At 72.2% G+C, this 43,525-nt stretch carries 39 protein-coding genes and 1 pseudogene; 26 read left to right on the forward strand and 14 right to left on the reverse strand.

All coding sequences use genetic code 11. The features are described 5' to 3' along the window. Positions 1-177: 177 nt before the first annotated feature. From ACFVXK_RS16135 to ACFVXK_RS16145, 3 genes are read left to right on the forward strand one after another with little or no spacing between them, the layout of a single operon-like run. Entirely contained in the window at positions 178-426 is a 249-nt protein-coding gene (locus tag ACFVXK_RS16135; protein ID WP_385531414.1) for a type II toxin-antitoxin system Phd/YefM family antitoxin, read from the forward strand. Continuing rightward, positions 423-797, forward strand: coding sequence for a type II toxin-antitoxin system VapC family toxin (locus ACFVXK_RS16140; RefSeq protein ID WP_385531416.1), 375 nt, complete (start codon positions 423-425; stop codon positions 795-797). Before ACFVXK_RS16135 ends, ACFVXK_RS16140 begins: the two co-directional genes overlap by 4 nt. A 22-nt stretch (positions 798-819) precedes the next feature. Continuing rightward, positions 820-1,344 carry a hypothetical protein gene (locus ACFVXK_RS16145; protein ID WP_389612146.1) on the forward strand — a complete coding sequence of 175 codons (525 nt, stop codon included), beginning with the start codon at positions 820-822 and terminating at the stop codon, positions 1,342-1,344. A gap of 13 nt (positions 1,345-1,357) precedes the next feature. Here the strand turns inward: ACFVXK_RS16145 and ACFVXK_RS16150 are convergent, their stop codons facing one another. From ACFVXK_RS16150 to ACFVXK_RS16160, 3 genes and pseudogenes are all read right to left on the reverse strand, one after another. Beyond that, complete coding sequence (locus ACFVXK_RS16150) at positions 1,358-2,887, reverse strand: serine/threonine protein kinase (protein ID WP_389612147.1); 1,530 nt, start codon at positions 2,885-2,887, stop codon at positions 1,358-1,360. A 60-nt stretch (positions 2,888-2,947) separates the two neighbouring features. After that, positions 2,948-3,112, reverse strand: a pseudogene (locus tag ACFVXK_RS16155) (DUF397 domain-containing protein); the annotation flags it as partial. 14 nt (positions 3,113-3,126) lie between these two features. Next, entirely contained in the window at positions 3,127-3,951 is an 825-nt protein-coding gene (locus ACFVXK_RS16160; RefSeq protein ID WP_389612148.1) for a helix-turn-helix domain-containing protein, read from the reverse strand. Positions 3,952-4,109: 158 nt separating this feature from the next. On the opposite strand from ACFVXK_RS16160, the gene ACFVXK_RS16165 reads away from it, so the two are divergent. Then, complete coding sequence (locus ACFVXK_RS16165; RefSeq protein WP_389612149.1) at positions 4,110-4,904, forward strand: alpha/beta fold hydrolase; 795 nt, start codon at positions 4,110-4,112, stop codon at positions 4,902-4,904. On the opposite strand, the gene ACFVXK_RS16170 is transcribed toward ACFVXK_RS16165, so the two are convergent. From ACFVXK_RS16170 to ACFVXK_RS16185, 4 genes are all read right to left on the reverse strand, one after another. Further along, on the reverse strand, positions 4,882-5,466 hold the full coding sequence (locus tag ACFVXK_RS16170) for a GNAT family N-acetyltransferase (protein ID WP_389612150.1): 585 nt from the start codon (positions 5,464-5,466) through the stop codon (positions 4,882-4,884). The two genes, ACFVXK_RS16165 and ACFVXK_RS16170, sit on opposite strands and share 23 nt — an antisense overlap. Further along, complete coding sequence (locus ACFVXK_RS16175) at positions 5,463-7,520, reverse strand: penicillin acylase family protein (protein WP_389612151.1); 2,058 nt, start codon at positions 7,518-7,520, stop codon at positions 5,463-5,465. The genes ACFVXK_RS16170 and ACFVXK_RS16175 overlap by 4 nt, the downstream gene beginning before the upstream one ends. 76 nt (positions 7,521-7,596) lie before the next feature. Next, on the reverse strand, positions 7,597-8,109 hold the full coding sequence (locus tag ACFVXK_RS16180; RefSeq protein WP_389612152.1) for a DinB family protein: 513 nt from the start codon (positions 8,107-8,109) through the stop codon (positions 7,597-7,599). Between the two features lie 98 nt (positions 8,110-8,207). Continuing rightward, positions 8,208-8,993, reverse strand: a complete 786-nt coding sequence (locus ACFVXK_RS16185; protein WP_389612182.1) for a GNAT family N-acetyltransferase — start codon at positions 8,991-8,993, stop codon at positions 8,208-8,210. A gap of 60 nt (positions 8,994-9,053) precedes the next feature. Here ACFVXK_RS16185 and ACFVXK_RS16190 point away from each other — a divergent pair, with 60 nt between their 5' ends. From ACFVXK_RS16190 to ACFVXK_RS16215, 6 genes are all read left to right on the forward strand, one after another. After that, positions 9,054-9,476, forward strand: a complete 423-nt coding sequence (locus ACFVXK_RS16190; protein ID WP_389612153.1) for a signal peptidase I — start codon at positions 9,054-9,056, stop codon at positions 9,474-9,476. A 169-nt stretch (positions 9,477-9,645) separates the two neighbouring features. Continuing rightward, entirely contained in the window at positions 9,646-11,877 is a 2,232-nt protein-coding gene (locus tag ACFVXK_RS16195) for an MMPL family transporter (protein ID WP_389612154.1), read from the forward strand. 27 nt (positions 11,878-11,904) lie between these two features. Next, positions 11,905-12,459 carry a GNAT family N-acetyltransferase gene (locus ACFVXK_RS16200; protein WP_389612155.1) on the forward strand — a complete coding sequence of 185 codons (555 nt, stop codon included), beginning with the start codon at positions 11,905-11,907 and terminating at the stop codon, positions 12,457-12,459. Positions 12,460-12,562: 103 nt separating this feature from the next. Continuing rightward, the gene (locus ACFVXK_RS16205) at positions 12,563-13,165 is read left to right on the forward strand and encodes a hypothetical protein (RefSeq protein WP_389612156.1); all 603 of its coding nucleotides are present in this window, start codon (positions 12,563-12,565) and stop codon (positions 13,163-13,165) included. 190 nt (positions 13,166-13,355) lie between these two features. Then, positions 13,356-13,514, forward strand: coding sequence for a hypothetical protein (locus ACFVXK_RS16210; protein ID WP_389612157.1), 159 nt, complete (start codon positions 13,356-13,358; stop codon positions 13,512-13,514). A gap of 80 nt (positions 13,515-13,594) precedes the next feature. Then, entirely contained in the window at positions 13,595-16,633 is a 3,039-nt protein-coding gene (locus tag ACFVXK_RS16215; protein ID WP_389612158.1) for an AAA family ATPase, read from the forward strand. Here the strand turns inward: ACFVXK_RS16215 and ACFVXK_RS16220 are convergent. Both ACFVXK_RS16220 and ACFVXK_RS16225 read right to left on the reverse strand, forming a co-directional pair. After that, positions 16,630-16,845: a DUF6191 domain-containing protein gene (locus ACFVXK_RS16220; RefSeq protein ID WP_389612159.1), complete on the reverse strand. Its 216-nt coding sequence runs from the start codon at positions 16,843-16,845 to the stop codon at positions 16,630-16,632. The two genes, ACFVXK_RS16215 and ACFVXK_RS16220, sit on opposite strands and share 4 nt — an antisense overlap. Positions 16,846-16,878: 33 nt before the next feature. Continuing rightward, on the reverse strand, positions 16,879-17,862 hold the full coding sequence (locus tag ACFVXK_RS16225) for a PQQ-dependent sugar dehydrogenase (RefSeq protein ID WP_389612160.1): 984 nt from the start codon (positions 17,860-17,862) through the stop codon (positions 16,879-16,881). On the opposite strand from ACFVXK_RS16225, the gene ACFVXK_RS16230 reads away from it, so the two are divergent. Continuing rightward, a complete protein-coding gene (locus tag ACFVXK_RS16230) occupies positions 17,852-18,061 on the forward strand; it encodes a hypothetical protein (RefSeq protein ID WP_389612161.1) in 210 nt (69 codons plus the stop codon). The genes ACFVXK_RS16225 and ACFVXK_RS16230 overlap by 11 nt on opposite strands. A gap of 190 nt (positions 18,062-18,251) precedes the next feature. Here ACFVXK_RS16230 and ACFVXK_RS16235 read toward each other — a convergent pair whose 3' ends face one another. Beyond that, entirely contained in the window at positions 18,252-19,259 is a 1,008-nt protein-coding gene (locus tag ACFVXK_RS16235; protein ID WP_389612162.1) for an aldo/keto reductase, read from the reverse strand. A gap of 85 nt (positions 19,260-19,344) precedes the next feature. Between ACFVXK_RS16235 and ACFVXK_RS16240 the strand changes: the two genes are divergently transcribed. The 7 genes from ACFVXK_RS16240 (at position 19,345) to ACFVXK_RS16270 (ending at position 29,846) form a co-directional block, all read left to right on the forward strand. Next, positions 19,345-20,292, forward strand: coding sequence for a 2-hydroxyacid dehydrogenase (locus tag ACFVXK_RS16240; RefSeq protein ID WP_389612163.1), 948 nt, complete (start codon positions 19,345-19,347; stop codon positions 20,290-20,292). 282 nt (positions 20,293-20,574) lie between these two features. Next, on the forward strand, positions 20,575-23,454 hold the full coding sequence (locus ACFVXK_RS16245; protein WP_389612164.1) for a putative bifunctional diguanylate cyclase/phosphodiesterase: 2,880 nt from the start codon (positions 20,575-20,577) through the stop codon (positions 23,452-23,454). Positions 23,455-23,681: 227 nt separating this feature from the next. Beyond that, the gene (locus tag ACFVXK_RS16250) at positions 23,682-25,568 is read left to right on the forward strand and encodes an acetolactate synthase large subunit (protein WP_389612165.1); all 1,887 of its coding nucleotides are present in this window, start codon (positions 23,682-23,684) and stop codon (positions 25,566-25,568) included. A gap of 32 nt (positions 25,569-25,600) precedes the next feature. Then, positions 25,601-26,125: an acetolactate synthase small subunit gene (gene ilvN / locus ACFVXK_RS16255; protein ID WP_042816067.1), complete on the forward strand. Its 525-nt coding sequence runs from the start codon at positions 25,601-25,603 to the stop codon at positions 26,123-26,125. 126 nt (positions 26,126-26,251) lie between these two features. Next, positions 26,252-27,253 carry a ketol-acid reductoisomerase gene (gene ilvC / locus ACFVXK_RS16260; RefSeq protein ID WP_389612166.1) on the forward strand — a complete coding sequence of 334 codons (1,002 nt, stop codon included), beginning with the start codon at positions 26,252-26,254 and terminating at the stop codon, positions 27,251-27,253. A 307-nt stretch (positions 27,254-27,560) separates the two neighbouring features. Then, positions 27,561-29,150, forward strand: a complete 1,590-nt coding sequence (serA, locus tag ACFVXK_RS16265; RefSeq protein ID WP_389612167.1) for a phosphoglycerate dehydrogenase — start codon at positions 27,561-27,563, stop codon at positions 29,148-29,150. Positions 29,151-29,258: 108 nt separating this feature from the next. Further along, entirely contained in the window at positions 29,259-29,846 is a 588-nt protein-coding gene (locus ACFVXK_RS16270) for a TetR/AcrR family transcriptional regulator (RefSeq protein WP_389612168.1), read from the forward strand. Between the two features lie 94 nt (positions 29,847-29,940). Here ACFVXK_RS16270 and ACFVXK_RS16275 read toward each other — a convergent pair whose 3' ends face one another. After that, the gene (locus ACFVXK_RS16275; protein ID WP_389612169.1) at positions 29,941-31,272 is read right to left on the reverse strand and encodes a PucR family transcriptional regulator; all 1,332 of its coding nucleotides are present in this window, start codon (positions 31,270-31,272) and stop codon (positions 29,941-29,943) included. 199 nt (positions 31,273-31,471) lie between these two features. On the opposite strand from ACFVXK_RS16275, the gene ACFVXK_RS16280 reads away from it, so the two are divergent. The 4 genes from ACFVXK_RS16280 to ACFVXK_RS16295 all read left to right on the forward strand — a co-directional run bounded on the left by ACFVXK_RS16280 (position 31,472) and on the right by ACFVXK_RS16295 (position 35,351). After that, positions 31,472-32,398 (forward strand): proline dehydrogenase family protein, encoded by a 927-nt coding sequence (locus ACFVXK_RS16280; RefSeq protein WP_389612170.1) that lies wholly within the window; start codon positions 31,472-31,474, stop codon positions 32,396-32,398. Positions 32,399-32,431: 33 nt separating this feature from the next. Further along, positions 32,432-34,063 carry an L-glutamate gamma-semialdehyde dehydrogenase gene (pruA, locus tag ACFVXK_RS16285; protein ID WP_389612172.1) on the forward strand — a complete coding sequence of 544 codons (1,632 nt, stop codon included), beginning with the start codon at positions 32,432-32,434 and terminating at the stop codon, positions 34,061-34,063. Between the two features lie 251 nt (positions 34,064-34,314). Continuing rightward, a complete protein-coding gene (locus ACFVXK_RS16290; protein ID WP_389612174.1) occupies positions 34,315-35,151 on the forward strand; it encodes a hypothetical protein in 837 nt (278 codons plus the stop codon). Continuing rightward, positions 35,136-35,351 (forward strand): hypothetical protein, encoded by a 216-nt coding sequence (locus tag ACFVXK_RS16295; RefSeq protein WP_389612176.1) that lies wholly within the window; start codon positions 35,136-35,138, stop codon positions 35,349-35,351. The genes ACFVXK_RS16290 and ACFVXK_RS16295 overlap by 16 nt, the downstream gene beginning before the upstream one ends. On the opposite strand, the gene ACFVXK_RS16300 is transcribed toward ACFVXK_RS16295, so the two are convergent. The 3 genes from ACFVXK_RS16300 to ACFVXK_RS16310 form a co-directional block, all read right to left on the reverse strand. Then, entirely contained in the window at positions 35,348-36,049 is a 702-nt protein-coding gene (locus tag ACFVXK_RS16300; RefSeq protein ID WP_389612177.1) for a nitroreductase family protein, read from the reverse strand. The two genes, ACFVXK_RS16295 and ACFVXK_RS16300, sit on opposite strands and share 4 nt — an antisense overlap. Positions 36,050-36,491: 442 nt before the next feature. After that, complete coding sequence (locus ACFVXK_RS16305; protein ID WP_389612178.1) at positions 36,492-38,522, reverse strand: phosphocholine-specific phospholipase C; 2,031 nt, start codon at positions 38,520-38,522, stop codon at positions 36,492-36,494. Between the two features lie 119 nt (positions 38,523-38,641). Beyond that, positions 38,642-39,655, reverse strand: a complete 1,014-nt coding sequence (locus ACFVXK_RS16310) for an NADP-dependent oxidoreductase (RefSeq protein ID WP_389612179.1) — start codon at positions 39,653-39,655, stop codon at positions 38,642-38,644. Between the two features lie 101 nt (positions 39,656-39,756). Here ACFVXK_RS16310 and ACFVXK_RS16315 point away from each other — a divergent pair, with 101 nt between their 5' ends. The 4 genes from ACFVXK_RS16315 (at position 39,757) to ACFVXK_RS16330 (ending at position 43,521) form a co-directional block, all read left to right on the forward strand. Next, positions 39,757-40,653: a LysR family transcriptional regulator gene (locus ACFVXK_RS16315; protein ID WP_389612180.1), complete on the forward strand. Its 897-nt coding sequence runs from the start codon at positions 39,757-39,759 to the stop codon at positions 40,651-40,653. Between the two features lie 261 nt (positions 40,654-40,914). Continuing rightward, positions 40,915-41,046 carry a hypothetical protein gene (locus tag ACFVXK_RS16320; protein ID WP_358897117.1) on the forward strand — a complete coding sequence of 44 codons (132 nt, stop codon included), beginning with the start codon at positions 40,915-40,917 and terminating at the stop codon, positions 41,044-41,046. A 123-nt stretch (positions 41,047-41,169) separates the two neighbouring features. Further along, complete coding sequence (locus ACFVXK_RS16325) at positions 41,170-42,210, forward strand: 3-isopropylmalate dehydrogenase (protein WP_389612181.1); 1,041 nt, start codon at positions 41,170-41,172, stop codon at positions 42,208-42,210. 225 nt (positions 42,211-42,435) lie between these two features. Then, positions 42,436-43,521 carry a branched-chain amino acid aminotransferase gene (locus tag ACFVXK_RS16330; RefSeq protein ID WP_079429930.1) on the forward strand — a complete coding sequence of 362 codons (1,086 nt, stop codon included), beginning with the start codon at positions 42,436-42,438 and terminating at the stop codon, positions 43,519-43,521. Positions 43,522-43,525: the final 4 nt, after the last annotated feature.

Consider the following 43,525-nt stretch of genomic DNA (forward strand, 5'->3'; position numbering starts at 1 on the left):
ATACTCTGGGAGAAGCTGGGCGTCCCGGTGGGTTTGGCGACGTATCGCTGCGCTGGGGTGTGCCCCGCACGGTTTCGGGTGGGGGCCACTCCGCCTTTTCGGCTGACGGAGCGTGCCGTGTCGGGCTACCCTTAGTCCATGCCTTAGTCCACCCGTCGACGTGTAAGGGAGGCAGCCGTGGAAGCAGCCCGGCAGTACAACGTCCACGAAGCCAAGACGCACTTCTCCCGGATCCTGGAGCAGGTGGCGACGGGCGAGGAGGTCGTGATCAGCAAGGCGGGTGAACCGGTGGCCAAGGTGGTGCCCCTGCGCCCCAAGGTGCGGCGCACCGGCCGAGGGTCGATCGCGGCCGACGCGATCCGGATCGCGGACGACTTCGACGAGCTGCCCGACGACATCGCCGACGCCTTCGGGATGCGTGGATGAGGCTCCTCCTCGACACCCACGTCGTCCTGTGGTGGCTGGCGGACTCGGCCGAGCTGTCCGGGGAGATCAAGGACCTGCTCGACACCGAGCCGGCGGTGTACGTCAGCGCGGTGTCGCCGTGGGAGATCGCCATCAAACAGTCGCTCGGCAAGCTGACCGGACCCGAAGATCTGGCGGAGCGCGTCAGGGACAGCCAGTTCACCTCGCTTCCCATCACCGCCGGGCACGGCGTACGGGCGGGTAGGCTGCCGCAGCACCACCGGGACCCCTTCGACCGGCTGCTCGTCGCCCAGGCCCAGATCGAGGGCCTGACGCTCGTGACCCGTGACAAGTGGATCGAGCAGTATGACGTACGGGTCCTGCCCGTCTGAAGGCTGCCGGAGGGGGATCAGAGTGGAGATCGGGGCGATGGTCATCGCCGTCGTGGGCGTGGCGGGGACCCTGGGAGGCGCCCTGCTCACGCAGCGGGGCGCGGAGCGGACGAAGCGGCGGGAGATAGAACTCGTACGCGCGCACGAGGAGGTACGGGAGAACCTGGCCCTGCGGCGCGGCTGCTACACGGCCCTCAACCGGGACTCGCGCCAGTACACCACCGCCCTCAACCGGCACCTGCACGTGATGCGGGAGCAGGGGGTGCAGGACGCGGACCGGGAGGCGCTCGACGCGGCGAAGGCCGCGCACCGGGACACGTACTCCGAGGCGCAGATGATCGCCCCGGACGGGGTGCTCGCCGCGGCTACCGCCGCCAACCACGCCCTGACCCTGGTCTACGGGCAGGTCAAGCGGCTGGAGCGGGACGCCCCCGAGGCGGGCGAGACGATGGAGACGGTCTCCCGGGCCCAGCAGGAGATCTGGGACCTGCTCCGGGAGATGCGCGCGGCCATGCGCGCGGACCTCGGGGTGTCGTCGTCCGACTGAATCCGCCGCCCCGCTACTTCTTCAGGGTGGGCGTGGCCAGGACGAGCCGGCCCATCCCGCAGGTGTTCCCCGGGTCGACGTAGGAGATGTCGAGGCGCTTGCCGTTCGAGACGTCGAGCGACAGGGGCTCCGGCGATCCGACGCGCAGGGTGCCGCTCCACACGGACTTCCCGTCCACCTCCACGGTGACCCGCGCGTTCGCGTGCGTCGAGGCGTCGTCGACGCCGGCGACCATGGTCAGCGTCTTCCAGCCGCCGCCCAGGTCGTAGGAGGCCGCCCCGTCGCAGATCTTGTAGGGTCCGGCGGCCACCAGGGCGGTGTCGTAGCGCCGGGAACCGAGCGTGCCGTCGCCCGCCTCGAACCAGGCGTACTCGCTCTTGGCGACCGGTGTCAGGGTGGTGAGCGAGAGCCCGCCGGAGTCGGACGCGGCAGGGGGCGGAGAGGGCGAGCGGGACGCGGACGGTGCCGTCGGCTTCGTGGCTCCCGCGCGGTCCGGGCCGCCGTCGTTCCCCTCCCCGTCCCCGCCCCCGAACAGCTTCACGCCGGTGAGTGCGAGGGCCGTCAGGAGCACCGCGCCCGCCGCCGCCATCAGTACCGGGCGCCGGTGTTCCGGTGTCCGCGTCGGCCGCGCGTCCTGGATCTCGCCCAGCGGGAGGGAGACCACGGCCTGGCGGACGTCCTGCACCCAGCCGGTCAGGCTCTGCGGCCGTTCCTCGGGGTCGGTGGCGCAGAGCGAGACGACCCGCGCCCGTCGATCGGCGTCCAGCGCCGCGACCTGCGGCAGCTCCGCCATCGCCTCGGCCAGCAGGCCCGGGGTGCGGGGCGGCGACTCCCCGCTCAGCAGGAAGTACGCGATGGCGCCGAAGGCGTACCGGTCCGTGGCGGGGGTGCGTCTGCCGTCGAAGACCTCGGGGGCCGCGTAGCCGGGGGTGAACCAGATCTCGGCCGTCCGGTGCTCGGCGGTCAGCTTGCTGAGGCCGAAGTCCACCAGCGTGGCCTGCCCGTCGGCGTCGACCATCACGTTGCCGGGGGAGAGGTCACCATGGACCACCTGGCGCCCGGAGGGGGTGGCCCTCCCCGAGTGCAGCCAGTCCAGCACGTCGGCGAGCTGCTCCAGCGTCCGCATCACCTCGCGCCGCCCGGCGGGGGTGGAGAGGTCCCGCTCGGTCCGCCAGTCGCGCAGGTCGAGCCCGTCCACCTGGTTCATGACCAGCACCAGGGACCGCCCGGACAGGCCGGAGGCCTCACCCGCAGGGTGGATCGGCGGGCCCTCGAAGTGCTCCCGCACGCCGACGACCCCGGGCCGGTGGACGAAGCGCAGCAACTCGGCCTGCTCGTTCCACTTCTGGCTGATCCGGGCGAACTCCTCGGACGAGATGGTCGTCTTGGAGTCGAGCACCTTGACGACGACGGGCTCGGCCCCGCCCGCCAGCTCGATCTCCGCGAGATGGATCACGGCCTCACCGCCGCGTCCGATGGACCGCAGCAACCGGTACCGGTCGGGTGCCGAGTCCGGGCCGATGTAGAGCTTCTGGCTGGTCAAGCCGCCCCCAGTGCCAGTCAGTTGAGTGGAAATCAGCTTGGCTGGCCGGGGCGGGTGGGGTCAATGGGAAACGGTGGTCTCCAGGAACGCGGACCAGGTGGTGGGGGTGACGGTGAGGACCGGGCCGTCGGCCACCTTGGAGTCCCGGACGTGCACGGCGGCGGGGTGGGCGGCCACCTCGACGCATGCGCCGCCGGCGTCGCCGCTGTAGCTCGACTTGAACCAGGCCAGTTGGTGCGTCATGACTCTCCTAGCAGGTCGTCCAGCAGGCTCTTGCTGTCCTCGATCGAGAGCGCCTGTGAACGCAGCATCCCATACTTGAGATGGAGGAGATGGACCTCGTCCGGGTCGTCCTGGAGGAAGCTGACGTGCTGCCCTTCCAGGTAGCCGAGTTGGTCGTGGTCAGGGGTCTCCAGGAGGATCATGGGGCCGTTGAGGCCCGCGTGGGTCTCGCGGTCGGTGCGGATGATCTGGAGTCCCACGAAGGGGAGTTCGGCCATCTCCAGTAGGTGGCGCAACTGTCCGCGCAGGATCTCCCGGCCGCCGATCGGACGCTGCACCAGGGACTGCTCGATGACGAAGTGCATGACGGGCGGCTGCGGCTTGCGGTGGAAGAGGTTCTGTCGGGCGATCCGGTCTTCGGTCTGCTGGGTGATCTGGTCGGCGGGCATCGGCGGATAGAAGTTCGAGAAGACCGCCTCCGCGTATTGCGGAGTCTGGAGCAGGCCGGGGACGGCTGCGTTCTCGTACCAGAGCAGGCTCAGCGCCTCCGCCTCGTGCTCCATGTACTCCCGGGCGAACGCCGGGTATCGCTCCCGGCGCGGGATCGCGGCCGCTGCCTTGAGCAGCGCCCCGTTCGCGTCGAGGTGGGTCTCCAGGACCTGGGACATCTTCACGGACAGGGGGCGACGGCCCTGCTCCACCGAGGCGATGGATTCGACGTCGCAGTGGGCCTGTTCGGCCAGGGCGGCCTGGGTCAGGCCGGCGAGCTTGCGCTGATGGGCCAGCAGGACGCCGACGACCTTCCAAGAGCCGTTGCGCTGGGGCCTGTTGCGTTGGGGCATGCCGGACACTTTCCCCTCTTGCGCTGCCTCTGACTCGCGAACCGCACGTACATCACCCGTACAAAACCCTTGTACGGGCGACTTCTGTAGCGATCGCTAGAGAATCTGTGTACTGTTCAATCCGTAACGACCGCTAGGGAAGTGAACGAGGTCCTGCCATGTCCGTCATCACCACCCCCTATGCCCGCACCGTCCGCAAGGAGAGCGGCGGTCCCGGTCTGCTGCTGGCCCACGGTGGAGGGGGCGCCGTCGAGAGCAACTTCGGGGCGATCCTGGACGAGTTGGCCGCCGGTCACAGCGTCGTCGGCGTCGACTACCCCGGTACCGGCGGGACTCCGAAGTCCGAGGAGCCGCTGCGGCTGGACGAGCTGGCCGACCAGCTGGTGGCCGCAGCCGATGCCGAGGGGCTGGAGACGTTCGCCGTACTCGGATACTCGCTCGGGGGAAACGTGGCGCTGCGGATCGCCGCCCGGTACCCGGAGCGGGTGACCGCGCTCGTGCTGACCGCGACCTTCGTCCGTGCCGGGAACCGGCTGAAGCTCGTCGGCGACCTGTGGTCGGGGCTGGCGGCGCGCGGTGAGAACGAGCTGCTCGCCCGGCTGCTGGTGCCGCTCGCGGTGAATCCGGCGGTGCTGGAGGGGCTGACGCCGGAGCAGGCCGAGGAGGTGGTGCGGGCTACCGCCGCTTCCATTCCGGCGGGCGCGGGGGACCACGTCGACCTGATCAAGGGGGCCGACCTGAGCGCGGAGGCGGCGGGGGTCTCCGTGCCGGCCCTGGTGATCGCCACCACCGAGGACCGGCTCGTGCCCCTGGAGCTCCAGAAGGAGCTGGCCGAGGCCGTGCCGGGCGCCCGGTACGCGGAACTGCCCACCGGGCACCTCCCCTTCGCCGAGCGCCCGGCCGAATGGGCCGGGCTGGTGACCGGGTTCCTCAGCGAGCTGCGGGCCGGCTGAGGAAGGCCAGGCGGGCGGGCTTGGCCGGGAGGTAGACCTCGGGGAGGTCGATCTCCGGGAGTTCCACCTCCGGGCCGAGCTCGAAGCCGGTGCGCTCCAGCAGGGCGATGGCCTTGGCGTTGCGGGCGTCGGGTTCGCCGACGATGCGCCGGGCGCCGGCGTCGGAGAAGAGGAAGGCGAGGAAGGCCTCCATCAGGGCGCCCGTGAAGCCGTGCCGGGCCGCGCCGCCGCTCGGGCCGAGCAGCAGGTGCACGCCGACGTCCCCGGGCCGGACCTCGTAGCACTCGCTGACCCGGTCCTCGGCGCAGTCGTACGTCTGGAAGAGGGCGACCTGCTTCCCGTCGAGGCTGACCATGAACGCGTGGTGGGTGGTGCGGCGGTCGACGTCCTCGTAGATCTCCTGCACCAGCTCGCGGCTGGCCTCGCCCATGCCCCAGAAGCGGGCCCGGTCCTCGGTGACCCAGCTGTGGATCACCTCGGCGTCGGCGGCGGGGTCGACGGGGGTGAAGGAGACCGTGCCGAAGCCCTCGACGGGGTGGGTGTAGACGGCGGTGCGGGTCATGAGGGTTCCTTGGTGAGGCGGGTCCAGTCGGTGACGACGGGGACGAGTTCGCAGCGGGACCAGAGCGGGAGCTGGTCGCGGTGGTGGGGTGAGCCGGTGACGCCGTCGGCGCCGAGCGGGACCGCCCAGAGGCTGTTGTCGCGGTCGGCCAGGTCCCAGACGTAGCGGGCCGCCGAGGCGCGGGCGACGGTGTCGGTGACGCCGGGGACGGAGGAGGTGGCGTTCACGCAGTCGTGGTCGCCGCCGAGGCCGGGCCATTCGGCGTCCGGGTCCGGGACGGCCTGCCACGGGGTCAGGCGGTGGGTGTCCGACCAGGGGGCGTCGGGGGCTCCGGCCGCCGCCGTCTCCTCCAGGGCGGCGCGGACGTGTGCGGGGCGGTCCAGGCCGGGCAGGAGGGGTGTGGTGAGGAGGCCCTCCAAGGCGTAGCCGACCCGGGGGACCAGGTACAGCCAGGGGTGGAAGACCTCCGGGCCCGTCGGGGCGCCCGCCAGGTCCGCGAAGGCGGGGTCGGCCGCGAGGCGGCGTACGACGGACGTGCGGAAGGCCGCGAAGACGGCGGCGTCGGTGCTGTCGGCCTCCATGTGGCGGTCCCAGGCCAGCAGCCGGTCGCGGAGTGCGGCGGCGGCGGGGGAGAGGGCGTCGAGGCCGGGCAGCAGGGCGAGGAGGGGTGCGGCGGAGGCCAGACGGGTGTCGCGGTGGACCTCGGCCATGGCCTTCGGGGACCAGTCGGCGGCGCCGCTGAGCAGGGCGCGGATCCGGTCGGCGCGGTGCGGGGGAGCGAACTCCACGCCGAGGGGGGAGGCGATGCCGCGCGCGTTCGCCATCACGGCGAAGCCCTGGACGGGTTCGGCGGGGGTCTCGGCCCAGCCCCGCCAGGCGTGGCGGGCGTCCCAGGCGGGCACGGGGCGCAGCCGGTTGGCCGGCTCGCGCAGCGGGACGGCCCCCGCGACGCGGTGCAGCAGCCCGCCCTCGGAGTCGGCGGCGTGGACCACGTTGACGGGCTCGGCCCAGCCGTCGAGGGCGCGGTCGACGTCGGCGACGGTGCGGGCGCGCAGCAGGGCGGGCAGGGCGGCGAAGCCGAGGTCGGCGCGGACGCGGGGCGGGTAGCGCAGGGAGAGGACGGCGGAGTCGTCGTTGACGATGACCGGGCCGCGGGCGGTCTCCAGGATCTCGACCTCGACGTCCTCGCCCCCCGCGACCGTGACGGTCTCGGTGTGGCGCGCGACGGGCTCCCAGTCGCCGTCGGGGCCCAGGGCTTCGACGCCGTAGGCCGCGGGGCGCAGCCGTTCGGTGTAGAGGTCCTGGTAGTCGGCCATGGCGTTGGTGATGGCCCAGGCGACGGACCCGGCGTGGCCGAAGTGGGCCAGGCCCGGGACGCCGGGGACGGCCAGGCCGAGGACGTCGTACTCCGGGCAGGCGAGGCGGATCTGCTGGTAGACGCCCGGGTCCTCGATGAACCGGTGCGGGTCGCCCGCGATGATCGCCGCGCCGGTGGCGGTGCGCTCGCCCGGGACCAGCCAGCCGTTGCTGCCGGCGGTGCCGGGGCCGTCGGTCGCGAAGAGGGTGGTCGCCGCGTCGCCCAGGGCGCGGGCGACGCGGTCGCGCCAGAGCTTGGTGGCGAAGCCCGCGAAGAGGATGTGGGTGCCGATCCAGAGGGAGAGCGGGACCCACGGCTCCCACGGGGCCGGGGTGTGGCCGGCGGCGGCGAAGCGGTCGTCACGGGCCGCGCCCTCGGCCAGGCCCGCGTTGACCCCGTCGACGTAGGCGGTGACCCAGGCGGCGGTGTCCGGGTCCAGGGTCTCGAAGCACCGGCGGGCGGTGTCGTCGAGGCGGGCCTGGCGGGCGAAGCGGTCCCAGGGCACGCAGTCGGCCCCGAGGAACGAGGCGCTGGAGCCCTGGGCGCGGTGCCGTTCCACCTCCAGCTGCCAGGCCCGGTCCACGGCGGTGGTCCGGCCCTGGGCGTAGGAGAGGCGCAGAGGGTCGGACGCGCGCAGGTGCGGGATGCCCCAGTCGTCGCGGTAGACCTCGTAGGCCTCGGTGGTCACAGCGCTCACGCTCGTCCCCCAGTGTCTTAGGTTAGGCTGGCCTAACTATAAGGGGGTCTGGGGGAAGGGTGACCGCCAGGTCCGGTCAGGCGCCGACGGTGCCGTCGACCGCCTCCCGGATGAGGTCCGCGTGACCGTTGTGGCGGGCGTACTCGTGGATCATGTGCAGCATCACCAGGCGCAGCGAGGCTTCCTCCTCCCACTTCGGCACGTACGCCGTCACGTCCAGCGACTCGGCGGCCTCCTCCACCGCGCGAGCGTGCGCCACCTCCGCCTCCCATGCGGCGAAGGCCTCGGCGCGCGTCGCGCCGGAGGCGTCGTAGGCGGCCTGGAAGTCACGGCTGTCCGACCACAGGTGGGGGACCTCCGTGTCCCCGCCGATCGTGCGGCGGAACCACTGACGCTCCACCTCCGCCATGTGCCGGACCAGGCCCAGCAGGGAGAGGCTGGAGGGCGGGGAGGCCTGGCGGCGCAGCTGCTCGTCGGTGAGCCCGTCGCACTTCCAGGCGAGGGTGGCCCGGTGGAAGTCGAGGAAGGCCCGGAGGGTCTCGCGTTCGTCCCCGGTCAGGGGCGGTCCGATGCGTTCGGTGGTGTCCATGCGCGCGATCCTGCCGGGTCTTCGGCGGGCCGGAAAGCGAATTCGGGGCGACCCCGGCGGTCCGCCGCGCGCTCCGGCGGTCCGCCGCGCGCCGTGCGTCAGCCCTGCCGGATGTAGGGGACGGTGACGCCCAGCACCCCGAAGCCGAGCCGCTCCAGGATCGGCCGGCTGTCGTCCATGGCGTCGACCTGGAGGTACGGGATCCCGCGCTCGGCCGCGATCCGGGCCCGGTGCGCCACCAGGAGGCGGTAGATGCCCCGGCCCCGCCACTCGGGGTCCGTGCCGCCGCCCCACAGGCCGACGAAGTCGCTGCCGGCCCGGAACTCCATCCGGGCCGAGCTGACCGGGACCTCGCCGGCCATCGCCACCACGACCTCGATCGAGTCCGGGTCCTCGCTCAGCTGGGCGAGGACGTCCTGCTTGAGCCGGGGCCGCGCGACCCCGAAGGCCCGGTCGTGCGCCGTCATCATCAGGTCCACGCCCGCCTCGTCCGTCACCCGCAGGAGGGTGATCCCCTCCGGCGGCTCCACCGGCAGGCGGGCCATGTCGGCCGTCCGGCCCACCATCAGCGTCTCGGGCGGCTCAGGCACGAAGCCCGCCGCGCGCAGCCGGTCGCCCAGGTCGGCCGGGCGGTCGTGCGTGTACAGCTTCCACTCGAACCCGGGCCCGCCCTGCTCCGGCCCGCGCGCACCGAAGTGCGCCACCTGCGCCGCGATCTCCGCGTCCGCCGTCTCCTCGTCGAGGTCCGACCACAGCACCCCGCTCCAGCCGGGCGTGCTCGCGCGCACGACCCGGCCCGCCCGCTCCACGTCCGGGCCCTGCGCACCGCGCCGCACCTCGGCGTCGTAGCGGTCGCGCACCTTCAGCAGTTCATCAAGATCCATCGTCATGCGCGCAGCTCATCAGCTGATCCACGGCCTCCACAACTGCAATAACCTCGCCTCGTGAACGACGACCAGATCATCTACACCGGCAAGGCCACCCCCGACGCCGCCGCCGACCGCGGCTGGCTGCTGGGCCACTTCAAGGCGCCGGGCGATCCCCGCCACAGCGAGGACGTCGAGATCAAGTGGGGCGTCCACCCCAAGGGTGATACCCGCGAACGCTGGGTCACCGGCGAACGGCGCACCGCCCTCCAGGTGCTGATCAGCGGCCGCTTCCGGCTGGAGTTCCCCGGCCGCACCGTCGTCCTCGCCGAACAGGGCGACTACGTGGTCTGGGGCCGCGGCGTCGACCACTCCTGGTACGCGGAGGAGGACACCGTCGTCCTCACCGTCCGCTGGCCCTCCGTCCCGGGCTACCGGGCCGACGCGCCCGCCGACGGCGAGACCTGTGACGATGCACACGAAACCGACCAACGATCATGAAACGCTGCGATCGTGTCGAACGAGGTGTAAACCCAAGCACCCTGGCCGCCCGCGGCGGCCGGACCTTTCACAAGTTCACGACTCACCAGTCCACGACTTCACGAGTTCAAGCGTTCTTTGCGTCGGGCCGACTCCCGCTGAAGATCCGAACCACCAGGGAGCACGTCCGTTGGCAGCAATCGCACGGTGGTGCATGCGGCACCGGCTGGTCACCGTCCTGATCTGGCTGCTCGCCCTCGGCGGGACCGCCGCGGCGGCAACGGCCACCGGAACGGCGTTCTCCAACGACTACGAGGTCCCCGGCACCGAGTCGAACAAGGCCAACGCCCTCCTGCGCGAAGGCTTCCACGGCCAGGGCGGCGACACCGACACCATCGTCTGGCGGACCCCGGAGCACCAGACGGCCCGGACCCCAGAGGTCGAACAGCGGATGACCCGGGCCCTGGACGCCGTCGCCGCCCTCCCCGGCATCGGCTCCGTCACCAGCCCCTACGCGACGGGCCCCGCCGGCGCCGCCCAGATCAGCCCCGACGGCCGCACCGCCTACGCCGTGGTCACCTTCGACCGGCAGGCCGACTCCGTGCCCAAGGCCCAGGCCCGGGCCGTGGTCGACGCGGCGAAGAACCCCGCCACCGAGACCGGCGGCCTCCGGGTCGAACTCGGCGGCCGCGCCATCGGCCTGACCGAAGCACCCAGCCCCCACCTCGCCGAGGTCATCGGCGTGGCCATCGCCGCCGTCGTCCTCTTCCTCGCCTTCGGCTCCCTCGCCGCCAGCCTGCTGCCCATCGCCACCGCCCTGGTCAGCGTCGGCAGCGCCTATTTCGGCATCACCCTCCTCGGGCACGCCATGCCCGTCGCCGACTTCGCCCCGATGCTCGGCACCCTCGTCGGCCTCGGCGTCGGCATCGACTACGCCCTCTTCATCGTCACCCGCCACCGCAAGGGCCTGGCCCGCGGCCTCGGCGTCGCGGAAGCCGCCGAGAACGCCGTCGCCACCACCGGCCGGGCCGTCGTCTTCGCCGGAGCCACCGTCTGCATCGCCCTGCTCGGCATGCTCGTGCTGCGCCTGGGCTTCCTGGGCGGCGTCGCGATAGCCGCCTCCCTCACGGTGGTCCTCACCGTGGCGGCCTCCGTCACCCTGCTCCCCGCCCTCCTGTCCTACATCGGCACGCGGGCCCTGTCCCGCCGCGAACGCCGCAGGCTCGCCGCCGAAGGCCCCCGCCCCGAGGCCCCCACCGGCTTCGCGGCCCGATGGTCGGCCTTCGTCGAACGCCACCCCAAACTCCTCGGCCTGGTCGCCGCCCTCGTCATGGCGGTCCTCGCCCTGCCCACCCTCTCCCTCCACCTGGGCACCTCCGACCAGGGCAACAACCCGGCCTCCTCCACCACCCGCAAGGCCTACGACCTCCTCGCCGACGGCTTCGGCCCCGGTGTGAACGGCCCCCTCACGGTCGTCGCCCGGCTGGACGGCGCCGGCGACCGCGTCGCCGTCCAGCGGCTCGCCGACGCCCTGCGCACCACCCACGGCGTGGCCTCCACGGGCCCGGCCGTCTTCAACCGCAGCGGGGACACCGCCGTCCTCACCGTCGTCCCCGACTCCGCCCCGCAGTCCCGGGCCACGAGCGCACTGGTCGACCGGCTCCGCGAGGACGTCATCCCGCGCGCCGCCCACGGCAGCTCCGTGAAGGCCCACGTCGGCGGGGTCACCGCCGGCTACGACGACTTCGCCGACGTCATCGTCGGCAAGCTGCCGCTGTTCGTCGGCGTGGTCATCGCCCTCGGCTGCCTGCTCCTGCTGCTGGCCTTCCGCTCCCTCGGCATCCCGGCCAAGGCGGCCGCCATGAACGTCGCCGCCGTCGCCTCCTCCTTCGGCGTCGTCGTCGTGATCTTCCAGTGGGGCTGGGGGAGCGAGCTGCTGGGCCTGGGCAGCGCCGGCCCCATCGAGCCCTTCCTGCCCGTGATCATGGTGTCGGTCCTCTTCGGGCTCTCCATGGACTACCAGGTCTTCCTCGTCAGCCGGATGTACGAGGAGTGGCTGGAGACCGGCGACAACCGGCGGGCCGTGCGCGTGGGCCTCGCGGAGACCAGCCGCGTGATCAACTCGGCGGCCGTCATCATGATCTCGGTGTTCCTGGCCTTCGTGCTCAGCGGAGACCGGATCATCGCCATGTTCGGCATCGCGCTCGCCGCCGCCGTCGCACTCGACGCCTTCGTCCTGCGCACCCTGCTCGTCCCCGCGCTCATGCACATGCTCGGCGGGGCGAACTGGTGGCTCCCCGCCTGGCTGGAGCGCCGGCTGCCCAGGATCAGCATCGAGCCCCCCGAGTGCGGACCCCGTGCGACACTTCCGGCGCAGCGGCCGGACGCCGACCACGCGACCCCGGCCCGACTGTCCCGCTGACCCCTCACCCACCCCAAGGAAGCACCCATGTTCGCGATAGACCTGGCCGACGACGCCCAGCTGTTCCCGCTGGAGGTCTGGCACGCGGAGGAGTTCCTCGCGCACATCGACCGCGGCCGGGAGTTCATCGGGCAGTTCATCGGCTTCCCCGACCGCGCCACCGACCTGGAATCCGCCCGGCAGCTCCTGCTCTCCAACGCCGAGAAGTCCGCCGCCGACGGCCGCCGCCTCTACGGCATCCGGGTCGGCGGCACCCTCGTGGGCGGGGTCCTCTTCGCGGACTTCGACGCCGCCGCAGGCAACTGCGAGGTCGGCTGCTGGATGGAACCCGCGGGGACCGGCCGGGGCCTGGTCACCCGGGCCTGCCGGGTGCTCATCGACTGGGCCTTCGACGTGCGCGGCATGCACCGCGTCGAATGGCACGTGGCCGGCGGCAACGACAAGAGCATCGCCGTCGCCCAGCGCCTGGGCTTCACCCGCGAAGGCGTCCTGCGCCAGAGCCACCTGCACCGCGGCGTCCGCCAGGACATCGAGATCTGGTCGCTCCTCGCCCCCGAACGGGCCGCCGCCCGTACCGCGTAGCCGCCGAGGCCGCAGGCCCCGCCCGGGCCCTGCGGCCCACTTGGCCCGAAGGACGGCAGGCCCTCTCAGGAGCCTCTCAGAAACGCCGCCTACGGTGCGCGCCATGGACACCACCAAGACCGCCGCCCCGACCGCCCCCGAGGCGGACGCCGCCGAGGACAAGCCGGCCGCCGGCACCCCGGCCGAGACCGAGGCCACCGCCACCCCCGCCGAGCCCGAAGCCCCGCAGGCCGACGCCGACGCCGATGCCGCCGACGAGGCCGACGCGGACCTGGACGACGACGAGGCGGACGCCTTCCCCGAGCGGCCCACCGGCGTCGGCTCCGCCGCCTCCGCCGTCACCGCCGCCGGCCTCGGGCTCGTCGCCCTCAGCGGCAGCTGGGTCGCCCGCGTCATCGGCGAACGCCAGACCCTCATCGGCCAGATCGAGTCGGCCAATGCCACCACCGCCAAGGAGAAGATCGCCGCCCTGTACGGCGACGCCTGGCACATGACGGCCCTCGTCAACGGCCTCCTCTCCGCCCTGGCCCTGCTCCTCGCCGCCGTCGTCCTCGCGGCCCCCGCCTTCGGCGCCCCCGGCCGGGTCCACCCCGCCTGGGTCCGCTCCGTCTCCTGGGCCGCGGTGGCCCTCGGCGTCCTCGGTGTCCTGATCTTCGGACTCATGTACTTCGACCTCCTCGTACCCCTCCCGACGGCCGCCGAATAGGCACCGCCTTACGCCCTGCCTTAGGCCGCCCCCGCCCGGCTCGAGCCCTTCTCAGGACCCCGGGGCCCCGGCCTAAGGACCCCGGGCCCGCACAGATGCGGCATGAGCCCCATGTGCCGCACCCCTCTGGGACGCGATTCTTGGATCACACCGAACGAGGTGCCCGAGAAAAGCAACCAGGGAGAACGAGATGTTCGAGTCCGAGATCGCCATCGCCCGCCGCGCCGACCTCATCCGCCAGGCCGACGAGTACCGGATGGTCCGCGAGGCCAAGAAGGCCTCCTCCCGCGGCCAGGACCGCGAGAGGTCGGTGAGTCGCCACCGGAGCCTCTTCACCCGCGCCGCGTAACCCGCGCCACGCACTCCGTGGAATGACGCGACATGACGAGCGCACCGACGACGACTGCCGCGCGACCGCACCCGTGTGCGATGCTCAGCGGCGTGGAAACCAGATCTGTCAGCCCGGTGTTCGTCGGCCGAGCCGACGAACTGGCCATACTCGTCGACGCCCTGGGCCGCGCCGCGGACCAGGAACCCCAGGCCCTCCTCATCGGGGGTGAGGCCGGAGTCGGCAAGACCCGGCTGACGGAGGAGTTCCTCTGCGAGGCCACCCGGCGCGGAGCCGTGGTGGCCGTCGGAGGCTGTGTGGAGATCGGGGCGGAGGGCCTTCCCTTCGCCCCTTTCTCGACGGCCCTGCGCACCCTGCTCCGCCTGCTCCCCGCCGAACTCGCCGCCGCGGCCGCCGGGCAGGAGGACGAGCTCGCCCGCATCCTCCCCGAACTCGGCGAGACCCCCCGCGGCCCCCACGACGAGGAGAGCACCGCCCGCCTCTTCGAACTGACGGCCAGGATGCTGGAACGCCTCGCCGCCGACCGCACCGTCGTCCTCGTCCTGGAGGACCTGCACTGGGCGGACACCTCCACCCGGCACCTGCTGGCCTACCTCTTCCGCACCCTCGCCCGGGGCCGGCTCGTCCTCGTCGCCACCTACCGGGCCGACGACATCCACCGCCGCCACCCGCTGCGCCCCCTGCTCGCCGAACTCGACCGGCTCCGCACCGTCCAGCGCATCGAACTGGCCCGCTTCAACCGGGGCGAGGTACGCCGCCAGCTCGCCGGGATCCTCGCCTCCCGGCCCGACGAGGCCTTCGTCGACTCCGTCTTCGACCGCTCCGACGGCAACGCCTTCTTCGTCGAGGAACTCGTCGCCTCCCACGAGAGCGGCTGCCGCACCGGGCTCACCGAAACCCTGCGCGACCTCCTCCTCGTCCGCGTCGAGGTCCTCCCGGACGCCGCGCAGCGCGTCGTGCGCATCGTCGCCGAAGGCGGCTCCACCGTCGAATACCCGCTCCTGCTCGCCGCCGCCGGACTCGGCGAGGACGAGCTGATCGAGGCCCTGCGCGCCGCCGTCGGCGCCAACATCCTCCTCGCCACCTCCGACGGCGACGGATACCGCTTCCGCCACTCCCTGGTCCGCGAAGCCGTCAGCGACGACCTGCTGCCCGGCGAACGCGCCCGCGTCAACCGCCGCTACGCCGAGGCCCTGGAGGACGACGACACCCTGATCCGCGCCGAGGAGCGCATCATCCGGCTGGCCAACTACTGGTACGCCGCCAACGACCCGGCCAAGGCCCTCCCCGCCATCCTCGCCGCCTCCGTCACCGCCCGCCGCCGGCACGCCTACTCCGAGCAGCTCAGCCTCCTCGAACGGGCCATGGACCTGTGGGAGAGCGTCCCCGACGAGGTACGGGACGCACTGCGCCCCGCCGACTACACCGAGGTCTACCCGCCCTGCGGCTGCGACCCGGCCACCACCCCGCTCCAGCGCGTCGACCTCTACGCCGAGGCCACCGTCGCCGCCCGCTACGGCGGCGAACGCGAGCGCGCCCTGAAGCTCACCAAACTGGCCCTGCGCATCCTCGACGAGGACGGCGGCGACCCGCTGCGCGCCGCCTGGTTCTGGACCGAACGCTCCCGCCTCATCGCCAACCTCGGCCGCGGCGACGGCTGGCAGGAGATCGCCACCGCCCAGGAACTGGTCAAGGGACTGCCCCCGTCCCAGGTGCACGCCGACGTCCTCGTCCGGGCCGCGGGCTGGGGCATGCTCCACCACCCCGGCCCCGCGAACCTCGCCGCCGCCGAACGGGCCGTGGAGTACGCCCGGATGGTCGACGCCGAGGAGACCGAGCTCAACGCCCGGATCACCCGCGGCTACCTCCTGATGGAATCCGGGGACACCGACGCCGGCCTCGCCGAACTCCACGAGGTCAAGGACCGCGCCGCCCACCTCGGATTCACCGCCGTAGCAGGTCGTGCCCATATCAACATCACCTCCCAACTCGAATCACTGGGCCGGTCCCGCGAAGCCGTGGAACTGGCCGAACAAGGGGTCGAACTCGTCCGCACGGCCCGGCTCCTGGACACCGAGGCCTGGGTCCGCGGGAACATGGCCGAGAGCCTCTACAGCCTCGGCCGCTGGGACGAGGCCGCCGAAGCGGCCCGGCGCACCCTGCACGTGGGCCACGGCGCCGCCCCCCGGGGCTCCGCCTCCGCACGCCTGGCCTACCTGGCCCTGGCCCGCGGCGAACTCACGGAGGCCGCCGCCCAGCTCGCCGCCTCCCACGCCCACTTCGGCACCCACGACAGCCAGCCCCAGCACCGGATCCCCCTCTTCCGGCTGGCCATCGGCGTCGCCGGATGCGAGGGCCGCATCGCCGAGGTCCGGGCCGAGACGGCCCAGGCCATCGCCGACGGCTTCCCGCCCGGCCAGCACCGCTACGCCTGGCCCCTCCTCCTCGCCTCCGCCACCGCCGAAGCCGACGCGAGGGGCCTGCCCGGCACCGACGAGGGCCGCGCCGCCGCCCTGGAAGCCCTGCGCACCGCAGCCCGCTCCCTGGCCACCCCGGTACCCGTGTGGACCGCCCACGCCGAGTACCTCAGGGCCGAGCTGCTGCGCGCCGAAGGCAGCGACACCGTCGCCGACTGGACCGCCGTCGAGGCGGCCGTCAGCCCCCTGGAGCGCCCCTACCTGCTGGCCCGCGCCCGCCACCGGCTCGCCGAGGCGCTGCTGGGCTCGGGCGGGGACCGGGAGACGGCCGCCGGCCTGCTGCGCGACGCCCACGCCACCGCCGACCGCCTGGGCTCCCGGCGGCTGCGCGAGGACCTGGCCCTGCTGGCCCAGCGCGCCAGGCTCCCGCTGACCCCGGACGAGGCCCGCCCGGCCGCACCCGTCCCGGACACGGACCCGGTCGAGGCCCTGGGACTCACCAGCCGCGAACGGGACGTCCTGCGCCTGGTCGCGACGGGCAGCACCAACCGTCAGATCGCGGAGGAACTGTTCATCTCCCCGAAGACGGCCAGCGTGCACGTCTCGAACATCCTGGCCAAGCTCGGCGTCGCGAGCCGGGGTGAGGCCGCGGCCCTCGCCCACCGGCTGCGCCTCTTCACCCCGCCGGCACCGCAGCCCTAGGCGGCGTCGCCCCCCTCCGGGGCGACGTCCTCGCCGCCCTCCCGGGCGGCCGGGCGTATGAGCACCGTGCCGGAGTCAAGGTCTATCGGACCCCGTCCCGGATCGCCGTCACCGACGTCGGTCCGGGACAGCTCCAGCCGCTTCTTCTCCTCGTCCGTGTGCCGCCGTCCCGGGTTGAACAACTCCTCGATCATGTTGAACACCGTGCTCACCGTGCCTTCCGCCCCCCACCGGGGCTCCGTCGGTCACCGCACTGTCAGACTCAGGATCCTGTCGTCGCCCGCCTGTGGCGATCCGCGCCCGTCCGTCTCGCTCGTGACCAGCAGCAGTCTGTCGCCGCCGAGCGCCACCACCGTGCGCAGCCGGCCGTACTTCCCCGTCAGGAACGCCTCCGGCTCCGCCGCCGGAACGGCCCCCTTCAGCGGGATCCGCCACAGCCGCTCGCCCTTGAGCGAGGCCATCCAGATCGAGCCCTCCGCCCAGGCGATCCCGCTCGGCGAGGCCTCGTCCGTCTTCCAGACGGCCACCGGATCCCGGAATCCCGCCGTGCCGCCCTTCCCCTCCACCTCGGGCCAGCCGTAGTTGCCCCCCGGCTCGATGAGATTCAGCTCGTCCCACCTGTGCTGCCCGAACTCGGACGCCCACAGCCGCTTGTCCGCGTCCCAGGCGAGGCCCTGCACATTGCGGTGCCCCCACGAATAGACGACCGAGTCCGGCTCGGGATTCCCGTGCACCGGCTGCCCGTCGGGGGTCATCCGCAGGATCTTCCCGCCCAGCGACTTCCTGTCCTGCGCCAGCGCCGTGTTCCCCGTCTCGCCCGTCCCGGCGTAGAGCATCCCGTCCGGGCCGAAGGCGATCCGCCCGCCGTTGTGCAGGAGCCCCTTGGGGATGCCCCTCAGCACCGTGTCCGGCGCGCCCAGCTGCTGCCCCGGCGGTCTCTGCTCGTCGTAGCGCATCCGGGCGATCCGGTTGTCCGACTCCGTCGTGAAGTACGCGTACACCAGCCGGTCCGAGGCGAAGTGCGGGGACAGCGCGAGCCCCAGCAGCCCGCCCTCCCTGCCGGGCGCCACCCCGGGAACCCTTCCGATCTCCGTCACCTGACCCGTGTCCGAGCGGACCCTGCTGATCGTCCCCTTGTCCCGCGAGGCCACCAGCAGGTCCCCGCCCGGCAGCGGGGCCACGCCCCAGGGGGAGTCCAGCCCCTTCGCCACCTCACCCGTGACCTGCACGGACCCCTTGGCCGGCGGCGCCGGCGCCCCCGGCGAGGCCCCCGCGGAAGCCGCCGACGACACCGGTGGCGAACCTCCCGCCCCCGGCGGAGCCCCGCCCGAGCCCGACGCCGAACACCCCGACGCCAGCAGCGCCCCGCACCCCGCCAGCGCGAGCCCGGCCAGCACCCCCCGGCGCCGCGCGCCCCCGGCCCCGTAGCGCCCCGCACCGAAACGCCCGTCCCGCTCTCCGTACCGCATCGCCGTGCTCCCCTCCGGTCGGTCCTCCAGCCCTGCCCTTCACAAGACCCAACAGATCCGGCGGGTGCCCAAGTTCCACCACTCGTACACCCGATCGAGTGGTTGTCGCGGTCGATCCCCCCCCCGAGCCCGACCCCCCGAGCCCGGGCTCAGTCCCAGGCCCCCACCGCCGCCGGCAGCGCCGCGAACCCCGCCAGCTCCCCGGCCGTCAGCCGCACCTCGGCCGCCCGCGCGTTCTCCGCCGCCCAGCGCGCCCGCCGCGCCCCCGGCACCGGTACCACGTGCGGCCCCTGCGCCAGCACCCACGCCAGCGCCACCTGCGCCGCGGTGACCTCCGGCCCGTGCCGCCGTGCCGCCCGCCGCAGCTCCGCCACCAGCACCTGGTTGGACGCCATGGCGTGCGCCGTGAACCGGGGGTGCCGGGCCCGCACGTCCGCCTCCTCGAACCCCTGCCCCGGCGTCAGCGTCCCGGTCAGGAACCCGCTGCCCAGCGGCATCGCCGCCAGCACCCCCACCCCCCGCGCCGCACACCACGGCAGCAGCTGCCACGCCGCCTCGGGCGACCACACCGACAGCTCCGCCTGCACCGCCGTCACCGGGAACACCTGCTGCACCCGCTCCAGGTGCCGCAGCGTCGAGCGGTACCCCCGGTCCCCCCGCCGCCCCGCACCCGGCCCCGCGCCCGCGCCCAGCGCGCAGAACCCCAGCGCCCGCACCTTCCCCGCCTGCACCAGCTCCGCCATGGCCCCCCAGGTCTCCTCCACCGGGACCTCCGGGTCCACCCGGTGCAGCTGGTACAGGTCTATGACGTCCGTGCGCAGCCGCCGCAGCGAGGCGTCGCACGCCCGGCGCACGTAATCCGGCCGCCCGTCCGCCACCACGTGCCCCTCGCCCGCCCGCAGCCCCACCTTGGCCGAGACGAAGGCCTCGGCCCGCCGCTCCCGCAGCACCCGCCCCACCACCAGCTCGTTGGTGAACGGCCCGTACAGATCGGCCGTGTCCAGCAGGTTCGCCCCCAGGTCCAGCGCCGTGTGCAGGGTCCGCAGCGACTCCTCGCCCCGGCGGCGCGACGGCGCGTAGGCCCAGCTCATCGGCATGCAGCCGAGCCCGATGGCCCCCACCGTCAGCGGTCCCGATCCGATCGACCTGCGCTCCACCCCTGCGTCCCCCCTCCCGGCCCGGTCCCGGTCCGGCCCTCAAACTAACGGCTTGATCACGTTCCCTTCGCATAGCCTCGGGATCATGACTGCAACGACCGCCGAGGTCTGGCTCCCGTTCCCGCCCGGGGAGATCGACGGCCTCCCCGACACCTTCCACTACCGGCAGTGGGACGGTGAGGAGGAGTTCCCGGCCGACCCGGCCGGCTGCGTCTTCTACGTCACCCCGTACATGAAGTCCCAGGCCGTGACCCTGCGTCCGCTCCCGGCCATGCCCGCACTGCGCGTCGTGCAGACCCTCACCGCCGGCATCGACCACGTCCTGCCCGGCCTCGGCCTCCTGGGCCCCGGCGTCCGGCTGTGCAACGCCCGCGGCGTCCACGAGGCCAGCACCGCCGAGCTCGCCCTGACCCTCACCCTCGCCTCCCTGCGCGGCATCCCCGGGATGCTGCGCGGCCAGGACCGCGAGGAGTGGCGCGGCGGCTTCTACGAGGCCCTCGCCGACAAGTCCGTCCTGATCGTCGGCTACGGGTCGATCGGCGCGGCCGTCGAGGACCGGCTCCTGCCCTTCGAGTGCGGGCGGATCACCCGCGTCGCCCGCTCGGCCCGCACCGCCCCGCACGGGCCGGTGCACGCCCTCGGCGACCTCCCGGGCCTCCTCCCCGAAGCGGACGTGGTCGTCCTCACCACCCCGCTGACCGAGGAGACCCGGGGCCTGGCGGGCGCCGCCTTCCTCGGCCGGATGAAGGACGGAGCCCTGCTGGTGAACGTCTCGCGCGGACCCGTGGCCGACACCAAGGCCCTGCTGGCCGAACTGGAGTCCGGCCGGCTGCGCGCCGCCCTCGACGTCACCGACCCGGAACCGCTGCCTCCGGGCCACCCGCTGTGGCACGCCCCGAACGTCCTGATCACGCCTCACGTGGGCGGGAGCAGCTCGGCGTTCGAGCCCCGGGCGAAGCGCCTCGTCGCCCGCCAGCTCACCCGGTTCGCCGCCGGGGAGCCGGTCGAGAACACCGTTCTGATCACGGACTGAACCAGACCGCACACTCTCCGCGTCCATACGTATGCGAGCAGTTGCCGCACGGCTCCCGGTGGTAACGGAGAGTAGAGAAGCTATGTCGCTGAGTGACGAAAGTGGTGTATCGTCCGGAACAAGGGGCTGCGCCACGTACGTCTGGCGCTGGGGAGTGATCGGACACTTTGGGGGGCGACGGGCGATGCACGGCCAATGGACGAAGGATCCGATGCGGCAGAGCCGCCGGAGGCGACGGTGCCGAGACTGGACTGCGCCGGAACGAGCCGGCGAGGGGGACCGGTGAGCGCCCCGGGGGCGGCGCTCCTGACCCGGCCGCCGGTCGCGGGCGGCGGCGGCAGGGGTCTGGGGGGCCAGCTCCTCCTCGCGGTGGTCAGCGGCGGCTACGCCGTCGGAGCCGCCCTCGGCTGGGGCTCGAAGGAACTCGCCAAGATCATGGGCGACTTCGGGCTCAGTACCGCCGGTTTACTGGCAGCCGTCTCCTGCTACCACTACGCCCGCGCGATCGGCCGGCGCGAGCGCCCCGCCTGGCTGATGTTCGCGTTCTCCTCGCTCATGGGGGCCCTGGGCAACGGCGTCTGGGGCTGGTACGAGGTGGTCCTCGACCAGAAGGTGCCCGAGCCCTCGCTCGCCGACTTCGCCTTCCTCTGCTTCGCCCCGCCCGCCATCGTGGGCCTGCTCGTCCTCGCCAAACGCCCGGTCACCCGCGCCGGATGGGTCTGCCTGGCGCTCGACTCCTGGCTCATCGGCGGCTCGCTGCTGACCCTCTCCTGGAGCCTGGCCCTCGCCAACGCCGCCCGCACCGCCCAGTCCGGAGCCCCCGGCAGCGTCCCGCGCGCCGCGCTCTCCCTCGCCTACCCGCTCCTCGACATCGCACTGGTCTCGATGGTGCTGGTCCTGCACTTCCGGCGCTCGGCCAACAACCGCTCCGCGATCAACACGGCCATCGCGGCCCTCGCGCTGACCGTCCTGAGCGACGCCCTGTTCACCTCGCCGCTGCTGAACACCACCTACCGCTCCGGGGAGATCCTCGACGCCGGCTGGTTCGCGGGCTCCCTCCTGCTGGCCTACGCCCCCTGGGCCGCAGGCCGCCGCCCGGAACCGCTCCCACGCCCCGTGCCCCCGCGCGCCGACCGGCCGCACAGCCGCCCCATCACCGGCTCCCTCCCGGCGCTCACCCCGTACCTCGCGGCCGCCGTCTGCACCCTGGGCATCCTCTACAACGTGGTGGACGGACGGAAGGTCGACCGGATGGTGGTCTTCACCGGCTGCACGGTCGTCCTCGCCCTCGTGGTCCGGCAGGGCATCATGCTCCTCGACAACATCGCCCTGACCCAGGAACTGGCCCAGAAGGAGAACCACTTCCGCTCCCTGGTCCAGGGCTCCAGCGACGTCATCATGATCGCCGCGCCCACCGGGACCCTGCGCTACGTCAGCCCCGCCGCCGCCGGGGTCTACGGCCGCGAGGCGGAGGAGCTGGTCGGCACCGAACTGGCCGCCCTGATCCACCCCGACGACCTCGGCCGCGTGGTCCACGAGGTGCGCCGCTTCCTGGCCGCCCCGCCCGCCGAGGAGCCCACCACCCGCATCGAATGCCGGTTCAAATCCGGCGGCGGCGAATGGCTCAACGTGGAGTCCACCGTCAACCGGCACCAGGGCGGACTCATCCTCAACAGCCGGGACGTCACCGAGCGGGTCCGCCTCCAGGCCCAGCTCCAGCACAGCGCCGAGCACGACCCGCTCACCGACCTGCCCAACCGGGCCCTGTTCACCCGCCGCGTCCGCCAGGCGCTGACCGGCCGCCGCGCGGGCGACCACAGCACCGCCGTCCTCTTCATCGACCTCGACGGCTTCAAGGCCGTCAACGACACCATCGGCCACCAGGCGGGCGACGAACTGCTCGTCGAGGCCGCCCACCGCCTCCAGGACGCCGTCCGGGCCGGTGACACCGCCGCCCGGCTCGGCGGCGACGAGTTCGCCGCCCTCATCCTCGGCGACGGCAACCGGGACCGCAGCGCCCGCGAGTACCAGGTCCACGAGATCGCCGACCGGCTCCGTGCCACCCTCTCCCAGCCCTACCGCATCGCCGGCAGCGAGGTCCGGGTCGCCGCCAGCATCGGCGTGGCCTTCGCCGACCCCGGGATCACCCCTTCGGACCTGATGCGCAACGCGGACCTCGCGATGTACCGGGCCAAGGCCGGCGGCAAGGACCGGGTCGAGCTGTACGCCCCGCAGATGCAGGCCGAGGTCGTCCGCAAGGCGGAACTGGCCGGGAAGCTCCGCACCGCGCTGCACGAGGGCGAGTTCGCCCTGCTGCACCAGCCGGTGGTCTGCCTGGCCGACGGCGAGGTCGCGGCCGTGGCCGCGCAGGCCCGCTGGCGCTCCGCCCAGGGGATCCTCTTCACCCCGTCCGAGTTCCTCCGCGTGGCCGAACACAGCGAGGGCGGCTCTGGCGGCGCGGCCGACCCCTCCCGCGCCGCCGAACTGAGCCGATGGCTCCTCGAGGAGGCGGTGTCGGAGGCCGCCGAGCGCCACCTCGCGGGGCACGACGTACCAGTGGTCGTGCGGATGACCGCCCAGCGGCTCCTCGACCGGTCGGTCCCCGGCGGTTCCGTCGAGGCGCTGCTCGGCCGGCACGGGCTGCCCTCCGGGGGCCTCGTCCTCGAACTCGCCGCCTCCGACCCCAGGGTCCCCTTCGACGAGCTGGAACGCCGCCTGACGGCCCTGCACCGGCTGGGCGTACGGATCGCCCTCGACGGCTTCGGCAGCGGCTACGCGGCCATCAGCGCCCTCCGCAGGCTCCCCGTGGACCTGCTCAAGCTGGACCGGGGCCTGGTGGAGGGCGTCGTCGAGTCCGCCCGCCTGCACAAGATCACCGCAGGATTGTTGCGCATCGCAAACGATCTGGGCATGCAGTCCGTGGCCGACGGCGTGGACCTCCCCGAACAGGTGGCGGCCCTGCGCGCCATGGGCTGCACCCACGGACAGGGAATGGCGTTTTCCGGCCCCCTCGACGAATACAGGCTGCGCCGCGCGCTCGTGAGAGGTACGTTCCCAGTACCGGGCGGTACGGCCCAGCCCGCCTTGGCCGGAGGCTCGTCCGGTGGCTCGATGGTCATCCGTAGAGGCTCAAATAATGAGACGCCCGTCCCACCCGCTTGACATCGACCTCCCGCCGGAGGGAGGGTCAATGCCATGCGCACCCGAATTCTCGTACTTGGAAAGCGCGTCGGCTGAAGCTGGGACCTGCATGTCCCCGCTCCACACCGCCGACGCGCTCCCCTCGCTTGCCACCTGGCACGAGGGGTTTTTTGTTGCACTGGCACACGCACCCGGACGAGAACCGGGGCACCCCCGCTCCGCGTAAAACCCTCAGCTTCGAGAAGAGAATGCCGATGACCGAGCAGGCCTCCGGGGCCCACCATCCGCAGCCGCGGCCCCGCACGGGTGGGCACCAGCCCACCGCAGTTGAGCACGTCACGGGCGCGCAGTCCCTCATCCGCTCTCTCGAAGAGGTGGGGTGCGACACCGTCTTCGGCATCCCGGGCGGCTGCATCCTCCCGGCGTACGACCCGATGATGGACAGCAAGAAGGTCCGTCACATCCTGGTCCGCCACGAGCAGGGGGCCGGCCACGCCGCCACCGGCTACGCCCAGGCCACCGGCAAGGTCGGCGTCTGCATGGCCACCTCCGGCCCGGGCGCCACCAACCTGGTCACCCCGATCGCGGACGCCCACATGGACTCCGTCCCGCTCGTCGCGATCACCGGCCAGGTCTCCTCCAAGGCGATCGGCACCGACGCCTTCCAGGAGGCGGACATCGTCGGCATCACGATGCCGATCACCAAGCACAACTTCCTGGTCACCAAGGCCGAGGACATCGCCAAGACCATCGCCGAGGCCTTCCACATCGCCTCCAGCGGCCGTCCCGGCCCGGTCCTGGTCGACATCGCCAAGGACGCCCTCCAGGCGAAGACCACCTTCTCCTGGCCCCCGGCCCTGGACCTGCCCGGCTACCGGCCGGTCACCAAGCCGCACGCCAAGCAGATCCGCGAGGCCGCCAAGCTCATCGTCCAGGCCAAGCGCCCCGTCCTGTACGTCGGCGGCGGCGTCATGAAGTCCGGTGCCACGGCCGAGCTGAAGGTCCTCGCCGAGCTGACCGGCGTCCCGGTCTGTACCACCCTGATGGCCCTGGGCTCCTTCCCCGACAGCCACCCGCTGCACGTGGGCATGCCGGGCATGCACGGTTCCGTCACCGGCGTCACCGCGCTGCAGAAGTCGGACCTGCTGATCGCCCTCGGCACCCGCTTCGACGACCGCGTCACCGGCAAGCTGGACAGCTTCGCCCCCTTCGCCAAGGTCATCCACGCGGACATCGACCCGGCGGAGATCGGCAAGAACCGCGAGGTCGACGTCCCGATCGTGGGCGACGCCCGCGAGGTCATCGCCGACCTCGTCCAGGCCGTCCAGGCCGAGCACAACGAGGGCCACACCGGCGACTACACCGCCTGGTGGAAGGACCTCAACCGCTGGCGCGAGACCTACCCCCTGGGCTACGACCTGCCCGAGGACGGCTCGCTCTCCCCGCAGCAGGTCATCGAGCGGATCGGCGCGCTGGCGCCGGAGCACACGATCTTCACGGCCGGTGTCGGCCAGCACCAGATGTGGGCCTCCCACTTCGTCAAGTACGAGGAGCCCCGCACCTGGCTGAACTCCGGCGGCGCCGGAACCATGGGCTACGCGGTCCCCGCCGCGATGGGCGCCAAGGTCGGCATGCCGGACCGCGCGGTCTGGGCGATCGACGGCGACGGCTGCTTCCAGATGACCAATCAGGAACTGGCCACCTGCGCGCTGAACAACATCCCGATCAAGGTCGCCATCATCAACAACGGCGCCCTCGGCATGGTCCGCCAGTGGCAGACGCTGTTCTACAACCAGCGCTACTCCAACACCGTCCTGCACGCCGACGAGACCGGCCACGACACGGTCGGCTCCCAGCTCGGCGAGTCCTCCGCCCCCCGCCAGGGCACCCGCGTCCCGGACTTCGTCAAGCTGTCCGAGGCCATGGGCTGCGTCGCGCTGCGCTGCGAGGACCCGGCGGACCTGGACAAGGTCATCGCCGAGGCCAACGCGATCAACGACCGCCCGGTCGTGATCGACTTCATCGTCCACGAGGACGCCATGGTGTGGCCGATGGTCGCCGCCGGCACCTCCAACGACGAGGTCCTGGCAGCCCGGGGCGTCCGCCCCGACTTCGGCGACAACGAAGACGACTGAGCCGAGAGAGCCTGAGAGAGAGAACGACTCACATGTCCAAGCACACGCTCTCGGTCCTGGTCGAGAACACCCCCGGCATCCTCGCCCGGATCGCCGCCCTGTTCTCCCGCCGCGGGTTCAACATCGACTCGCTCGCGGTCGGTGTCACCGAGCACCCCGACATCTCCCGCATCACCATCGTCGTGAACGTGGAGGACCTCCCGCTGGAGCAGGTGACCAAGCAGCTCAACAAGCTGGTCAACGTGCTCAAGATCGTCGAGCTGGAGCCGTCGAACGCCATCGAACGCGAACTCGTTCTGGTGAAGGTCCGCGCCGACAACGAGACGCGCTCGCAGATCGTCGAGATCGTCCAGCTGTTCCGCGCCAAGACCGTCGACGTCTCCCCGGAGGCCGTCACCATCGAGGCCACCGGCGGCAGCGACAAGCTCAGCGCCATGCTCAAGATGCTGGAGCCCTTCGGCATCAAGGAACTGGTGCAGTCCGGCACCATCGCCATAGGGCGCGGCGGCCGGTCCATCACGGACCGCAGCCTGCGCTCCCTCGAGCGCAGCGCCTGACACACGCCTGACGCCACGCCTGGACCGGGCGGGACACGCCCGGTTCGCATGGCGAGACCGACAAACTCTTTATCCGTTCCCCGCCGTACGGTGGGAGCAACACCAGCGCACCAAGGAGATATCCCAGTGGCCGAGCTGTTCTACGAGAACGACGCCGACCTGTCCATCATCCAGGGCCGCAAGGTCGCGGTCATCGGTTACGGCAGCCAGGGCCACGCCCACGCGCTGTCGCTCCGTGACTCCGGCGTCGACGTCGTCGTCGGCCTCAAGGAGGGCTCCAGCTCCAAGGCCAAGGCCGAGGAGCAGGGCCTGAAGGTCGTCTCCGTGGCCGAGGCCGCCGAGTGGGCGAACGTCATCATGATCCTGACCCCGGACCCGCTCCAGGCCGAGATCTACGAGGCGTCCATCAAGGACCACCTGAAGGAGGGCGACGCCCTCTTCTTCGGCCACGGCTTCAACGTCCGCTACGGCTTCATCAAGCCCCCCACCAACGTGGACGTCGCCCTGGTCGCCCCGAAGGGCCCGGGCCACCTGGTCCGCCGCCAGTACGAGGAGGGCCGCGGCGTTCCGTGCATCGCCGCCGTCGAGCAGGACGCCACCGGCAAGGCCTTCGACCTGGCGCTCTCGTACGCGGCCGGCATCGGCGGCACCCGCGCCGGCGTCATCAAGACCACCTTCACCGAGGAGACCGAGACCGACCTGTTCGGTGAGCAGGCCGTCCTCTGCGGTGGTGCCTCCGCCCTGGTCAAGGCCGGTTTCGAGACCCTGACCGAGGCCGGCTACCAGCCGGAGATCGCGTACTTCGAGTGCCTGCACGAGCTGAAGCTCATCGTGGACCTCATGTACGAGGGTGGCCTGGAGAAGATGCGCTGGTCGGTCTCCGAGACCGCCGAGTGGGGCGACTACATCACCGGCCCCCGCGTCATCACCGAGGCCACCAAGGCCGAGATGAAGAAGGTCCTGGAGGAGATCCAGAGCGGCAAGTTCGCCGAGGAGTGGATGGCCGAGTACAAGGCCGGCCTGCCGAAGTACAACGAGTACAAGAAGGCCGACTCCGAGCACCTGCTCGAGACCACCGGCAAGAAGCTGCGCAAGCTGATGAGCTGGGTCGACAGCGACGAGAGCTGATCTCGCGCACGGCGGGGCCGGGACGCTTCAGTCCCGGCCCCGCCGCGCTTCCGCCCCGGCCGGCCCCTCCGTCGTGGACCGGCCGGAAATCGACGGAACGGCGACCTCGAACCGTGCGGCTTGTCCACCCCGGCCAATCACGGACGGGTGATCCTTCCGTACAGGCGGAATCCCGCGCCGGAACCGCCACTACACTGCTCAACACAACGCGTCAGGCCCACAGTGTCGTGCGTCTTCCACGCGGCTACCCCCTCCACCGCATGCGGCCGTCGGGACGGCCGTCCGCACTGGACTTGTGAGGACCCACGTGAGCTCGAAACCTGTCGTACTCATCGCCGAGGAGCTGTCGCCCGCCACGGTGGACGCGCTCGGTCCGGACTTCGAGATCCGGCACGTCAACGGCGCTGACCGCGCGGAGCTGCTGCCCGCGATCGTCGACGTCGACGCCATCCTGGTCCGCTCCGCCACCAAGGTGGACGCCGAGGCCATCGCCGCCGCCAAGAAGCTGAAGGTCGTCGCCCGCGCCGGTGTGGGCCTCGACAACGTGGACGTCTCCGCCGCCACCAAGGCCGGCGTGATGGTCGTGAACGCCCCGACCTCCAACATCGTCACCGCCGCCGAGCTCGCCTGCGGTCTGCTCGTCGCCACCGCCCGCAACATCGCGCAGGCCAACACCGCGCTGAAGAACGGCGAGTGGAAGCGCAACAAGTACACGGGCGTCGAGCTCAGCGAGAAGACCCTCGGCGTCGTCGGCCTCGGCCGCATCGGCGTCCTGGTCGCCCAGCGCATGTCGGCCTTCGGCATGAAGGTCGTCGCGTACGACCCCTACGTGCAGCCCGCGCGCGCCGCCCAGATGGGCGTCAAGATGCTGACGCTGGACGAGCTGCTCGAGGTCGCCGACTTCATCACCGTGCACCTGCCCAAGACCCCCGAGACCCTCGGTCTCATCGGGGACGAGGCCCTGCACAAGGTCAAGCCGTCCGTCCGCATCGTCAACGCCGCCCGCGGCGGGATCGTGGACGAGGCCGCGCTGTACTCGGCCATCAAGGAGGGCCGCGTCGCCGGCGCCGGCCTCGACGTGTACGCGAAGGAGCCCTGCACGGACTCCCCGCTGTTCGAGCTCGACCAGGTCGTCTGCACCCCGCACCTCGGCGCGTCCACGGACGAGGCCCAGGAGAAGGCCGGCATCGCGGTCGCCAAGTCGGTGCGCCTGGCCCTCGCCGGTGAGCTCGTTCCGGACGCGGTCAACGTCCAGGGCGGTGTCATCGCCGAGGACGTGCGCCCCGGCCTGCCGCTCGCGGAGAAGCTCGGCCGCATCTTCACCGCCCTCGCGGGCGAGGTCGCGGTCCGCCTCGACGTCGAGGTCTGCGGCGAGATCACCCAGCACGACGTCAAGGTGCTCGAACTCTCCGCCCTCAAGGGCGTGTTCGAGGATGTCGTCGACGAGACGGTCTCCTACGTCAACGCCCCGCTGTTCGCGCAGGAGCGCGGCGTCGAGGTGCGTCTGACGACCAGCTCCGAGTCCCCGGACCACCGCAACGTGGTGACCGTCCGCGGCACCCTGGCGGACGGCCAGGAGGTGTCGGTCTCCGGCACGCTCGCGGGCCCGAAGCACCTCCAGAAGATTGTGGGCGTGGGCGAGTACGACGTGGACCTGGCCCTGGCCGACCACATGATCGTGCTCCGCTACACCGACCGCCCGGGCGTGGTCGGCAAGGTCGGCCAGCTGCTCGGCGAGGCCGGGCTGAACATCGCGGGCATGCAGGTGGCCCGTGCGGAGGAGGGCGGCGAGGCGCTCGTCGTCCTGACCGTCGACGCGGAGGTCCCGGTGGACGTCCTCGCGGCCATCTCGGCGGAGATCGGCGCGGCGTCGGCCCGTTCGGTCAACCTCGGCTGACGGCGGCGCGCTCGTCGCGGAAGGGCCCGGGGCACACGCCCCGGGCCCTTTTCGCGCGAACCTGGGATAGACGTATGTATTAAACGGACGTCTTGCTACCGTGTCGGCATGGGACACCGAGAAGATCTGCTCGAGGGCGCCAAGAAGTGCCTCGCCGAGAAGGGGTTCGTGCGGACCACCGCGCGGGACATCGTCAGCGCCTCCGGGACCAACCTGGCGTCCATCGGCTACCACTACGGCTCCAAGGACGCCCTGCTCACCAAGGCGTTCATCGCCCTGATCGAGGAGTGGGGCGAGGGCCGGCAGGCCGGGCTCGAAGGGGCCGGGGGCTCCCTGGAGCGGCTGCGCGCCCTGTGGGACGGGGTCATCGCCGAGCACGGCGCGGCCGGGCCGGTCTGGGCGGCCAGCCTGGAGGTCGCGCTGAGCCGGGACCAGAAGCCGGAGCTGAAGTCCATGCTGGCCGCCTCGCAGCTCGAGGGGCGCCGGGGCCTGGTCTCGATGATGACCGGGATCCCCGAGGAGCAGCTCACCGAACGCGACGAGCGCACCCTCGGGGCGGTCTACCAGGCCCTGCTCAACGGCCTGATGATCCAGTGGCTGTTCGACCCGGAGAGCGCCCCGTCGGGCGAGGAGTTCACCGAGGGGCTGCGCAGGCTGGGTGAGGGGATCGCGGACGCGGGGCGCGCGGCGGGCTAGCGGTCGGCCCGTTCGCCGTGTCGCCCGTTCACCCCGGTCCACCGGTCCACCGGTCCACCGGTTCACCGGTTCACCGATTCACCAACTCACCGGTTCACCCGTTCAGCCGGGCGGACTTGAGGGCCATGTGGAGCAGCAGCCGGTCCTCGCCGGAGTCCAGGTCGAGCCCGGTCAGCTGCTCCACCCGGCCCAGCCGGTAGTACAGGGTCTGGCGGTGGACGCCCAGCGCCGCCGCCGCCCGGCCGGCCTGTCCGGCGCAGTCGAGGAACACCTCTGCGGTGCGGGCCAGTTCCCGGTGGGCCGGGCTCAGCAGGGCCCGTGTCACCGGGTCGTCCACGGGTCCGGCGGCCAGCGCGCCCAGCATCCGGTACGGCCCGATCCCCGCCCACTGCGCCACCGGCCCGAGCCGCGGCTCGGCGGCGGCCGCCCGCGCGGCGGCGACGGCCTGCCCCCAGGCGGCGGGCAGCTCCCCGAGCCCGCGCACGGGATCCGACACCCCGGCGGTCGCCCCGTGCGCCGCAGCGTCCCCGGAGCCCGCCCCGACCGCCCCGACGGTCTCGGACGTGGAGGCCCCGGCCGCCCCGCCCGCGGCCGCGGCGCGCGTCGTGCGAGCCGGACCCGACACCGCGGAAGCCCCCGCGGACGTCCGTGCGGCCCTGGCTGCCGAGGCCTTCGCGGACGCCGCCCCGGCCCGTACCGCCGCCGCCCGCGGCAGGAGGCGGCCCAGGGCCGTCAGGGCCGGGCCCATGGCGTCCGGGGAGCGCAGCCGCAGGAGGACCGCCAGCCGGTCCCGGCCGGCCCCCGCCGCCTCGGCCGGTACGACGCACACCGCCGCCGCCCCCGGCACCGACGAGGGCGCCTCCCCGGACCACGGGGCCACGCACACCGCCGCGTGCAGCCCCTCGGCCCCCGCGCCCAGGGCCAGCCGAAGCGAGGCCACGGCCATGTCCTGCTGCCAGCCGCGCCCGGCGGTCAGCACCGCGAGGAACTCCCGTGAGAGGTCGGCGCCCGCCTTGGCCTCCTCGGCGAGCAGCACCCCGATCCGCTGGGCCACCTCCATGGCCGCCTCCAGGGCCTCCGGAGCGGGACCCGGATCCCGGTCGAGGAGCCATACATAGCCCTGGACGATGCCCCGGTAGCGCACGGGCAGGCAGATCCGTCCCCGGAAGACGCCCGCGTCCGGGGCCGCCGGGATCCGGACCGGTCCGGTGGCGCGGGCGATGCCGAAGCCCTCGAACCAGGACCGCACCGCCGCCGTGGACTGCCGGGTCAGGATCGAACGGGTGCGCACGGGGTCCATCGCGAGGTCGTCCTCGCTGTCGTGGGCGCCGAAGGCGATCAGACGGAAGTCCCGGTTCTCCAGCGTCGCCGGGGCGCCGAGCAGCGCCGAGATCTCGTCCACCAGGTCCTGGTAATCGCCCTTCACGGGCACATTCTCCCACCCCCGCCCCGCCTCTTCAGACAGATGTATGAGATCGCGGACACGGATGCGTGACAGCTGTCGATGGCAGAGGATCGGGGAGATCCATAAATTTCACGGTGGTTTTACTTGCGTATTCCCTACGGCCGCAGCACACCCCCGCGGCGCCCGTATGACCGCTTCTGCCACCCGTTGGAGGTGCCCCGTGCTGGGTCCCGCGATCCTCGCCGCTTCGCGCAGCGACAAGATGCGCCGAATCGTCTCTGCCGCCCCGGTGACCAAGCCGGTGGTCAACCGCTTCATCCCCGGTGAGACGGTCGACCAGGTCATCCCGATCGTCGAGGAGCTCACCCGCAAGGGCCTCGAGGTCACCCTCGACGTGGTCGGCGAGGACATCACCGCCGTCGAGCAGTCGTACGCCGCCCGGGACGCCTACCTGGAGCTCATCGAGCGCCTCAAGGACCTGGGTCTGGGCGAGGCCGTCGAGATGTCCGTGAAGCTGTCGATGTTCGGCCAGGCGCTGGAGGGCGGCCACGAGCTCGCCCTCGCCAACGTCCGCCCGGTCGTCGAAGCCGCCGCCGCCATCGGCACCACCGTGACCCTCGACGCCGAGGACCACACCACCCTCGACTCGATGTTCGCCATCCACGAGGAGCTGCGCCGGGACTTCCCGCAGACCGGCTGCGTCATCCAGGCCTACCTCTTCCGCACCGAGGCCGACGCCCGCCGCCTGGCCGCCGCCGGCAGCCGCGTCCGCATCGTGAAGGGCGCCTACAAGGAGCCCGCCGAGGTCGCGTACCAGGACAAGGCCGAGATCGACAAGGCGTACGTCCGGATCATGCGGATCCTCATGGAGGGCGAGGGCTACCCGATGATCGGGTCCCACGACCCGCGCCTGATCTCCATCGCGCAGGAGCTCGCCCGGCAGGCCGGGCGCAAGCTGGACGAGTACGAGTTCCAGATGCTCTACGGCATCCGCAGCGAGGAGCACCTCCGGCTCGCCTCCGAGGGTCATCGAATGCGGGTCTACACGGCCTATGGCACGGACTGGTACGGCTACTTCATGCGCCGCCTCGCGGAGAAGCCGGCCAACCTGCTGTTCTTCCTCCGCTCGATGATCACCAAGAACTAGCCCGCCCGAACCAGGTCAAGGAGTTACCTCGCCATGGATGCTGTGACCCAGGTCCCCGCGCCGGTCAACGAGCCGGTCCACTCGTACGCCCCGGGCAGCGCCGAGCGCGCGCGCCTCGAGATCCAGCTCAAGCAGCTGTCCGAGAACCCGATCGACCTCCCGATGACGATCGACGGCGTCAAGCGGATGGGTGGCGGCGAGCGCTTCGACGTCGTCCAGCCGCACGACCACAAGTCGGTCATCGGCACGTACGCCAACGCCACCCGGGCCGACGCCCAGGAGGCCGTCGACGCCGCCCTGGCCGCCGCTCCGGCCTGGCGCGCGATGTCCTTCGACGACCGCGCCGCGATCATCCTGCGCGCCGCCGAGCTGCTGGCCGGCCCGTGGCGCGAGAAGCTGGCCGCCTCGACCATGCTGGGTCAGTCGAAGACCGCGCAGCAGGCCGAGATCGACACCCCGTGCGAGCTCGTCGACTTCTGGCGCTTCAACGTCCACTTCGCCCGCCAGATCCTGGCCGAGCAGCCCGCCGCGAACTCCGCCGGCGTGTGGAACCGCAGCGACCACCGTCCGCTCGAGGGCTTCGTCTACGCGATCACCCCGTTCAACTTCACGGCCATCGCCGGCAACCTGCCGACCGCCCCGGCCCTGATGGGCAACGTGGTCGTGTGGAAGCCGTCCCCGACGCAGACCCACTCCGCGGTCCTCCTCATGGAGCTCCTGGAGGCGGCCGGCCTGCCCAAGGGCGTCATCAACCTGGTGACCGGCGACGGCATCGCCGTCTCCGAGGTGGCCCTGAACCACCCCGAGCTGGCCGGCATCCACTTCACCGGCTCGACCAAGACCTTCCAGTACCTGTGGAAGACGGTCGGCAACAACATCGAGAACTACCGCTCGTACCCGCGCCTGGTCGGCGAGACGGGCGGCAAGGACTTCGTCGTCGCGCACCCGTCCGCGGACCGCGCGATCCTGAAGACCGCCCTGACCCGCGGCTCCTTCGAGTTCCAGGGCCAGAAGTGCTCGGCCTCCTCGCGCGCCTACGTTCCGGCCTCGATCTGGAACGACGGCTTCAAGGAGCAGTTCGCGGCCGAGGTCGACGGCATCACCATGGGTGACGTCCGCGACCTGTCGAACTTCATCGGCGCCGTCATCGACGAGCGCTCCTTCGCGAAGAACAAGGCTGCGATCGACCGTGCGAAGGCCGACCCGACCTGCACGATCGTCGCGGGCGGCACGTACGACGACTCGGAGGGCTACTTCGTCCGCCCGACCGTCATCGAGTGCACGGACCCGGAGAACGAGGTCTTCACGACCGAGTACTTCGGCCCGATCCTCGCGATCCACGTCTATGAGGACGCGGAGTACGACGCGATGCTGGCCCAGATGGAGAACGTCTCGGCGTACGCCCTGACCGGCGCCGTCATCGCCCAGGACCGCTACGCGGCGGCCGACACGATGGAGAAGCTCCGCTTCGCGGCGGGCAACTTCTACATCAACGACAAGTCGACCGGCGCCGTCGTCGGCCAGCAGCCCTTCGGCGGCGGCCGCGCCTCGGGCACCAACGACAAGGCGGGCGCGGCGTCGAACCTGCTGCGCTGGACCTCGACCCGCTCCATCAAGGAGACCCTGGTCCCGCCGACCGAGTACGGCTACCCCCACATGGGCTGACCCGCCCTCCCCTGAATCCCGCCCCCGCTCCGGTACCCCCAAGTCCGGAGCGGGGGCGGTCCCAGTTTCCGGGGGGTCCAACTCCTGCTAGCCTGAATGCAGTTGTCGCGTACGGCGACGCGCTCCGGCACCCGGGCCCGGCTACCCGGGGGAGCGAAGGGCTCTGACGAGTTCCCGTGCGGGGGTGGGTTCCACATCAGGTGATGTACGACCTCTACGTGCCCGTGCCGGGACGGAGCCCGAGGAGACGTATGTCCCGCCGCAACGACAACCGGCACCGCGTGGCGACCATCTGCCGTCGGGCCACCGGCCTCGCCCACGAGACCTGCATGCAGTGGGCGGCGGAGGGCCTGATCACCCGCAGTCGACCGGTACCCGATGCGGGTACCCCGGAGCAGCAGGCGTTCGAGGCGCGGCTCCTCGCCGCGCTCGGCGGTGGCGCGGTCCTCGGCCTCACCGGCATCAGGCCCTCACCTGCGGAGCCCGTGGTCTCCCTCGACCCGGTCCGCGCCCATGAGGTGATCGATGCCGTGTGGCCGCGGCTCGACGGGACCGGAGCCGTCCACGGCGTCCCGGGGCTCAGGCTCGTCCGGGACGACGGGGCCTGGTGGTTCACGGACGCGGCAGATCAGGCCCGGGTTCGGCTGGAGCACCCGTCTCCGGGGTGGCGGCCGCGTCCGTCCCCGATCCGTCGCCAGGAGGACCGGTCGTGGCGCGACCACCGGCCAGGGCGGTACCCGGTCGAGCGGCCCGGGGCATACGGCCCGGCCTCTCGGGACCGGGACCGGCTGCTCAGCAGGATCTTCCGGAGACTGGGGCTGATCACGAAGGCCGGCGCCGAGCACGGCTGGGTGAGCCTCAGTACCACCGGGACGTACGACCTCGTCATCGACTGCTGCTGCGCGTCCGGCGCGGTGAAGCTGATGGACGGACTACGGCGGAGCGCCCTCGTCGACAGGGAGGAGGACGACTCCGGGTATCCGGGTGACGTCGACCTGGGGGAGGCGTCCCTGGCCGTACGGCACGCCTCCTGCGGTTCGTTCCCGGAACCCGTGGACCTGCCTCGACTCCGGTGGGCGACGTGCTGACCGGGGTGATCGTCACGGCGGCCGTGCTCGGGGTGGCCAAGGTCGTGCGGGACTGGTTGATCCTGCGGCAGGTGCGGGCCGCGATGGAAGTCTGCGGGCCGGAGGACCGGGTCAGGATCGGGTTGCGGCTCGTGGCGGCGTTGGGCGGGCGGCAGGCCGGAGAGGCCGGGCCGCCCGCTGGGGCGGAGCCGGGCGGCTAGACCTCGAAGAGGACCTGGTCCAGGGATTTGCGGATCAGGTCCGGGACCTCGCAGTCGTCCGCGGGGTAGCCCACCGGGATCACCGCGAAGGCCTTCTCGTTCTCCGGGCGGCCCAGGACGTGGCTGAGGAAGCGCATCGGGCTCGGGGTGTGGATGAGGGCGGCCAGGCCCGAGAGGTGGAGGGCCGAGAGGAGCATGCCGACGGCGATGCCGACCGACTCGTCCACGTAGTAGTGCTTGCGCTTGTCGCCGTCCGGGCCGAGCCAGTACCGCTGCTGGAAGACCACGATCAGCGCCGGGGCGTCCGTGAGGTGGGTCTTGACGGCGTCCGTGCCGATCGGGCGCAGCGCGGCCAGCCACTCGTCGCCGAGGCGGCCGTCGTAGGAGATCTGCTCCTCCTGCTCGGCGGCGGCCCGGATCTGCCGCCGGACCGCCGGGTCCTTGACCAGGACGAAGCTCCACGGCTGCTGGTGCGCCCCCGACGGGGCGGTGGCGGCGCAGGCGATGGCGTCGCGGACGACCTGCTCGGGGACGGGGTCGGGGGAGAAGTGGCGCACGGTGCGCCGTTCGTCCATCCGGGCCCGCAGTTCCGCCGCGCGCGCGAGGGATTCCTGACTCGGCATGCGCGTCGGGCGGTAGGCGACGGGCCGGTAGGGCTGGCCATGGGTGGGGGTCCACTGCTGGGTCTCAGGCGACATGCGCAGATCTTCCAGCGGGGGGACTGCCGAGGCCAGGGCGACGGTGCGAGCCAATGCCCGTTGTGTGGTGACAGGGGGGTTATGGGGGTGTCGAACGTCGGTCGATTCATGTCCGGGAGGACCCGCCTCCGCCCGCGACGGACGGGTTGCCCGGGAGCGTCGGGGGCCGGGGCGCCCGGCCGGGCGGGGATGCTCGGCCGGGCGGCCGCCCGGGCTGGACCACGTGGGCGTCCCGGGGGTGCGGACCGTCTTCGACCTGCGTGACCGCGGGGCGGGCCGGGGTGGACCACGTACCGGTCCCGGGGGATCCGGGCCGTCGTGGACGGCGTCGGCGGCGGGGTTTGCGGGCGGGGTGGCGGGGGGTCTCGCCGTCCGGGACCGCCGCGTGTTTCCGGCCTTTCCGGGGGTGTGCCCACGCCCCCGGGCGGGGTCGCGGCGGGTCTCAGCTGCCGCTGATGCTCGCCGCGCCCGTTTCGATGTGGCCGGTGTAGCGGCGGGACCAGGTGCCGTCGGAGTCGGCCAGGATGGTGAAGTCGTACCAGCCCTTGTTGTAGGCCACGGCGTTGAAGAAGTCCTCGCGCGAGGAGTTCGCCGGGACCGTGTACGTCCAGGGGCCGTCGGAACGGTAGGCGTTCGAGCGGATCGTGAAGGTGACCGGAGAGCCCGAGGCGTTGGTCATCTTGAACCAGATCGCCATCTTGCCGGTGCCCGACTCCACCGCGTAGCGGGCGGCGACCTCCAGGTCCTTGCCGGGCCGGGTGGCGTCGCCGATGAAGCGGCGCAGGAAGCGGTTCGGGCCGTACATCGAGATGTCGTAATTGCCGGAGCCGGCGCCCAGGCCGATCGAGAAGTAGTCCGTGGACGTGGCGCCCGGGTCGACCGTGTACTGCCAGGCGGCCGTGTCCCGGTACTGGTGCGGTTGGATCGAGAAGTGCGCCGACTGCCTGGCCTGCGGGCCCTGGTTGGTCATCGAGAACCAGGCCAGGATCTTGCCCATCGGGCCGAACTCGAAGCGGTCCAGGTTGCCGTTGACCTGGTACGGGAGGGCGCGGGCGGGGCGGGTGCCGGCCTCCTGGACCGGGAGGGCGTTGTCCTGGGGGGAGGGGTTGGGCAACGGGCCGCAGGTGGACTGGCCGATGACCTTCGCCGTCGAAGGGAGGCCGGAGGGGACCCCGTACACCGGGTGCGCGAAGTCGAAGACGCCCGTCAGGTCGCCGACCACCTTGCGGCGCCAGGCGCTGATGTTGGGGCAGAGGGCGGGCGTGCCCAGGGCCGTGGTCCACGTCTCCATGAAGCGGAGCACCGAGGTGTGGTCGAAGACCTCGGAGCTGACCCAGCCGCCCCGGGTCCACGGGGACATGACGAGCATGGGGACGCGGAATCCCAGGCCGATCGGGGTGCCGTCGATGTACTCGTCCGGGGTGCCGGGCGGGGCGACCGGCGGGGCGACGTGGTCGAAGAAGCCGTCGTTCTCGTCGTAGTTGAGGAACAGGACGGTGGAGTCGAAGACCTCCGGGTTCGCGGCGAGCGCCCGGTAGACCAGGTCCACGAAGTGCGCGCCGTCGCCGGGCGGCGCGTACGGGTGCTCCGAGAAGGCCTCGCTGGCCACCACCCAGGACACCTGGGGCAGGGTCCCGGCGACGACGTCGGCGCGGATCGCCGCCGCGATGTCGTCGGGGGTGGAGCCGGTGACCTTGGGGACGGAGGCCATGCCCCGGTCCCACAGCGGGTTGCCGGGGGCGGCGTCCGTGAACTTCTTGAAGTAGGCCAGGCCGTTGTCCCCGTAGTTGTCCTGGGCGTTCTGGTAGACCTTCCAGGTCATCCCGGCCCGCTGCAGGGCCTCCGCGTACGTCTCCCAGGTCAGCCCGGACTCCTCGCCGCCGTCCTTGCTGCCCGCGTCCACCTTGCCGCTCCACAGGAAGGTGCGGTTGGGGCCGGTGGCGCTGAGGGTGGAGCAGAAGTAGGCGTCGCAGATGGTGTAGTTGTCGGCGAGGCCGTAGTGGAAGGGGATGTCGGCGCGCTCCAGGTGGCCCAGGGTGTGGGTCTTGCCGACGCCGGCGACCCAGTTGTCCATCCGGCCGCCGTTCCAGGCGGCGTGCTGCGAGGTCCAGCTGTGCGGGAGGTCGCCGGTGCACTGGGCGAGGGTCTCGCTGTCGGCGCCGCCGGCCGACGGGGTGGCGGAGAGCCGCCACGGGTACTGCCGGCCGCCCCAGTTCGGCTGGTTGAAGGTGCCCCAGCCGCCGGGGATGTTGCCCGAGGCGCGGTCGCCGAACCCGCGGACGCCCTTGAGCTTGCCGAAGTAGTGGTCGAAGCTGCGGTTCTCCTGCATCAGGACGACCACGTGCTTCACGTCGGTGATCGTGCCCGTCGCGGCGGCCGCGGCCGCCGTCGTGGGCAGGGCGGCGGGCAGGGCCGCCCCCGCCACGAGCCCGGCGCCGATCCCCACGAAACCCCTGCGGCTGATGGGTGTCACTGGCTGCTCGCCTCCAACTCGGGTGCCCCGCTGGCACATCGTCGGCAAGCGTGGCGGCGGCCGCCGCAAAGGTCTACATCCGTGCGGTAAGAAAACGGTGAACATCCGGGTGGCCGGAATCAACCGTCCGTGCGGACCAGCATCTTGCCCAGGTTCTCCCCGTGCAGCATGCCCAGGAAGGCCTCCACCGTGCGGTCGAAGCCCTGGACAACGGTGGTGTCGGTGCCGATCCGGCCGCTGCGCAGGTGCGGGACCAGGAAGTCCTCCAGCTCGTCTTGCAGATTGGTGTGGTTTCGAACCAATACGCCTTCGAGGCGCAGGGACTTGTGCACCACCTCGAAGAGGTTGCGGGGCGCGGCCGGCGAGCGGTCGCCGTTGTACATGGAGATCGCGCCGACCCAGGCGATCCGCCCGTACTCGCGCAGGGAGTCGATCGCCCCCTCCAGGTGGTCCCCGCCCACGTTGTCCACGTAGACGTCGATCCCGTCCGGGGCGGCCTTCGCCAGCTGCTCGCCGACCGGGCCGTCGTGGTAGTCGAAGGCGGCGTCGAAGCCGAGGGCCTCCGTGAGGTGGGCGACCTTGGCCGCCGAGCCCGCGCTGCCGACGATCCGGCGGGCGCCGAGCAGCCGGGCGATGTGCCCGGTGGCGGTGCCGACGCCGCCGGCCGCGGCGGAGACGAAGAGGTCCTCGCCCTCGCGCAGGGCCGCCGTCCGGGTGAGGGCGGCGTACGCGGTCAGGCCCGTGCCGCCCAGGATCGACAGGTAGGCCTCCAGCGGGACGCCCTCGTGGCCGCGGAGCTTGCGGGTGCCGTCCGTGCCCAGGGCGACCAGGGCGTGGGTGCGCCAGCCGGCCCGGTGGAAGACCAGATCGCCCTCCGCCAGGCCCGGGTCGCGGGAGGCGAGCACCCGGCCCACCGACCGGCCCTCCAGCGGGGCGTCCAGCTCGAAGCCGCCCTCGCCCCCGTCCATCAGCCCCCGGTGGTACGGGTCCACCGACAGCAGCAGGTTCTCCACCAGCGCGGTGCCGGGGGCGGGTTCGGGGACGGGGGAGGAGACGTACGTGAAGTCGGAGGCGACGGGGAATCCGGTCGGGCGGGCGATCTGGTGCACGGCGTAAGCGGTGTTCGTGGTCATGGCGACGACCGTAGGAAGGAATCCCCGGGCCGGGCAGGGGGTTGCCCTCATGGAAGCCGCGCATCCATGAACGCGGCTCATACACCGAGGTGGGAACCCCCGTGACCGAGCTCGCCCCGCAGGAACTCCGGGTGCTGGTCGCCGTCGCCGAGACGGGCGGCTTCTCCGCCGCGGCCGGAGCGCTCGGCATCAGCCAGTCCGCCGTCTCCCACTCGGTGCGCGGCAGCGAGGGCAAGGTCGGCGCGGTGCTGTTCGAGCGCGGCCGCTCCGGCGCCCGCCCCACCCCGGCGGGGGAGCGGGCCGTGGCGCTCGGCCGGCGCATCCTGCGGCTGTACGAGGTCCTCGGCGCGGAGGCCCGCGCCGCCGGCCGGGCCGCCTCCGGCGGGGGCGCGGCGGACGGGGCGCTGGAGGGGACCCTGCGCATCGCGGCCTTCCGCAGCGCGGCCCTGCACCTGCTGCCGCCCGCGCTGGAGCGCCTCGCCGCGCTGCACCCCGGGATCCGGCCCGAGGTGCGGGTGGTGCGCGAACTCGGCGCCGGGACGGCCGGGGAGGTGGCCGCCGGCCGGGCGGACCTGGGCATCGCCACGCTGGGCGCGCCCGGCGACGTGCCGCCCGGACTGCTGACCGGGGTGCTCACCCGGGAGGCCTACGCGCTGGTGCACCCCGCGGGGCACCCGGACCCGAAGGCGCTGCCCCTGCTGGACTGGGACGAGAACTGCGGCTCCTACACCCGCCGGTGGTGGGCGGCGCAGGACTGGATCCCGGCGGCCACGGTCAAGGCGGAGGACGACGCGATGGTGCTGACGATGGTCGGCCGGGGCCTGGGGATGGCGATCATGCCCGAGCTGTCGCTGAGGGAGGCCACGGACGCGGTCGAGATCGCCGCCCTGGGGCCCCAGGGGCCGGTGAGGAAGGTGGGATACGTCACCACACCGGAATCGGCTTCCACCCTCGCCGTCAGGGCTCTGATCAGGGAACTCAGAGCTGAATCGGCCTGAAAGCGGAGGCTGCGGGCGGGGCCTTCCGAGGGGTTTCGCATCTCAGATACTAGGAAGTCCGAGTAATTGCGGAGACATACAGCCGCGACTGCCCTAGCTTTGTAGGAGCCGAACGTCTCGCATATCAGCGAATGGCGGTCGTGAGCGCGCGCCCCTTGGCAGGCAACCCCTGCGGCGCACGGCTCCCCGCCTCTTCCGGCGCCTTGAAGGAACCCCTCATCCGTGGCCCCGCCACGCCGTGATCTCAAGGAGTCGATCACCATGACCCCCACCACCGCCGCCTCCCGCCGCGTCCGCCACTCCTCCCCGGCCGAGGACGACCGCAAGAACGCCGCGGCCGCCCTGCAGCGCGCCCTGGACCGCCGTGACAACGGCGGCTCCACCGGCCACTGACCGAAGCCTCCGAGGCCCAGCCCCCCCGGCACCTCCCGGCCGGGCGACGACGTGTCGCGTTCCATTGGTCCACATGATGGACGCGATATGTCTGAGGGCTGGGACACGGAGTACGGTTCCGACATGTCGACCAGCATCAATCTCGCAGTGATCCCCGGTGATGGCATCGGCCAGGAAGTCGTGGCTCAGGGCCTCAAGGTCCTTACCGCGGTCCTGCCCCAGGATGTGAAGCTGGAGACCAAGGAATACGACCTCGGCGCGCAGCGGTGGCACCGCACCGGCGAGACCCTCCCGGACGCCGAGCTCGAGGCGCTCAAGCACCACGACGCGATCCTCCTGGGCGCCATCGGCGACCCGTCGGTCCCCTCCGGCGTCCTGGAGCGCGGTCTGCTGCTGAAGCTCCGCTTCGCCTTCGACCACTTCATCAACCTGCGCCCCTCGAAGCTCTTCCCGAACACGGCCACCCCGCTGGCCGGCCGCCCGGACATCGACTTCGTCGTCGTCCGCGAGGGCACCGAGGGCCCGTACACCGGCAACGGCGGCAGCCTGCGCACCGGCACCCCGGCCGAGGTCGCCACCGAGGTCAGCGTCAACACCGCCTACGGTGTGGAGCGCGTGGTGCGGGACGCGTACGAGCGGGCGAACTCCCGTCCGCGCAAGAAGCTGACGCTCGTCCACAAGAACAACGTCCTCGTGTACGCGGGCCACATGTGGAAGAACATCTTCGACAAGGTCGGCCAGGAGTACCCCGAGGTCACCACCGACTACCTGCACGTCGACGCCGCGACGATCTTCTTCGTCACCCAGCCCGAGCGCTTCGACGTGATCGTCACGGACAACCTCTTCGGTGACATCCTCACCGACCTGGCCGCCGCCGTCACCGGCGGAATCGGCCTGGCCGCCTCCGGGAACATCAACCCGACCGGCGCCTTCCCCTCGATGTTCGAGCCCGTCCACGGCTCGGCCCCGGACATCGCGGGCACCGGCAAGGCCGACCCTACCGCGACGATCCTCTCCGTGGCCCTCCTGCTGCGCCACCTCGGCTACGAGGAGCAGGCCGTGCGCATCGAGGACGCGGTCTCGGCCGACCTCGCCGAGCGCGACGGCACCTTCCGCTCCACCGACGCGATCGGCGACGCCCTCGCCGCGCGAGTAGCCGGCTGACCCGGCAGCTCCACCCAGGAAGCCGCCGGGTACGCACCACCACCCGGCGGCTTCTCCTGCACGGCCCCGGGTGCCACCATCTCCCGTGGGCCGCATCACCCCGTTTCACCGAACACCCCCCGCGCGCGATAATCGAACGCGAGGCCGCGGTATACGGGGAAGCTCGGACGTCCTGGTACGCATGAGCGCGGTCCGCCATACACACACGGTGAAGGACAAGCACTCATGACGACGCCCACGATCGAGCTCAAGCCCTCCTCGAACCCGCTGTCCGACGCGGAGCGAGAGGCGATCCTGGCCAGCCCCGGCTTCGGCCGCCACTTCACCGATCACATGGTGACGATCAAGTGGACCGAGGGCCGCGGCTGGCACGACGCCGAGCTGGTCCCGTACGCGCCGCTGTCGATCGACCCGGCCAACATGACCCTGCACTACGCGCAGACGATCTTCGAGGGTCTGAAGGCCTACCGCCAGCCCGACGGCACCGTCGCCACCTTCCGTCCCCAGGCCAACGCCGAGCGCTTCCAGGCCTCCGCCCGCCGCATGGCCATGCCGGAGCTGCCGACCGAGTTGTTCATCGAGGCCTGCGACGCGCTGATCAAGCAGGACAGCGCCTGGGTGCCGAACTCCGGCGAGGCCTCCCTGTACCTGCGGCCGTTCATGTTCGCGTCCGAGGTCGGCCTGGGCGTCCGCCCGGCCAACGAGTTCCTGTTCATGGTCATCGCCTCGCCCGCCGGCGCCTACTTCCCCGGTGGCGTCAAGCCCGTCTCCGTCTGGCTGTCGGAGGAGTACGTGCGCGCCGTCAAGGGCGGCACCGGCGCCGCGAAGACCGGCGGCAACTACGCGGCCTCCCTCGTCGCCCAGGCCCAGGCCGCCTCGCACGGCTGCGACCAGGTCGTCTGGCTGGACGCCGTGGAGCACCGCTGGATCGAGGAGATGGGCGGCATGAACCTGTACTTCGTGTACGGCGACCGCATCGTCACCCCGGAGCTCACCGGCTCGCTCCTCCCCGGCATCACCCGCGACTCGCTCCTCACCATCGCCCGCGACCTCGGCTACACCGCCGAGGAGGGACGTATCTCCACCGAGGACTGGAAGCGCGACAACGAGAACGGCACCCTCACCGAGGTGTTCGCCTGCGGCACGGCCGCCGTCATCACCCCGGTCGGCTCGGTCAAGTCCGAGCGCGCCAACTGGACCCAGGGCGACGGTGAGCCCGGCGAGGTCACCATGAAGCTCCGCAAGGCGCTCCTCGACCTCCAGACCGGCCACCGCGCCGACACCCACGGCTGGATGCACCCGCTCGGCTAGGAAG

The organism is Streptomyces sp. NPDC058157 (genome assembly GCF_042884105.1).
In the GTDB taxonomy this organism is placed as follows: domain Bacteria; phylum Actinomycetota; class Actinomycetes; order Streptomycetales; family Streptomycetaceae; genus Streptomyces.

Excerpts from the sequence above, each read along its gene's own strand:
- ACFVXK_RS16140 (WP_385531416.1), top strand. The coding sequence starts at position 423 with ATGAGGCTCCTCCTCGACACCCACGTCGTCCTGTGGTGGCTGGCGGAC.
- ACFVXK_RS16160 (WP_389612148.1), bottom strand. The coding sequence starts at position 3,951 with ATGCCCCAACGCAACAGGCCCCAGCGCAACGGCTCTTGGAAGGTCGTC.
- ACFVXK_RS16165 (WP_389612149.1), top strand. The coding sequence starts at position 4,110 with ATGTCCGTCATCACCACCCCCTATGCCCGCACCGTCCGCAAGGAGAGC.
- ACFVXK_RS16170 (WP_389612150.1), bottom strand. The coding sequence starts at position 5,466 with ATGACCCGCACCGCCGTCTACACCCACCCCGTCGAGGGCTTCGGCACG.
- ACFVXK_RS16180 (WP_389612152.1), bottom strand. The coding sequence starts at position 8,109 with ATGGACACCACCGAACGCATCGGACCGCCCCTGACCGGGGACGAACGC.
- ACFVXK_RS16185 (WP_389612182.1), bottom strand. The coding sequence starts at position 8,993 with ATGGATCTTGATGAACTGCTGAAGGTGCGCGACCGCTACGACGCCGAG.
- ACFVXK_RS16200 (WP_389612155.1), top strand. The coding sequence starts at position 11,905 with ATGTTCGCGATAGACCTGGCCGACGACGCCCAGCTGTTCCCGCTGGAG.
- ACFVXK_RS16205 (WP_389612156.1), top strand. The coding sequence starts at position 12,563 with ATGGACACCACCAAGACCGCCGCCCCGACCGCCCCCGAGGCGGACGCC.
- ACFVXK_RS16210 (WP_389612157.1), top strand. The coding sequence starts at position 13,356 with ATGTTCGAGTCCGAGATCGCCATCGCCCGCCGCGCCGACCTCATCCGC.
- ACFVXK_RS16215 (WP_389612158.1), top strand. The coding sequence starts at position 13,595 with ATGCTCAGCGGCGTGGAAACCAGATCTGTCAGCCCGGTGTTCGTCGGC.
- ACFVXK_RS16240 (WP_389612163.1), top strand. The coding sequence starts at position 19,345 with ATGACTGCAACGACCGCCGAGGTCTGGCTCCCGTTCCCGCCCGGGGAG.
- ACFVXK_RS16250 (WP_389612165.1), top strand. The coding sequence starts at position 23,682 with ATGCCGATGACCGAGCAGGCCTCCGGGGCCCACCATCCGCAGCCGCGG.
- ilvN (WP_042816067.1), top strand. The coding sequence starts at position 25,601 with ATGTCCAAGCACACGCTCTCGGTCCTGGTCGAGAACACCCCCGGCATC.
- ACFVXK_RS16270 (WP_389612168.1), top strand. The coding sequence starts at position 29,259 with ATGGGACACCGAGAAGATCTGCTCGAGGGCGCCAAGAAGTGCCTCGCC.
- pruA (WP_389612172.1), top strand. The coding sequence starts at position 32,432 with ATGGATGCTGTGACCCAGGTCCCCGCGCCGGTCAACGAGCCGGTCCAC.
- ACFVXK_RS16290 (WP_389612174.1), top strand. The coding sequence starts at position 34,315 with ATGTCCCGCCGCAACGACAACCGGCACCGCGTGGCGACCATCTGCCGT.
- ACFVXK_RS16300 (WP_389612177.1), bottom strand. The coding sequence starts at position 36,049 with ATGTCGCCTGAGACCCAGCAGTGGACCCCCACCCATGGCCAGCCCTAC.
- ACFVXK_RS16310 (WP_389612179.1), bottom strand. The coding sequence starts at position 39,655 with ATGACCACGAACACCGCTTACGCCGTGCACCAGATCGCCCGCCCGACC.
- ACFVXK_RS16320 (WP_358897117.1), top strand. The coding sequence starts at position 40,915 with ATGACCCCCACCACCGCCGCCTCCCGCCGCGTCCGCCACTCCTCCCCG.
- ACFVXK_RS16325 (WP_389612181.1), top strand. The coding sequence starts at position 41,170 with ATGTCGACCAGCATCAATCTCGCAGTGATCCCCGGTGATGGCATCGGC.
- ACFVXK_RS16330 (WP_079429930.1), top strand. The coding sequence starts at position 42,436 with ATGACGACGCCCACGATCGAGCTCAAGCCCTCCTCGAACCCGCTGTCC.